Source organism: Sporosarcina sp. E16_8, assembly GCF_017347095.1.
In the GTDB taxonomy this organism is placed as follows: domain Bacteria; phylum Bacillota; class Bacilli; order Bacillales_A; family Planococcaceae; genus Sporosarcina.
In genome coordinates this window covers 115,344-170,981 of sequence record NZ_JADPRZ010000003.1, presented here as the reverse complement: position 1 = coordinate 170,981, position 55,638 = coordinate 115,344, and the positions used below count along the sequence as shown (strand labels likewise).

Sequence of the window (55,638 nt, the reverse complement as noted above, 5' to 3'; positions counted from 1 at the left end):
CGCAATATAAGCAAAGTGGATAAGGGATGTAATGCCTGTACTAGCGTTTTTCATTGCTGGAAAGAAATCAAGTCCAATGGTCAGAAGAATAGGGATAGTAATCGCAATAGCGGAAGTTCTCCACATATGACGGTATTCTCCACGTCTTTTCATCAGTTTTAACAGTAGGATTCCCACGTAACCAAAAAGACTGATTCGAATGAAGATATAAGATGTACTGATAACGAGTTGCAGAAGAAATGCGATCGGATAAATCAGACCACCGATTGTTTCTCCGTGTTCGAGCAGTTCTGGCGAAGACTCGAAGAGGGTTGCGTCTCCTACTATATAACGAGTGAATGATAGCAATGTGAACAACGCAACGAAAATGAAGACGTAGCGAAACACTTTGCCAATGGGTAAAAGGCGAAATGCGGCTAATTTTTTCGGTTCATGGATTGCTGCTTTGGCTAGTTGGTGGAACTTCACTTTAAAACCTCCTCCATCTAAATCAGTCTATCATTTAACGACGCAATTGTGCGCGCAACTAATTTCGACAGAATGATGACATTTCGTAAACCAATTGTAAAGGGAATGTAAAGATTCGGCTAGTTCTATTTACAAGTGGGGGCGGCTATCCCCATAATAAGATGCAATACATAAAGTAAAATGGAGGTTGACTGCGTAATGGAGGTAAACTGGCAGGAAATACTGTTCCAGTTTTTTGGCGGACTCGGAATATTCTTGTTCTCTATAAAGTATATGGGAGATGGCCTTCAAAAAGCGGCGGGGGACAGGCTCCGCGCAATCCTTGACCGATTCACGACGAATCCGTTCCTGGGTGTGTTGGTCGGAATTATCGTTACAGTCTTGATTCAATCGAGCTCAGGGACGACTGTTATTACAGTAGGGCTTGTAAGTGCTGGCTTCATGACGCTTCGTCAAGCGATTGGCGTCATAATGGGAGCCAATATCGGAACGACTGTTACTGCTTTTATCATCGGATTAGATGTAGGAGCTTATGCACTTCCAATTATGGCAGTTGGAGCGTTTTTGATCTTTTTCATTAAAAAGAGTTCAGTGAAAAACATGGGGGAGGTCATTTTTGGTTTCGGTGGACTTTTCCTAGGACTTGAATTAATGAGCGGAGGGATGAAGCCACTACGCTCATTAGATGCATTCACTGATATGATGATATCGATGAGCGATCAACCAATGCTTGGCGTTGTTGTCGGAACAGTATTTACATTGATTGTTCAAAGTTCAAGTGCGACAGTTGGTATTATGCAGGGGCTTTATGCAGAAAACCTTATTGATCTCAATGGAGCTCTGCCCATTCTGTTCGGAGATAATATTGGAACGACGATTACAGCTATACTTGCTTCAATCGGTGCATCGGTAGCGGCGAAACGAGCTGCGGCAACGCATGTCTTATTTAATATTGTCGGAACGGTAATCTTTATGCTACTTCTTATTCCATTCACTGCATATGTTGAGTGGATATCAGGGGTGTTGGCCCTTGAAAATAAAATGCAAATTGCTTTTGCGCACGGATCGTTCAACATTGCCAATACAATTATCCAGTTCCCGTTAATTGGAGCATGGGCTTGGTTGGTTACTAAAATGATCCCTGGGGAAGATGTTTTAATAGAATATAAGCCAAAACATCTGGACAGGCACTTTATAGAACAATCACCTGCTGTTGCAATCGGACAAGCGAAAGAAGAAATTATTCGCATGGGTGAATTCAGTGTTCGGGGATTACAGGAGTCTTTCGAATACTTGAAAACTGGCAATAAAAAACATGCGGAGACCGCTTATCAGATTGAAGATGCCATCAATAACCTAGACCGTAAAATTACGGACTATCTTGTTGAAATCACAACGGTCAGTATTTCGCCGATAGAATCCACACGTCACTTTATGCTGATGGATACGGTCCGTGATATAGAACGGATTGGTGATCATTTTGAAAACATCGTCGAACTCATTGATTTCCGCGATGTCAACCGTGTGAAATTGACGGACGATGCGATGAATGATTTGACGGAAATGTTCACACTCACGATTGAAACCGTTCAGAAAGCTGTGGACTCACTCAATCACAATGATATGGAGATGGCAAGAACAGTTGCTGAAAAAGAAGTTCTCATTGATAAAATGGAACGGAAATTCAGAAAGAATCATATTTTAAGACTTAATGAAGGCCGTTGTACCGCGCAATCGGGCATGGTGTTTGTTGATATCGTTTCTAACCTGGAGCGTGTCGGTGACCATGCTGTGAATATCGCAGAAGCAATACTTGGCAATCGGGCATAATGATTCATATAGGGGGATGGTTTTATGGAGTTTTTAGGTTGGATAATTGCAATTGTCATGTTCATTATTGCTTTTGCGGGACTCATCTATCCAATCATTCCATCAGCTCTCTTCATCGCAGGAGGTTTCCTTCTATATGGATTCATCAATACATTTGATGGGATGACTGTTTGGTTTTGGGTTATTCAGGTACTGTTCGTTATTTTGTTGTTCGGTGCAGACACGCTGTCGAATCTCGTTGGCGTGAAAAAGTTTGGAGGTTCTAAGGCGGGCATGTGGGGGAGCACGATAGGACTTCTTATCGGTCCTTTCGTCATTCCGGTTGCCGGTATTTTAGTGGGACCATTTTTAGGTGCTGTTATCGCGGAACTTGCCGTATCACGGTCTGGAGTGAAGCAAGCCATAAAGACAGGCATGGGTTCTCTCGTCGGATTTCTCACGTCAGTTGTCACAAAAGGACTTGTCATGACTGTGATGATTACTGTCTTTATTTTCTTTATCAAATGAAACGTTCCAAAATAGTCCATTTTATTTGAACGTTATTCATAATTTTGATAATGTTGAAAGGTAGCATATTTATGAATTTCTTGAGGAGGAATGGACAAATGACTTACAAATTACCAGAACTACCTTACGCTTACGATGCACTTGAACCGCATATTGACAAAGAAACGATGACGATTCATCACACTAAACACCATAATGCATATGTGACGAACCTGAATAACGCTCTTGAAGGAAACGAAGAACTTCTAAACAAATCTATCGAAGATCTTATTGCGAACCTAGATGCAGTACCTGAAGGCAAACGTGCGGCTGTCCGTAACAACGGCGGCGGTCACGCAAACCACTCATTATTCTGGGAACTTCTATCAGCAGATGGTGGCGGAAATCCGTCAGGCGCACTAGCTGAAGCAATCGACAACAAGTTCGGTAGCTTTGATGTATTCAAAGAAGAATTCGCAAAAGCGGGCGCAACTCGTTTCGGATCAGGATGGGCTTGGCTTGTACTGAACGGTGGAGAACTTGAAATTATGTCTACTCCAAACCAGGACTCACCAATCATGGAAGGCAAAACGCCTCTTCTAGGGCTTGACGTTTGGGAGCATGCCTACTATCTAAACTATCAAAACCGTCGCCCTGACTATATTTCAGCATTCTGGAATCTTGTTAATTGGGACGAAGTTGCAAAACGTTTCGGCAAATAAATTTTTATCTTCATTTAGAAGGAACCAAGCACGCATCTTGTTCGTCAAGATGTGTGCTTTTCCTATTTTGAATGCTATAATTCAAAATGATTAACGAAGTAGGGGGGACATTATGAAAAAACAGATGCGTAAGGCGGATCAAGCTAAAATACGCCAACGGAAACATATCGTATTCCGGATGAACTTCCTATTCTTTTCAATCTTTGTCTTATTTTCATTACTGATTTTTCGTCTTGGTTATTTACAAATTGTCAAAGGTGAAGATTATTCCCGTGCATTAGAAAGAACGGAAGAAATCCCTGTCAATACAAGCGTGCCAAGGGGAAGAATATTTGACCGCATGGGGCTTGTCCTTGTTGATAACGATCCGAAAAACGCCATTACATATACGAAAATGACGTCGACGACTTCAGCAGATATGCTAAATGTCGCTGAGCAACTTGCGATCTTGATTGAACAAGAAACAAAAAGGATTACTACTGGGGATAAGAGGGACTTTTGGATTTTAAAGAATTTAGAGGCAGCGTCGAAAAAGGTTTCTATAAAGGAACAAGAGGCACTTGAAAAGGATAGTACGCTTTCAAGGACGGATTTACAGCGTGAGATTAATAGGCTTACACGAGAACGAATTACGGAAGAAGAAATTAATTCATTCACGGAAGAGGAGCTAGAAGTACTTGCGATTTACAGAGAAATGATGTCGGGCTATGCATACTCCCCACAAATAGTGAAAAGTGGAAATGTGACAGACGAGGAATTCGCAACTGTATCTGAACGTCTAGGAGAGTTACCAGGCGTGGATACAACGACAGATTGGGAACGTGTGAGGAAATCAGACAACACGATTCTAGGGACAACCACGAGCCCTATTGAAGGTATTCCAAATTCTCGCAAGAATTATTTCTTGGCGCGGGACTATTCAAGAAATGACCGTGTTGGAAAGAGTTATATTGAGCAATATTATGAGGATTTGTTAAAAGGGCAAAAAACAATTGTTAAGAATATTAAAGATCGCAGTGGACGTGTTATAGAAACGAAAACAATTCGAGAAGGTGAGCCTGGCAAGGATCTTATTCTTACGATTGATAGCGAACTGCAACAGACACTTGAAAATATTGTTACAGATAAATTGTTGGAATTAAAAAGAAAACCAAATACCGGAGAATTGGACAGAGCTTTCCTGGTCATGATGAATCCGAATAACGGTGAGGTTCTTTCCCTTGTAGGCAAACAAGTTGTTACGAATCCAGAAACAGGCAAGGTCGAAATTTGGGACTATGCATTTGGGACGTTCACTGCACTTCATGAGGCAGGATCAACAGTTAAGATGGCGACGCTTCTAACGGGGTATCAGAAAAATGTGGTACGTATTGGCGAAACCAAGATAGATGAACCAATTAGAATCGGTGGTATTACAAAAAGATCACTGTTTAATCAAAACTCCAGGGTTGCTGTAACTGATATTGAAGCAATCGGTAGGTCGTCGAACGTATATATGTTTCGTATTGCATTGGCCTTGGCGAATTCTAACAAAGGCTCTGAAGACTCGGCACGTGTTAGAAAAAATGCATTCGATACATTCCGACAATCATTTGCGTCTTTCGGACTTGGAACAAAAACCGGCATTGACTTACCGGGAGAGTCAGGCGGTCTAATTGGCGATAGTAATTCAATAGGTATTTTATTGGATTTATCCATCGGACAATATGATACCTATACGACACTTCAACTTGCTCAATATGTCTCGACAATTGCAAATGGTGGTTATCGTGTGGCTCCGAAAGTATTAAAAGAAATTCGCGAACCCTCTGAGGATGGTAAAATTCTTGGATCTCTTATCCAAGAAACAGAGGTAAATGTCTTAAACAGAATCCAAAATACAGATGCGGAAATTGATCAAGTGAAGCGTGGAATGCACTACGTGTATTCCGCGCCTAAAGGAACGGCCCCGAATTTTTTTGCCGGAAAAGACTATGATGGAGCTGGGAAAACGGGGACAGCGCAGGCATTTAGCTCTGGAAAACCGACAATCAATCTATCACATGTGGGTTTTGCACCATATGAAAACCCAGAAATAGCTTATGCGGTTGTGATACCTAATATCTCCACAGTTCCGCGTGGCTACACATATGCAAACAATCAAATTGCGGCACAAGCTGTAGATGAATATTTTAAACTGAAAGAAAAAAGGGCTAAAGAAGAAACTTCTACAGCGGGTAAACAGCCAATTATACAGGCACCTAAAGTAGAGTCCAATTAAAAAAGTAGGAAAACCATTTGGTTTTCCTACTTTTTTATTGTCGTGATTTCTTTGGCAATATCTTTGAAACTCATTGAAGAATCGACTTGGTGTTCACCGATTTGTATTTTACCAGCCAGGTTATTATCCTCAAGATATGACTCGAAGATGGTCGCGTTCTCGATAATAGCCAATCTCTCTAGGTTTGCTGAGACGACTGTCGAATTCGAACCGTTTTCAATCGTTAACATAGTTTTATGGATTGCTTCGGTAGAGGGGTTACTTTCGGCCACGTCATCTTCCTTTCCGCCGGCTTTCTCAATATCTGCTTTTGGAGGATTTTCTTTAACTAAAGATGTAGTCTGTGCAGTTGCTAATAGCTCTTTCGTTTTAGCAAGTTCACTTTGGAGTATTTCAACATTAGCCTGCAATTCTTGCGAGTCTACGTCCGAAGGAACCTTGCTATCAATGGTGAAATAAAGGATTCCTGCGGCAAGGAAACAGCCAATCCCGACAGCCCGTAAGATGTCCCGCATCATGTAGCCACGCCTTTCGATTGTAACACTGCGATTACATCGTCGTATGTTAAGGAGGAACGTACAGCAATATCACTGATAGAATAACCTTGGGAATGCAACGACAGAATTTGGTTGACAATGATTACATGAACAGGTTTTACTGTTGTTTGCGTTTTGCCGCTTGTAGCTAGCGGTCCGATACCAATCATTAACTCTTCCTCAATTGCTTTCAATCTTTTCTTTAACCCATTCGTTTCCTGATGAATACTAATTGAAACCTGTTCTAATTCATCGGCGTAATTGGATGAAGAATTACCGAGGAAAAACGATGTTATTGTACATATGAGTCCAATAATAAGTAGGATTATTGTGATGTCCATTTTACCACTCCTCTAGTGAATCATTTTGCTACTATTTTACCATAAGAAAGTTGTTATGGAAATTCCGGTTATTCTAGTGGACATCTTCTTTTAATGTGGTATACTTGATAGGTCGTATAAATTATGCTCATATAAAACTTTACATTCTTGATGAGTGGGAGGGACCAACAATGCGCGTAAATGTTACACTTGCTTGCACAGAATGCGGTGAGCGCAACTATATTTCAAAGAAAAACAAACGTAACAATCCAGAACGGATTGAAATGAAAAAATATTGCTCACGTGAAAAGAAACAAACTTTGCACCGTGAAACGAAATAATCGCTCAGGCCAAAACCTTCACCGGTTTTGGTTTTTTCATTTCAGAACGGGGGATGCTAGATGAGTAAAGAGATTTTGAAGAATCAAGTGTTTGGCGCATTGAATAATATAAAACGAACTGAACATCTAATAAAATCTTTGGTGATTACAGACAAGGTGCTTGCATCAGATGAATTTCGAAGTGCGGATACAATCGGGGTAACGATTTCTCGTTACCCCGAAGTGGACACACGCCCGCTTATCGAAGCGGCTTGGGCAGCTGGAAAACGAATTGCTGTACCTAAATGCATCCATGCAACCCGCAAGATGGATTTTCGACTTATTACAACATATGATAGTTTGGAAAGGGTCTATATGGGTCTTTTTGAGCCGATAGTCGATGAAACACTGTCGGTTGAGAAAAATGAAATTGATTTGCAAATCGTACCTGGTGTGGTCTTTTCGGACGAAGGATACAGAATTGGTTTCGGTGGAGGGTATTATGACCGTTACATGTCAGATTACAACGGTTCTACATTGTCGTTAGCATTTGCAGTCCAAACGAGTCATAGGATACCTGTTGAAGGTCACGATATTCCTGTCAACAAAATAGTTACTGAAGAAAAAGAGATTACTTGTAAATGAAAGACTATCTAGGTGTCCTCCAATTGCTGAGACGTTTCGGAATTTATGTCTATACGGGAAATCGAAAAGACGATATCGATATGGTGCAATCAGAAGTGAAAGATCTTTATGACAATGGACTGCTGATGAAGGAAGACTATTTGATAGCGGTGCTAATTTTGCGTAGTGAAACAGCAAAACTATAAGGATAGACTTAATATCATTGTACATTTGGACTTATTTTGGTAATTTGTGAAACTTATCTTCAGCTACTCCGTCTATTATGTAGTAAGATTTAGTTTGAACGTTATTTTATGTGAATCTATTTTCGAAAGGAAGAGATGGAATGAACAAAATAATAAGGTCAAAACATTCCGTACTCGTAGTAGCAATAGTGGCGACTTGGTTGACAACATATTTCGGTTATCTTACAAGTTTCAGTATGAAAATCGATAATATAATGCAGGAATTCATTCTATTTCTGAATCCTCTTAGTTTCCTTTTATTCGTTTATGGTATTGCGCTATTCTTCAAGAGTACTAAAAGACGTAATTTTTATATACTAACGGTAAGTATAATGACTTCAATTATTATGTTTAGTAACGCAGTGTTTTACAGGTTTTTCAATGATTTTATTACCGTGCCAGTCTTGTTCCAAACAAGTAATTTCGGAGATCTATCATCTTCAGTTACTGCCAATTTGCATATTACGGACATATTCTTTTTCATAGATGTGCTCATTATCTATTTAGCAATCCGATTTATACCTAAGAATGATGAAGTTGGACAACGAAATAAAATCGGACGTAAACTTTACTTCGTCATGACTGCTGCGGTTATGATGGTGAACCTTGGTTTGGCGGAAATGGAAAGACCACAACTATTAACACGCAGTTTTGATAGAGAACTTCTTGTGAAAAATATCGGAACATATAATTACCACATTTATGATTTGTTCATTCAATCCAAATCTCATGCCCAGCGTGCGCTTGCGGATGGCAGTGAATTAGTAGAAGTGGGTAACTATATCAATGCGAACTACGCAGCTCCCAATCCTGAGATGTATGGAGTTGCGAAAGGGCGTAATATCATTGCGATATCACTAGAATCCTTGCAATCGTTCGTTATTAATGAGGAAATGGATGGACAGGTCATTACACCGTTTTTGAATGAATTATCGAAGGATCCAGATACGTTCTATTTCCCAGAGTTTTATCACAACACTGGGTTAGGGAAGACGTCGGATTCTGAATTTATTCTTGAAAACTCGCTGTATCCGAGAAATGGGAGTGCTGTATTTTTCACACATAGTGGAAACACTTACCAATCGATGGCAGCTCAGCTAGGTGAGAATGACTATTTCACGAATGTAATGCACGCAAATAACCGAAGTTTTTGGAACCGCGATATCATGTATGGTGCCCTAGGTATCGATAAGTTTTACGATATCGAAAGTTACACAATCGGTGAAGGAGAAGCGGTTAACTGGGGCATGAAAGATATCCCGTTCATTGACCAATCGGTAGAGTTGATGAAAGAAATGCCACAGCCATTCTATTCTCGATTGATTACATTAACTAACCATCACCCATTTGATTTAGATGAAGAAGATAAACTTATTCCTGAATATACATCAAATTCAAATACGTTGAACAAGTATTTCCAAACAGTACGCTATATGGATGAGGCAATCAAAGTTCTTTTCGAAGACTTGAAAGCAAGCGGATTGTATGATAATTCAATCATTGTTATGTACGGAGACCATTATGGTATCTCCGAGAATCATAACAAGGCAATGGGTATGTATTTAGATAAAGAAATAACGCCTTATGATAATGCGAAATTACAAAGGGTTCCGTTGTACATCCACATTCCAGGTTACGGGAAAGGGAAGACAATTGATGAAGTTTCAGGACAAATCGACTTGAAGCCTACTATTCTTCATCTAATGGGACTTGAAACAAAAGACGATATGTATCTTGGTTCGGATATTTTCTCACCTGATCATGAACCGTTTACTATTTTCCGTGATGGGCGTTTTGTAACTGATAAAAATGTTTACGCGCAAGAGGTCTGTTACGATAGTGAAACTGGTGAAGAAACTGATAAAGCTGAATGTGAGCCGTTTATAGAACGTGCCGCTACTGAGCTAAATTACTCCGATATGATCATTAATGGAGATTTGCTCAGATTCAAGGAAGAACAGGAACAATCACCGGAAATAAACAGTAAAAGTAAAGAATGATAAGGTTCTGCACGGAACTTTCCGTGCAGCCTTTTTTTAGTTTAAATAGGGAAAGGGGGAGGCGCGGTGAGAAGAAGAGTGTTCATCTATTGTGCAGCAGTCCTGTTAATAGCAGGCTGTTCAGAGAAGACGAATGAGATTGCCGAGGGTCTAACAGCCAATGAACAACCAGGAAATAGTGAACTTATTAAAGAGGAAATTAGTAAATCGTTAGTTGCTGATCCTGCGAAGTTCCATTTCGTTGCGAACTGGTTATCTGAGTCAAAAGTTATCTACGTTGAAAAGGAAGATGGGCTTTATCAAGTGAATAGTTTTGATTTTGACACAGGTCAAACGGATACGTTATATGAAGATGACTCTATGATCATCGATGTCCTGATTCACCCTTCAAAAAATTATCTATTACTACATACAAGCGACAAGTCTACATCTGCAAGGATTAAAATAGTGACTATGGATGGTACGGTAAAACATGAGGTTTTAGTTGCCTCTACTGAACTGGAGATTGAATGGAACGATATCGACCCTTCTCTTATTCTTTTCACGGCTTTTCATCAAGATTGGACGTTTGATTTATTTATGTATAATGGAAAAAAAGAGAGTTTGGATTTGCTGGCGATCGAAGATCCTTTTCCGAAATGGCTAGGCATGGATAAAATTGCTATAGGATTTGTGGATGGCCACGTGCTTGATGGTGGGGAGATACATACATTTGAAATTCTGACTGGGAAATGGGGACAGCTAGATATAAGCGGTGTTGTTTATTTTGATACATATAAAGATACTTTACTCGCTGTACGAATAAATGAGGACAAGGATGCGCACTACGCCATCCTAAGTAGGGATGGTTTGATTCAATCGGAATGGACGATGCCAGTCATTAGTAATTATTCGGAATGGGTTATACCAGAAATTGAATGGGGTTCAAATGAGACCGTATTCCTGCCTGCTCCTGACAAGGGCGGGCAACTCGACGAACTACAATCGCCATTTCGACTTATTCGCGTAAGAGAAGGTCGTCAAGACGTTGTAGCTGATGATATTGCAGCGGGGGTTCTTCGGTGTTCACCGTCAGGGCAAAAGTGTTTAACTGGTTACTCCGCGGAAAAATTGATTGATATAAAAAAGAAGACGGAGACGACATGGTTAACGTTTCCTGAGTGAAAATAACCCCTGTGATGAGACAAATAGCTAGCGGTTGGAACTAGCCTGTACAACCATCTTGTTACAAGCTACATAAAGCCCAAGAATTTATTAACTCCAGGGAAAAAAACATCCTTTGTGTATTACACAAAGGATGTTTTTTATTGTCCAAGTTTAGACTTACACTTTCTCGATTATAGAGTTGGTGGGAATCCTTGGAAAACAAGTGTAGCAATTGTGAAGCCTCCAAAAACGACTGCAGCTCCAAGATTGAACAGAATACTTAAAACGTTACGTTCTTTGAATGCTTGGACAGTACCGACCACCGCTAAAATTGCAATGAGTCCAAAAATAATCATCAATAAGTTCATAGGGAAGACACTCCTTTCAATAGGAAGTTCTGCTGAATTCGCCCGCGTTCTGTTGTGAGCAATACAGAAGTCAGCACATAATGTGCAAGTCCGATTTAGCGCAATTCCTCTTCTATTGTACTGTTTGCAATCAAATTTGTCGAGTGATAATAGTGACGATTGTTTGAAATCGTATTTCGCATTGCGTAATATAAGATACAGGAGGTGCCGACTATGTTAAAAGTTAATACATATCCGCTCGGGCCAATTCAGACAAACTGTTACATCATCAGTGACGAATCAGGGAATTGTCTAATCATGGATCCGGGTGAAGAAAGTGGACGTCTTATTAATAAAGTGAAAAGTAAAGAGTTGACACCTGTCGCGATTTTATTGACGCATGCGCATTTTGATCATATTGGGGCTGTCGACAGTATAAGGGACCGTTATGCGATTCCGGTCTACATCCATGAAGAGGAGCAAGGGTGGCTGTCAGATCCTAGATTAAACGGCTCTGCCAAGTATCCGGGATTACCTGACGTCCGCACTAGAAAAGCCGACAAGCTTATCAGCCATGAGGGAATGATGACTGTAGGTCCATTTGAGTTTGAAGTGAGGCATACGCCGGGTCATTCTCCAGGAAGTGTTTCGTATATCTTTGGACCATCTCGTTTTGCCATTGTAGGCGATACGCTTTTCCAACAGGGAGTCGGAAGGACGGATCTGCCGGGTGGGAATACGGGGGTTCTGCTGACGTCTATCCATGATAAGTTACTTTCTCTCGATGATGATTTTATCATCTATCCCGGTCATGGACCTGCGACAACTCCAGAAGAGGAAAAAGATTCGAATCCATTTTTGAATGGATTTTGAGCGATATAATAGATGAAACAAAAAAACAGCCAATAAAAAAGGCTGTTTTTTTGTATGTACTTTTCTTTTAGTGGCCAGCGCCTGGTACGTGTATAAACGTTGTGTAGTAGCTGAATCCGACCATAAATATCATCAGATATGCTCCGAATAAGTACATGTACATCCGCTCTGTCAGGTTCAAATATCCGAGTAGCAGGAAGAACCCAGTGTTCGCAACAAAAAGAAGTGCGGCTGGCAGCATGTCTCCCATATAAAACATAACTGCGAATATGCCTGTCCAGAAGCCCATCAACTTGAACATGTTATCCATGTGTGCGTCCCTCCTTAATAAAACATTACAATAAGCTCCCATTCATTATAAGGGATAACGACAGCAGATGTAAACTCCAATCGTTCTTTCATTGTGACAAACACGTGTATAAGGGTGATTGTCACGAAAAATGATATTTGCTGTCGAAAAGCGGGGCAAATTTCAAGTATGGTTCCCTTTCTAGGGATACACAATTCGGCTTTGAGGGAAAGTATTCCAATACGTGTTTGCAAGTCGTATACTGTGCCCAAGGATGAATTACGGTTTATCCGATAAAAAAGGCGGATACAGATCATCCGCCTCGGATGGATTGGGTTTCATCCAACTGGGTTGGATTGGGTTTCATCCAACCTTAAAGATAGAGGGGTGTTCAATGATTAACAATGAAAACGTTGTTGAGAAGAAAAGTTTTCAACTTTTAGAGAAAGCAATTAAGTACGAAGCGACTGACATTCATCTCGTTCCTATGAAGGAAGGATATGATGTGTCGTTCAAAAAAGATTCAAGGCTGGACCGGTCCGGTATTCTTCCCCCACAGTTGGCGGGCCGCATGATTTCATTTTACAAATTCCTATCCTCACTCGATATTAGCGATAAGCGTAAACCCCAAAGTGGTTCTTTTCATAAACAGATACAAGGTGAGAATTATTCTTTCCGAGTTTCAACAATCCCTTCGATTCAAATGAAAGAAAGTGTTGTTATACGATTGCAAAGGCATGACCAAATCGTTTCAATTGATGAATTATGCATTGAAAAAGAGTGGGCCGATAAATTACGCCAGGCTGTATCAGAGCCGCAAGGATTAATTATACTGACCGGTCCAACTGGATGCGGGAAGACGACCACTATCTACTCTTTAACAGCACATTGCGTAGTATGCCGAGGAATAAAAGCATGTTAATACGTTAGTTTATCCACCAAGGCATAAAGGTACCTTTATCAAGGTCTCAAGCTCTCTTCCTCTATCAATTTACTAATCATTTTTCGATATATCCCCGTATCTTCTGCGAGTTTTCTCAGACTCGCTTTTGGGTTTATCGCCAATTCTTTCTTTATCGCATTAACTCTTTCTTGTCTTAATTCCGGACTGCTCCAATGACGAGCCAAATGTTTGAATGGTCCGAAACGTTCCTGGTCTTGCTTTAAAATAAATGGTTGATGGCCAACCGCCAAACCTAAATCCTTCATAGTTAATCCTCGATGTTTGTTCAAATGCTTTTGCGCTCGGTCATGTCGAATCTTGGACCGTTCAAACGTCTCCCGGTCTCTCATCTCTTGAGTCGTATCAATCCTAATTTTTATATCTACGGTTACTTCTTGCGGCAGATAGGCGTGTAAGGTCACTAACTCTTTTTCGACATCTAAGGTCGCCGAAGGGAATAGGCTACCTAATAAACGTTGCTGGTCTTCCACATCTAACAAATCCTCAAAGCGCTCGGCCACAGCAAGAAACTCTGACACAGAATCATAATTAAGTTGGTTTTTTTGAATTAATTTACGTTTCTGTTGCAGATCCTTTAAATCCGTTTCTAAATAAGCGAGCTGGGAGGCTAATTTTACACGGTTGCCATCAAGTCGTTCTTTCGACCATTTTCCGTCGAGGTACAGATCCAGTAAGCGGTCTGTTTTTTCTTGGACTGCTTGCTTTTGAGCTTCGAGTCTCTTGATTTCTTTGCTTAATTTAGAAACTTCGTCAGCATCAAACCCGGAATCTATATAGAGCTTCGCTTTTTCTGGGTCTGTAAGAATATCCTTCACAGCAACTTTCAAATTGTGCTGGATTCGTTTTACATTAATGAAGGGCTTGCTGCTGCATTTGTCCTTCTGCTTCCAATAACCTGAGTGTTCTAATGTGTATGTGATGTACTCCTGATTACCACTATTGTCGGAGGCAGTAGACTTACTGATGGTTAAGGCATTTCTACAATTTGCACAATTAATATCTATACCTCGCAGTATATGAGGTGCTGCGGGCTTCCAATTATACCTTCTTTCGATCTCGGCTTGTATCCGGTTAAAAGTTTCTTCCGTTCTTAATTTCGGATAAATATTCGGCACGGTAATCGTTTCAGCTTTAAATTTTCGTTCAAAGTCTCCGTGATACGCTTTGCGTTTTAATTTATCGACAACTTGGGAATCAGTCCACTCTTTGCCTTCGGCGGTTTTACATCTTTTATTTAACTCCCTTGCGATGGCAGTAGGGTTCAATTCTTCTGTTAGGTACTTTCCGTCAATGAACGGTATTATCCAGGCCCTTTTCTCATTAATATTCAATAATCCGGTCGCTTTATCGTAGTGGTATTCCTCAGGTTGAGGACCCCAAACTTTGCCTTCGCGAGTTCGCTGTCTTATTCCGCGCGCCATTTTTCGTAACATGTCTTTTCGCGACCGTTGCGCTACCAGATTTTTAATATCAGATACGAATTCGTCATCTATATTAGTTAAATCCACAATACTGCCCGGCTCAGCTATTTTAACATCGTTATCTCGAAGTACGCTTTTAAGGTATTCCCATTTGACTGTGTCCAGGCGTGAAAGGCGATCTTGTTCGATGCATAGCACTATGTCCACTAATCCCTCTTCTATGGCGTCTAACATCGCTTCCAGTCCATCTTTATCAAGTTTAGTTCCACTATCGGCATCTTTGTAAACGTCGACTATTTCCCAGCCCTGGGCGTTTGAGTACTTAGTTAATTCGTGCGTTTGGGCGCTCAAACTAAAATTACCCTCTTGCATCTTGGATGATACGCGGATATAGATAGCCACTCTGAGAACGTTGTACATTCTGCATATTCCTTTCTATAAGAAAAGAGCAGTATTCCGAATGAGGAACTGCTCTTTTCTTTTTAATTGCAACCGGTTGGAATTAAAGTGTTTGTTCGGACCTAATCGCTTTTCCAATTATTCTTACTGGATTTTCTCTTGTAACAACGATTGGTTCGTGTGATGGATTATCTGGCATCAATATAATTATGCCATTTTGCTTTTTAACTCTCTTCAGTGTGGCATAAGCATTTAGATTAAATGTTACAGCTGCTATTTCGCCATTTTCCACTTCTTCTTGAATTCGTATCAATACCATTGAGCCATTTGGTATCGTCGGATGCATCGAATCACCTTTCGCTTGAAGATATACTAAATCTCCTGCTGGAAGGTTTTCTTCTAATACTGTGCGGTAATCTTCATAATTCGCTTCCACAAGGATAGGGTCACCGCAAGCGATCTCACCAAGTACCGGAATACGAACAGTTCGTTGCGATACCTCTATTATGTTGGATAACCCATCCTTTAAATCAAAGAAATGAGTAACTGGTACCTCAAACAACTCTGACATCATTACAATTTTATCCATCATTGGCTTATTAGCATTGCGCTCCCAAGCTGAAACAGCAGTAGGAGCAAGGTTTAGTATCTTCGCAAGTTCCACTTGTGTTAACTGTTTATTTTTTCTAAGCGTCCTAATCTTTTGACCTACACTCAAACTTTAGCACCTCCTTTGTTTTATTGTACAGTAATACTGTAGAAAGGTACAGTATTTATGAAACTTTATAATCATTTATTGTTTATTCTACATATTATCTGTACTTTCGACTTGAAACTACATTTAATCTGTAGTAATATTCAATACAAGGAGGTGAGCGGGAATGAAATACACTTTAGAACAAGCAAGAATCCTTACGGGCTTAACTCAAATTGAGATGGCTAAATGTATGAGGATGTCTGAGAAAACGTACATTCAATACGAAAAATATCGTCGGGTATTCCGGATGGATCAAGGTTATAGATTTGCGCAAAATGTAAATGTTTCATTTGATAGCATCATTTTTTTTGCAGGTCAACTACAGAATTTCTGTAGTCCAGAAGAACATTGTGCCACTTTATAAATATTGCGAGGGGCTGTCTGTCGTGGTTATACCAAAGGATTTAATTAAGATGAATGCTTATCTACCAGTTAAATTGGCTGAGCTAGCAGTGGACAAACCGGAAATAGCGCTTGGCATATTAAGAGCTTGGGGAGAAGGTACGAAGCCGTTACGCGTGTTGTGGGCGGAAGTAAACGAAGCACTGGAAGTATTGAGCGCTTAGAAAGGATGTGATTCTCAATGTCCATCAAGATAAAAGCTTGGAACAATCTATCACTGGAGCAGAAATTGGTACTACTGTACTTTGCTTCACGAAAGTAATCAAAATGAGAGGTGGAAATGAAATGAATAATATCAAAGGGTTGAGTGGGAAAAAACGTGCTGAGGTTGCTGCATTATCATTATATGAAATTTCAACACTGGTGCAGCAACTAGAATCAATCTTGGATGATTCTGAACGGGATGTAATCGGTGTCAGTGTGAACGCAAACAAATCACACGTGCATTTGGAATCTATCACTTTTTTAATAGAATTCATGGAGTTCGATATTGAAGTTGATGATAGCCCTGATTATCCTTACGAATTAAAAGCGGAAATCGGTGGAGTGGAATTCATTGCAGTGATGTCAGTTGCCGAAATCGCCGATTTAAAAACAACCATTCCAGACCAGTGGGAGTATATTCAGCGGAAAGTGCAGGTGGTTGAGGGATGAATGAATTAAAAGTGGTATCTATTCATGGTCAACTAGTCGCCGATAGTCGAGATGTCGCTGAAATGGTAGATAAAAGACACGACCATTTACTTGCTGATATTAGGAAGTATTTAGAAATCCTTCAGCCCCGAGATTACGGGACTGAGAAATTCTTTGTTGAAAGCACATATTACGATGTCAGGAATCAACTACGCCCCTGCTTTTTACTCACTCGGGCCGGGTGCGATATGGTCGCAAACAAGATGACTGGCGAAAAAGGTGTCCTTTTTACCGCTGCATATGTGAGTCGCTTCGGAGAAATGGAGAAAACATTAAATGCGCCTAAGATTTTAAGCGCTGCTGAACAATTAAAAGCATCGATGCGATTAAGCCTAGAAACTTCTGAGGAGTTGGAACAGGTGAAAGAAGATGTCTCCGAAATTCGAAGCATGGTCGAAAATAAAATAACTTTAGATCATGGGGAACAACGGAGATTGCAGAGAGCGGTTGGCGCAAGAATATATGCAGTTGAAAAAGATTTAGATGCTCGAAAACGCTTGTTTAGTGAATTATATCGCGAAATTAAAGACCGTTTCGGTGTCACTTCGTACAAAGACGTTAAGCATCAAGATCTCCAGTCAGCTATTTACTACGTAGATGCTTGGATTCCGAAACAAATTTCATAAAAAAGAATTGAAGGAGGAATTTTCATGGGGAAAGTTAGCAGTTTAGAATTCGTTCATGGCGATTTATACGGGGTGGCAATGGATGTCGTTAAGAAATGGGTGAGCACACAACATAGTCGTCCCGTCTTGCTTTTTGCACAACATACAGTTGCCGGCGATATCGTGGCTACAGACAGTCACAGATTGATTCACATCAGAAATATTCATGGGTTTAAAGAAGAGTTCTTAGTAGACCCTAAAAACTTTACTTTCGCAAAAGGACATTACCCGGATACGGATAAATTAAGCGGTCTCGAAGAATACACAGAATCTATTGTTTTGTCGAAAGAGCACATTAAATTGTGGTTGCAGTTGTTCAGGTCGATGAATCAAACGATGCGAATTATGAAGGAACGTAGGGGTATCGCGAAAATGTGTTTTAAAGAAAATCACGTTGAAATCGAGTTGTCTGTCCACAAATTCATTATTCAATTACCACACGAGGTTTATCAAAAGCCGGACATGGAGGCTACTTCATTCCAGGTTGAATACATGAGGGACGCACTGGAAGCACACGCGAAGCTAAATTCAGAGCAATTAACATTCCACTTCCGTGGTCCGGTGAAACCGATAATCATGGACGATGACAAAGCGGTACGGACATTGATCCTTCCTGTTAGGACTTATTGACGTGAAAAATTGAAAAAACCCGCTGTTAGAGCAGCGAGTTTGGTGGGGCTCTTTAAATATACTTACTATCACTTTATATAAGAGCACCTAGTAATGCAAGTCGGAAAGGAGTTCCTAATTTGAGTGAAATCACATGGATTAAATTGAAAACAGATATGTTTGATAATGAAAAAATCAAATTAATTGAAGCATTACCCGATGCCGACACATTGATTGTCATTTGGGTAAAGCTACTAACTCATGCAGGACGTGCGAATGCAGGAGGTTACATCATGTTGACAGAGAATATTCCTATGAATACAGAGGAAATGGCTACTATTTTCAATCGTCCATTGAACACTGTTCGGTTAGCGATTTCCACATTTGAACGCTACGGCATGATTTATAAAGATGATGGAAAAGTAAAGATTAGCAATTGGGAATCACATCAGAATATAGAGGGTATGGAACGTGCGAAACTTCTTAATGCAGAGCGAAATCGCAAGTTCAGGGAACGCAAGAAAAACGAAAACCTTCTATTGAGTAATAGCGATGACGTTAGCGTGACGTCACATGACTCTACAGAACTAGAATTAGAACTAGATATAGAACTAGATATAGAACTAGAGAAAGAAAGAGAAGAAGAGAAAAAGAAAGTAATTGTCGCTGACGCTCCTTCTCTTCCTTTCGAAGAAATTATTAGTTATCTGAACGAGAGAGCAAAAACAAGTTACAGAGCATCCGGAAAGAAGACGCAAGGACTTATCAAAGCTCGCTTGAATGAAGGTTTCACAGTTGATGACTTTCAGAAGGTTATCGACATTAAAACATCCCAGTGGCTTACTGATTCAAAGATGTCGGGTTATCTTCGACCAGAAACTTTATTTGGCACAAAATTCGAATCCTACTTAAATGAAAAAGGAGGGACAAGCAGTGAAGCCTCTGAGCGAAGTGATCCAAAGCATGATGAAAGACAATCCCGTATTAGCGAAACGAATGAACGACGTAAGAGAATCGCTGGCATCCAATCCGATCGAGATAATGACGATCCCGTCTGAACTATGTCCGTATAAGAAATGTGACGGAAAAGGATGGTTGTGGTTTAAAGATTGGTCTCGTCTAAACAAGAAGGATGAACAAGACGAGGAAGGCAACTGGATAAAAGGAGAATGGTTAGCCCATTGTGATTGCTATGAACAACTGGTAAAGCAACGTGAGGTTGATAAAAAGTTAGACTTGTCCGGCATTCCTCCGATATTTAGTGACGCAACAGTAAGGTCCTATGATGTTAATAAATTTAAGTCGAAAGAAAATCAAGGAATAGCGGCGATGGCGAAAAAAGCAGCTGGAAATTACGTTACTAACTACGAAGCTATGAAAAAGCAAGGAAAGGGCTTGTATCTGTATAGCAAAGTCAAGGGGTCCGGTAAGACAAGGCTGGCATCCAGTATCGCAAATGCACTTGTGAAAACGTATGGAATTGATATCGCCTTTATTAAGTCAGGCGATTTAATCACTCAAATTCATAATACTATGAACAAAACATCGGAAACGACAAGAAGTGACATCATCAAAACTTTCCGTAACGTTGAATTGTTAGTAATTGATGATTTGGCAATAAAGGAAGCAACCGTTTTTGATGAAGGTATATTTTACGACATTACCGATTTTCGGCTAGAACATAGGAAACCGACAATCTTTACGTCAAACGTGACAATTGACGAGTTGGAAAGGATTTATCCGGGCGGTCGTGTTAATAAGCGTATCAAAAAAATGGCACTGGAAATATACATGCCGGAAGAACCTGTGCGTGACGATGAAGCGGATAGCGAAAATGCGGAATTGGAAAAATTGCTGTTCCGATAATACTACTACTGGGAGGCAATAAATATGCCTAATTGGATTCAAGGGCCAGGACTTTACCTCGTCCAATCAACTAAACCTTATGACGCGGACAAGCTAAAACGCGAAATGAACGAACTTGAAGTGAAAATCCGAATGGCAGAACGCTATTGGGCAAATCGAAAGGGGCAAACGGTATGAAACGAGTAGAAAAGAAATACATCATCGACCAATTGGTTGCGTTGAAGGTCTCTAGTGGACGGAATGGTGAGTCGTTGTATGAAATGGACTATTACTCATTGCGTAGTCTACTAGCGGTTAAACGCGCAGTGAACGAATGAATACCAGTGATTATTCGCTTTAAAAGGAGCGTGTACTATGAGATGCCCTAATTGCAAATCAAAAGAAATTATGGAAGTCCACAATCAAGTGGAAGGCAACGAACAGCTTGAAATTAAAGCGTGTTACGAATGTAGTTGCTATTTCCCGATATTTATCTTACCCGAAGTGAATTACGAACGTAACTGGCAGGAAGAACGATGCTAGGCAATGTCAGGATGACGACTAAACGGAAATGAGGGAGGGCAATGAACGATAAACCGTATCGACTCTTGACACGCTTGGAAGGGATCCAAAGGGCATGGCTGTATGATCAATTCGGGAACGCGGAATTGACTTGGATGAAAAAACGGGGATGGAAGGTGGTTACGAAATGAGTGATGAACACCAGCCTAAACAGGGGAGGGTGATGGAATGGTTTACGGGGTCCCTAAATGTGAATGCGGAACGGAATTGACCTATGCGGAATTCAGATTGCAAGAACGGATTTATAAAATAAAAAGTGATGGTACGCCTTTTAAAAAGCCGTTAAGAATCTTTGACGGAGATTCACAACATTCCAGTTTGTATTGTCAGAAGTGCGGTAATTCGTATTCGATTGATAGTTATTCCGCGGTGAATTGATTTTGTAGTGATGCGTTGAAACAAACTGCGAAGTTATTGGAGGTGACAGGATGGAAACAATTAACTAGATGACTGTAATAGTAAGCGTTATTTTTTCTACCATTACAGTCATAATTATTACTCATCGATTGTTTGATAACTTTATGGATGAACTAGAAAAAACGGACGAGCATTTTATACGAGAAATTGAACAAGTTAAAATTGAAACGTTACGTGCAATAAAAAACATCCGCTCATAGGCAGGTAAATATAAAATCCTTGCCTAACGGAGTTACTTCAACTGTGCCTTTTTCAATCCTAGTACTGACATGCTCGAGATTAATTACATCGCGTAACAGTTCGGCGTTCTCGGAAAACTCATCGGAATCAATCATTTTGGAGATTTTATCCAATAATTCATGACTATCAAAGTCTTTGTATAATTCTTCGTCAAGAAAACCCTTTGAATACTCAATATTGATAAGACCTAATCGCTGTAAATTTATCAATGAACTCGCAATAGCATCTGAATCGTTACAGTCTTGGTTGTGTATAAAGACATGGGGATGAAATATAACATTTCCATTAAACCCTATGTTAATTCCATAGTTTACAATGGGTAGCTTATTTCTATGTTGGAAGACTTTTAAGTTACTAGCATCTAATGGAGAAAGTTGCTTTATAATCTCGACAAAAGCATGATGCGCCCGTGAACTTTTCCTATTATCCATTGAAGAAGAAATGATTTTAGAAAACATCTTTCGAAGTACTTCCTCTTCAATATAATACTGAGCTGAATTTAATGCGGGACCAACAATACTCAGAGGTGGTTCAATTAAGTTTTCTTCTGGTATAGCAGATATTTCTTGTACCAACTCATTTTGATATACGTCTAAAAAAGTCTTATTTTTGGCACGTTTTTTATCAGCAAATAACTGCATTCTCCCAAATGCGAGATACCAAATATCGTTAAGTGTTTTGATTGGCTCACTGTCTCCCTTAGTAGCGAAACTTGTAATTAATGAAGTGCCGATTGCTGTTCCGATTGTAATTGGATCCATAATTTCATCCCCTTTTTGGATAGTATACCAGAGTTTGAAAAAGTAATATCATAGCTGCGCATTTCGACCAAACTGAGTCACGGGTGACACAAAATATGTGGTAGAAAGGAGAAAGGAGAAAGGAGAATGGAAATGGAAGTACAGTTTTCAAACATGGAGTATATTATTTATTGCCACAACGAAGCAATAGCGAAAGAAGTTTTCGATTTCCTCATGAGTAGAGGTTATCCAGTAGGTATGTCCGGCTCTCAAATTGAAACTGGAACGCATGGTGAGCAAGCTGTAAAACGCATTGATGTCTATAAAAAGAAGAATTAGTAGTACGCAGTTCGACCATACGGCGTGACTAATTAAATCAAAATAAACCAATCTACATGGAGAAAAATGCGAGATTTCATGTGAAGCAGGGTTACGGATATTGAAAATATTATTGCTACCCCAATACGTATTTTAGTCTAAGTTATTTTTCTTATTACCATCAGGGTTGGATTTAATGATATTTCTACCACTGACTTTTGCAACGTGGTAATCAGGATATTCACCCTTATTGATTCGTTTTGCGAGATCTCCTCTGGTTATTACTTCCTTTGTTTTAGTATCCAAGAAGTGAGTATTTAAACCGGTTTCATTTTCACTCTTAACAACAAGCCTTGGTTTTTCTGTCATGTAATCACCTCATTCGTACGGGGTAGCAATAAACAAAAAGCCCGGTCAGAGACCGAGCAGTTTTGCGGCTATGGAGCCTACCGCGACGAGAATGTTAATCGCGCGCGGGTCAACTTTTACTGTAATAGTAATGTTGATTTGCATATTAATCACTTTCTGCGACCCGTGATTATTTGGGTTGATTAGGTCCATAGGGTCTACTCTATATCCACCTTTATTATAATCTGAAAATATTAAATTATCAATCCCATTCGTTCGACATAAATCGACATCAAGAATAATAAAACAGCTATCATGAGGGATGGGAATATTAATGACTGAGGACCAACGCAGTTCGATGATTGAGTGGCTGCTAATGTGGACGATGTGGAATCGGGAAGCGTTAGAAAAAATGGATGATGATAAACTAGAAAAAGAATATGAGCGAAATTGGGGAAAGAGGTGAGTTAATGCATGTTGATATCGTAGATTATACGCATAAAACGAATGAATTTGCCGATCTCGAAACGGGTAAAGTGAAAATCATCGTGCTTGACGGAGTGAGCGGAACTATTAAGCTTATACAGCTCCCACAGCACGGCGAGACCACGATTCAAACTGCGAAAGGTAAAGCACATAAAGTGAAATTAGTCGGAGAATATCTAATATAGTCATGTTACATAAAAACATGGTATGATGAATGTAACAGAATAAGTCCAAGACCGGAAAGCCTGAGGACGTCGAACGATACGCAATTACTGCGTGTCGTTTGGCGTCCTTTTTATTTTATCTAAAAGGGAGGAAATGTATATGCAAATGCAATTCATTTTACCGGAGATTGACCGTAAATCGACAAGGGAAACCGTGGAATCGTTGCTGGAAAAATACAGAATGTACCTACTCCAAACAAATTTAGATAGACTACCATCCATTACAGCCGCTTACACACTAGTTCTTAATACAGGTGGGCTACCAGGTTCATCGACAGAATCAGCAGCTATTGCAAATGTGGACTATGAACGTGAACGGAATCGATTTATCGATTGGTTTGCACGTGCAGTAAATCGGTTACCAAGGGATGAGCGGGCAATAATTGTGCAACGTTATTTAGAAGCGGAGGAATTGTATGATTATCAAACGTACGCCGAGCTGAATATGTCTGAACGTAATTATTTCCGTTTGAAATCACGCGCTTTCTACAAATTGGCCTTTGCTCTCAAAGTGGAAGTATATAAGGAGGAGGTGCCAGTACAATGAAATTCGTTGAACCAATTCGGGATATCGAAAAAATTGAAGAAATGAAAAGTTATCTAAAAAGAACGAACGCGCGTAATCACATGTTGTTTGTCTTTGGAATTTACTCGACATTGCGGATTTCTGATATGCTACCAATCAAGAAAAAAGACGTCTTAGGTGAAAGACTATTATTGGTCGAAAAGAAAACCTTGAAGAAAAAAGAAATCCTTATCAGCCCTAAATTGCGTAAAGAGCTCAAACCCTTTATAGCGGACCTGGACGATGAGGATTATTTATTTAAGTCTAGAAAAGGCGTGAATAAACCTATCAGCAGGACGACAGCCTATCGTGTTATTCGTGCAGCGGGCGAAGAGTGCGGATTAAGTCGCATAGGGACACACTCAATGCGGAAGACGTTTGGATACCATTTCTATGAACGGACGAAGAATATAGCGCTCTTACAAGAGTTATATAGTCACTCATCAGAAGAGGTAACAAAGCGATATATAGGGATAAATCAAGATATTATGGATAAGGCAATCAGAAACTTTGATTACTGATCCATTCTTTTTTAGACTATATGGCACATAAATATGCCTATGTTACATTGATAATCAAAAAAGCACTTAGAGCCTTAAAGAATAAGGGATTACAGGAAATGCCGAACGCAACAGTCTATGTATTATAGTACATCCAAAGGAGAGTAAAGGGAGGATATGGAAATGACCATCGATGAAGCTAAAAAGGAAATTGAAGCGTTGACTAATTACATTAAGAGGGTTGAGGAATATGTACCAGAAACGTTTGAGGGAACAGCCATCAAGCTATATGTAGAGTTGGAGAGTGTTACAAAGGCTGCGGTTGAACTGAATGAAAAGGGATATAAGGTGGGTGAACGAAAAATAATCAGTAAAGATGTATCGGATTTGATACGTTCGAAGCCTGTAGATGAAATGCATGAGATGGCCCAGAAGATGTTCAAAAGGAATTCCCGAAGATCTACTGGTCGTGGATGGTTATAAAACTTAGTTGTCTGTAGTTTAGGTGGAATTGTAAAAGTATAGTATTATTGTTGTAATTAAAAAGGGAGGGTTTAATATGAGATTACCAATCGAGGATTGGATAGAAGATTTACAGTCACTTAATATAGAAAATAAAAATCTATTTGAGGAAAGTATTACTTGTTATAAAGCATCAGCATATAAAGCGGCATTACTATTTTCTTTTTTAGGCTTTCAACAAATTATTAAAGAAAGAATTTTGAATGCAGAAAGACCTGATTATTACCAAGAGCAAGTTTGGGAAAGTATAAAGAGAGATTTGAGGAAAGAGGAAGCCTGGGACACAGCAGTCAATGAGGCTATTAAGAAGAGAGATGACAATAAAAAAATATTTAATATTTCAGATGATATACGGCAACAAGCTATTTATTGGAGATATCGAAGAAATGACTGCGCGCATTCTAAACCAAACATCATTAAAGCTTCACACGTTGAAGCTTTTTGGTTTTTTCTAATTTCTAATTTGACAAAATTTGTTGTGGAAGGTAGTAAGGATTCGTTAACAAAAAAAATAAAGAGACATTTTGATTTGAATTACACTAGAGACGATGCCGATTTTATGTATTTAATTAGGGAGATTCCAAGTGCCATTCAAGAGGATAGCATTGATGAGTTTATTACTGAACTAAATAGTATGTTTGCAAAGAGTAGTTTTATATATCCAGCTGATGAAGGAAGGGCAATGGCATTTTTGAATGAAATAATAAACTTGAACACAGTTATTAGTAGAAAATTAATCGAATTCATTAAAGGATATGAACAATTAGAACTTTATTTCCTTGCAGAGTATCCGGAAAAGGTTTCTACATTCTATCATTCTGACACTACCGGAATAAGAAATTTATGGAGAGTTAAGTTAAACAAAAGCACTCCCGGAAAACTTAGTATATTCACGAGTTTGATATTGAATGGATACTTGGGAACAGAAAAAGAGGAAGCTATAATACATTTCATTAATAATAATACTGATGCTATCCCTACAGAAATTGAGTGTGGGCATTTACTTCGGCATGGATATTTTAGAATGTACGAATCTTTAATTTATGCGGATGAAAGTCCTCTATTAAATGATTTTAACTTTGGTAACGGTTCCATTAAATCTATAATAGGACATTTAGATATTATAGATTTAAGTGATAATATAGTGCAATCTATCCAAAGAATCTTTCAAGCGTCTCCATTTCCAAATAAGCTTAGGATTGCTTTAAATAAATATTTCAGTGAAAACTCGACAAAAAAAAGTGAATATATTGCAATTTGTCTTAGACTCGGAATAGACCCTCTTGAAAATATTATATAAGCTTAAAATAATATGGCAGTATTTTGGCAGGATTATGGCAGAGCATTTGGTGATAGACGTGCGATAATTGTATTGTGAGATGAAAAGAAAACAGGCGACTACAGCCATTGGAGCCTTTCTCGATACTCACTCATTTCCCCTCTTATATACACACTCAAGTATGCTGCTAACGCGGTCAATTGTGCGGGTGTATTTTATCAGATATAACCGGTGAGTTTTTTAGTCCCCTTTAAAACTTGCCGGTTATTTTTGTTTGATATTGTCGAAAAAATGATATAATATTAACGGAACTAGTGTTCTTTTTAGTCCATTTGATATACCTAGTCCCCTAGTTAATGTATGATAGAGTCAGTAAATTCATACAGTTAAAGGGGAAATTAAAATGGTGACAAAAACAAAGAATTTTTACGCATATGAACTAGAATTTACTAGGATTGTAAAAGTTAAAGGAAAAGATGAGTACCAGTATTTTTTGGATTATGAATCTTTAAAAGAAATTTTTATGAGATGTATGGTTGAAGATTTAGCAGATATTAAGCAAAATTATGGATCTAATTGGTTTCTTGCTGTAGAGGACGTAACTGAATTTCAGGTCGGCGAAAAAAAGGAAATCTACCTTGCGGGCCGGTTTGTGACAGGTGAATACGGTCGAGTTGGAGATCTAAGAAATGTGGATACAATGAAAACTAGAAAGAATAATAAGAAAAAAAGAGAAGGAGAAGATAAGCATGTCTATTTCGCTTTGAGGAAAAAGGATGGACTATTGCTATTGCAAGGAGATGTAAAAGTTAATAGGAATAGGGTTTCTGAGTATTTAAATATAATTGGGGAAAACCTAATGAAAAGGAAAAATTACTTTAGCCTTGGAATATCCACTCTCCTAAAGAAAGATTTTATTGATGAGATTTCAGCTATAAATGTAACTAGTCTCGAAGTCGAGATAGCTGCAGAAAAAGATGCTGGATATGAAAATGAAATAATCTCAGCTGCAAGAAAATCGGCAAGAGAATTCGAAGCAAACTATGTGAAAATAGAATGGCTAGCCAAGTATAAAAGAGATAAGCTCGGAGGATTGAACCAATTTGTGGAGAACATAGTACCACGCGGGTCGATTAAACCAATAAAAGGAATAAACAACATCAAGGTCAGGGGGAAGGACGGGGATGAATTTAAAACGATATACATCAGTAAATTATCGGAAAAGCATGAACTTACTATGAAGTTTGATGATAATAACAACGCATTAAAAGACGATACCTATTCAGCGCTTTCAGATCTAATCTTAAAAAGAGAAATTTTAGGGAGGGTATAAATTTTGTGAAAAGTTTACGGAAATTTTGGGAAGCTAATAATTTTCCGTTTTCGATGTTTTGGGGATATAATAAAGCGGCGACAAAATCTGAGAAAATAGTCGACATTGGTGTACCTTCTTTGCTAGCGATTGCTATAGCATACTACTTGTTTCGCAAGGAACTTATGCTGGGTGAGATTATAACAAACTTGATCAGCCTAAACAATACGGCATTAACCTTCTTGTCAATTCTTGCTGGATTTAGTATTGCCAGTATTTCAGTTTTAGCTACATCTAATTCTGAAATAATCAGGATGTTAAGAGACGAGCAAAGTGATCAATTACCAGAATCAAAGAAGTTTGATGTAATGATGATCTTTTTCTGCGCATCAATAGTATTTCAGTTCTTTTCTATTTTTATAAGTTTGCTATCGATTATAATACTCCCTGTAATAGGTATAAATGAATGTGTTAAAGCTAGTATTTACACAATTACTATGCTAAGTGTTTGGTATTTTATACTTATGATTACAATCACCATATCCATAAGGAATCTCAAAGTATTGTACTATGTGTTAATATCTGATAAAAAACAGGAATGAAGCACCTCTCACTGAGGTGTTTTTTCTATTACATAAAAGGTGGTGGTAATAGCCTCATGACAAACAAACCAATATCCAAAGGGTTTGCTGCAGGAATGTAAGAAGCGACACCAATTAAAATGCCAATTGATTCAGAAGAAGATGAATAGTTAATGATGAAAAGTCTACTCAATCGAGTGGGCTTTTTTTATATGCATTTACATTGAATAGTGCGCATCAAAATACCGTCGATTGAGTAGCAATTGCTAACTCAGTATCTAAGGTGTGATGCGTGCTATTGATTGTAAATAATAAACCTATATAAAAGGTGGTGGTCCTTCTTGCTAACTGATTCAAAAATATCTAACACAAGAAAGGATGCGTGATTCTATCTCGGTTAGCTACTCCGTTATGTAGCTACATCAATTGGAGGGATGAAGATGGTAAAAGCAGATTCACCACAAGAGAACACCGAGGTAATTACATTAACCGAATCGACAGAAGCTGAACTAATTGCAGAATACGAACGCCGTGGGTGGAGCGTCACTATCACTAAGGTTGCTGTTGGTTGCTGTGGTGTAGGTAAGAAACTAATCATGACGTGGATGACATGATAGTAGTCGGATTGATAATGACCGTGTGTGTGACAATCCCGCTTCTTCTACTATATTGGGCAATCAATAGGTACACAAAATGATTACGGACAAACGTGAAACTGAATTAATTAACTTCATTCGACAGGACAAACTCATGAAGTTTTATAAGTCGAAAGAGTGGTTTGCGGTCCGTGAACAGGCAAGACGTCGTGACAACTATGAGTGCCAGGTGTGCAAAAGTAAAGGGCGATACAAGCGAGTCCAAAACGTTCATCATTTAAAAGAGGTCAAGACTCATCCACATTTGTCGTTAAAACTAAACAACTTACAAAGCCTGTGCATCCCTTGTCACAACGATGCGCACGAACGATTGAAAGATGTGGTGGAAAAGAAATTCATGAACGTAGAACGATGGTGACTCGTCACAACATACCCCCCGGGTCAAAAGTTTTAACTTTTACTTGGAGGGACCTTCAACGAGTGGAGGTCAAGAAAAAATATATTTTTGGGATTCCTCACGTGTAAAAGAAAGTAAATAAATGGAAGTTAAAAAGGGGGGAGGAAATTGAGTAACGAAGTATCGGTTTTGCGTAATAAAATCAAAAAAGGATTACTTGAACAATTGAATATTGACGGAGTATCCGGAGATCATTTTGTGGATTTGGTGGACAAATATTTAATTATGTGGGATATGGCCAAAGCGCTTGAAGATGATTTTAAAAGTAATGGTGCTAAAACAATGACAAGTACAGGACTTAAAATTAATCCGTCCATTCCGGAATATGCAAAAACGAATAATCAAATGTTGAGGTTGATTTCGGAATTGGGACTGAAACCGGTAAGACAAGTAGCTGATGAAGATGATCCATACTGATTTAAAATACAACAAATATATCCATGGTTATTTCTCGGCTGTTGGTCGTGGGGAAATAATCGTGAGCGAAGATGTCTATAAATTAATCGAACTCGTTAAAAGTAAGTTGAACCAAGACGACATTACAATTAATCATTTCGCTGTAGAAGAGGCGATTGAATCCATCGAAAAGTATTTTCCATTCGAGCTTTTCAAATGGCAAAAATTCGTCATTGCTTGCATGTTCGGATTATTTTACACGGACGGATCATTAGTATTTAATGAATTCCTTTTATACATGGGACGTGGCGCAGGAAAGAACGCATTTCTAGCAGGTCTTGCGTTTCATTTTATCGGCAAGCAAGAAATTCGAGGATACAACGTAGACATTGTGGCAACGTCTGAGCGTCAAGCGAAAACCTCGTTCAACGATTTGAAAGATGTACTTGAAGATTATTGGGGTATTTTCCGCAAGCATTTCCGCAAGACGATGCAGCTTATTCGGCATTACAAGAATAAAGCAGAAGTCAGTTACTACACGAATAACGCAAAAACGAAAGATGGATTTCGTCCAGGCGTTGTGGTGTTCGATGAAATTCATGCATACGAAACGGAAGACAATATCAAAGTATTTACTTCTGGTCTCGGTAAAGTACCCCGTCCTCGAAGAATCTATCTGACTACTGATGGTAATGTACGTGACGGTTTTCTTGATCAGATGAAAGAAGAAGCTGAACGTGTGCTGAACGGCGAATTACCAAACTCTCGAATGTTCCCGTTTATTTGTCGGTTAGATGATTCCGAGGAAGTTCATGATTCGAGAATGTGGGAAAAAGCTAATCCATCCATCGAACATATGCCGGATTTGAAACTGGAAATGGTGCTTGAATATGATCGAATGAAAGAGCGGCCGTCTGCACGGATTGAATTTATGACAAAGCGTATGAACATCCCATCTCAACTGTCACAGGATGGCGTTGCAGATTGGGACAAGATTGTCGCGACGAATCAACCGTTTCCCGATTTCAAGGGTGCTGATTGCATCGGTGGTATTGACTATGCGGATACACGCGACTTTGTGGGTGTCGGATTGCTATTTAAAAAGGATGGTAAGCGGTACTGGAAAGGTCACACGTTTATTAATCACCGCTCCTTGCAGCTAACAAATTTTAAAATAGACATTGAATTAGCTGTGGAAAAAGGGCTCGTTACGATCATCTATGAGGAAACGAATAAGGCTGAAATTATCGCAGCATGGTTTGTGGAGCAATCTAAATTGTACAATATCAAAAAGATTACTAGTGACTTATATCGTATTAATCATTTGCGCGAAGTGTTTGAGGAATTTGGATTCAGGTTAGAAATAGCGCGAAGTGGAACTAAGACACATACGCAATTACAACCGATCATTGAGGAAATGTTTTCCTACAAAAATATTGTATTCGGCGATGACATGATGATGCGCTGGTATGTCAATAACACCTACGCCAAACCAGATGGCAAAGGAAATATTTCATATGAAAAAATTGAGCCGAAGACACGTAAGACGGACGGCTTTTTCGCGTTTCTTCATGCATTGCAATTTGATTTGGAACTGAGAGAATCGCAAACGCTAACACCCGAAAATGTTGCTAAGATATTCAAATCATACAGTTTTTAAAGGGGGTGAAAATTTGGGGTTTGTAGATTGGGCACGGACGATATTCAATAAAAACACTAATACGTTGAACTTGGATAATTGTCATTATGTGTTGAGTGTTGAGTATTACTATAAACAATTAGCTGTCGAAACATGCGTGGACTTAATCGCGAATGCTTTGTCCGGTTGCGAGATTCAAACTTATTCAAAAGGAAAGCCGATTCGTGGCGAAATGTATTATCTGCTAAACGTGCAACCGAACGTCAATCAAAGCGCTACAGAATTTTTCCATGATGTCGTCCGTAAATATGTATACGACACCGAATGCTTAATCATTATGCAAGACGATCAGTTATATGTAGCAGATGAATTCGAAATGATGGAGTATGCATTTAAGCCGAATATGTATAAAAAAGTTAAAGTCGGCGAATTACAGTTGGATAAAACATTTTACGAAAAAGATGTCATCCACATTCGGGTGAAAGATAGAAACCTGTTGAAGGTTATAAACGGTTTGTATGAGTCTTATGGGAAATTGCTTGCCTCATCAATGTCATATTATCGTCGCAAGAATAACAAACGTCTTTTAATAAAAGGCGACTTCCTACGAGCACAAACGAAAGAAATGCAAGAAGCCGTTGACGCCATGTTCGAGGGGCAATTAAAAAACTGGTTTGATCCCGACAAAGAAGGCACGGCATTTCAACTCCAGGACGGATATGTGTTCGAGGATATGAGCGATTCGAATTCTGCAATGGGTTCCACTGACAGCCGAGATATTAATAATCTGATTGACGATATATTTAATTTTGTGGCAATGGCTTTCCACGTCCCACGGGGCTTATTAAAAGGCGACCTTGCAGACGTTGAAAAGCAGACGAATTCTTTTTTGATGTTTGCTATTAGACCACCCGCAGAATTAATAGCGGATGAATTCAATCGGAAAATGTATACCAAACAAGAATATACTGAGCGTACTTATTTGAAAATCGATACATCGAAAATCAAAGTAATTGATATTGGACAGGTCGCAACCGCTGTAGATAAGCTGTTCGCAATCGGTTCTGCCACGATTAATGATATTCAAGAGATCCTTGGTCGCGAACCAATCGATGAAGAGTACGGTGATTATCGATTTGTCACGAAGAACTATGAGCGTGTGGGTGCTGAAACTCATTTGAAAGGGGGTGAAAATGAATGACAAGGAAACGACGATTTAAAAATGAAAAGTATGATGAAAAGGTAAGCGTCCCGCATCAATTCAAAGCTGAAACGAATGCGGATAATACTCAATCAACTATCGTTATCTATGGCGAAATTGGCGAATCTTGGTTCGGTGAATCTACGACAGCTGGCGACGTTGAAAACGCACTTAAAAATATCACGTCCAGTGAAATCATTGTGCGCTTGAATAGTCCGGGTGGTTCCGCATTTGATGGAATCGCAATTTATAATTTACTGAAAACACATTCCGCAAAAATCATTATATATATTGACGGATGGGCAGCATCAGCAGCTTCAATCATCGCAATGGCAGCCGATGTGCTTATCATTAATATTGGAGGGATGCTAATGATTCATGAGGCATCGACTGGAATGTGGGGATTTAAAGAAGACTTTGAAAAAGAAGCTGTCGTATTAGGCAAGTTAAATCAATCGCTGATCGATATTTATATGACGCGCTTTAAAGGAGAACGTCCCGAAATTGAAACGATGGTCAGCAATGAAACGTGGTTCACAGCGTCCGAAGCGGTTGATTTTGGACTAGCAGACAGCGTGGGTGGTGCGCCGATTGCGCCGGTTCAAACAGATCCCGAAGACTTTAAAAATAGCGTGCTTGCACGATTCCGAAATAAACAAACCGAACCTAATCCACAGTCAACACCCGAACAACCAAAAAACATATTAAACCAATTCAAACGCGACTGATCCCAGTAGGCGTTTTTAATTTGGTGAAAAAACAGGAGGTCATTGATAATGACAGGAATTAAAAATTTAGATAAAGCACCCAAAATGCCGGTTGCTACAAAAGAAGAACAAGTCGCGGCAATGCAAGCAGTTTTTGAGAGTGGCGATTCAACACTTGTAGCACAAGCAATCGTGGAAAACTATGAGAATAACGCACTCCATTTTCAAAACATGATGAATGAAACGATTCTTGAAGCGAAACGCGCAAACGAAGAACAATGGGATGATGCAGCATTAACAGCTCGTGGTGTTCGCACACTTACGACTGCTGAAAAGAAATTTTATAATGCTGCAATCGAAGTAACATCTTTCGATGGCGTTTCAGCACTTGTCCCACCAACTGTGTATGACCGCGTATTCGAGGACTTGACAATCGAGCACCCACTTCTTTCACGCATTAATTTCCAGCGTGTAGGTGCAACGACGGCATGGGTAACCCGCAAAGAAGGTTCTACTGCTGGGTATTGGGGCGACGTGTGTGATGACATTCAAGAAATGATTGGACACGGATTCAAAACTGTGGACCAAGGCATGTTCAAATTCTCGGGATTCCTAGTCGTTTGTAAAGCAATGTTTGAGCTTGGACCAGAATGGTTAGATCGCTACGTCCGTGCATTTCTAATGGAAATTATCGCGTCTGAATTAGAAAAAGTTATCGTTGTAGGAACGGGTAATAAACAGCCAATCGGCATGACTCGCGACCTTGATGGCGCTGTCGTTGGTGGCGAATATCCCGAAAAAGCTAAAGTTGCGCTACCGGATTTCACACCTGTGACAATCGGCAGTCAAATCCTTGCGCCGACTACGAAAAATGGAACTAGACCATATACGGGTGTGACGCTTATTGTTAATCCGTTTGATTATGCTTCGAAATTCTTTGCTCTAGGTGCAAAACAGAAGGATGACGGTTCATGGTCTTATGATAATTTCGCCGTACCAGGACTAGAAGTTGTTCAGTCTTCCGCAGTACCACTCAATACAATGATTGCCGGGAAGCCAAAAGATTACTTTATGGGTGTCGGAGCAGAGGCGCAACTGGAATCTACGGATGTCTTACGAATGATCCAAGACCAACGTCTGTACTTAGTACGACAACTCGTTAATGGCCGTCCGCTAGATGCAGACTCTTTCACTGTGTTCAATATTGAAAATATGAAACTAACTCGGGTTGAAGCCGAAACACCTACACCCTAATTGGAGGTGATTGTGTATGTATCCAGTGATCAATACGTTTATCGCAAATGAACATGAAAAAACAAAGTACAATATTGGCGAAACCTATCCGAAAGCAGGATTCAAGGCTGATGCTAAACGCGTGAAATTTTTAAAAAGTGCGGAGAATCGTTGGAAAGTTCCTTTTCTCGGTGCTGAGATTAAGCCGGAGAAAAAATCTGAAAAGTCGAGTGATGCGGAATGACGTTGCTCGTCGAATTGAAAAGTCGTTTGCGGATTACGTGGAACGAGGAAGATGCAGATCTATCGAAAACTATCGAACGTTCGAAGTCGTACCTTGTCGAGTTGACGGGCGCGGCTTTTAATTTCGAAAAAAACGAGTGGTTAAAGGATTTGTTACTCGAACGTTGTCGATATTCCTACAATAACGCGTCTGACGAATTCGAAATCAACTTTGGTCATGAGTTAAAACGACTTATCATACATGTCGCATTAGGCAAGGTGGTGACTGTGGATGGCGAAGAATCACCAGGTCCGTGAAACATACAATGACGGGTTTGTTACTTATGGTTACAAAGAAACTAAGCGGACCGAAACAGGTAAGCGTATAGGTGAAACCTTTCAGGCGGTCGGCAGACTAGCTTATAAAGAAATATCCTGTCGTGATACCGACTATCAGTTGGCGTCATTTATGAGTGCGACACTGGACTATAAATTGAAGACGTTGTTTCCGCCATCGTTTCATGGGATTAACCGCAGCAAATTAAAGGTAGTTAAAGATGGCATCGAATTTGATGTTATCAAGGTCGATCCCGACCGCGAAAAAAGTTGTCTGTATTTTTATTTGCAGGAGGTGGGCGTTGTTGAGTAAAACAAAAACGCATATGAGAGGGCAGATCAGCGATATACACGCCGGTCTGTCCTCTTTCTCTATCCCTGTATTTGAGGATGAGATAGCGGAAGACGAGGAAAAAGGGTTAATCGATTACCATTGTTTTGTTTATGAAACTAGCGGCATGAAGAATGAGAAAGATATGAAAAGCTTGACGCAAGCCATTCACATTTATTATTATTCCGAAAATCGATCTGATATTGATGAGCAAACAGTGGATATTATCATGGCGCTGTCGGGAGTTAAGGGCATGACGCTTGAACGCACCGAAAAACAACGTCTACAAAAGAAAGATACAGACCGCTTTATTGATCGCGTCATTCTTACTTATGTGAGGAGGATTAATATTGGGTGTCAGATTTGAAATAGATTACAAGGAAATTGAGGCGCTGGAAAGGAATATCAAACTCATTCCAGGGAAAGCGGAACAGGCGATTAATGAAGTATTGCACGTCGAGGGCGTTAGAATAGCCACGGAGCAAATTACGAATTTATTGCCAGTATCCAAACGCCATAAAAACCACTCGAAAAACAGCAATTGGGCAAAGAGTAGGACGGGAAATCTTGAATTCACAGTGTTAACAAAAGGCGGCGCTGCAAGTAACAAGGGTAGTTATGGCTATCTTGTATTTCCGGACGAAGGACGAGGACGCAGCAACCCGACGGCGCATCATTTTATGCAACGCGGACTAGACGCAGCGACACCCATCATCGTCGAAAAAATGAGCGAGAAACTAACCCAAATCATACAGGAGGTTTTATAAATGGCAGTTACAAAAGTTATCGAGTTTGACGCGGTATCAATCAAGAATGCGAGTATCCAGGTCTTTGAAAACAACGTCGCGGGGGCGGGTACTTCGTTCGGTTGCGTCGGTTCTATCGAAGGTGAGACAGAGGTAAAAGAACTAGTTAAAATCTGTGAAGGTGTAGAGGCGAAGAAAGTTGTTATCCCTCTTAAAATGAATTTGAGCGTATCTGCACATATTCCGGTTGACGTTGCACGTGATATTTTCGGACTTTCAAACGAAGGGCTGAAAGCGGGCGTCTTTGCATACGGTCCCGAATCACTTGGTAAACGTTTTATCTTTACCGCTGACGTAGTGGATGAATTCGAAGACGTTGTTAAACTAATCGCATTCCCTAACTCTTCTAACGCTTCCGGTTTCCAGATTAAAGTTGAAAACGGGCAGGACGAGGTAGCTTTGCTGGAAATGGAATTCACGGCACTAGTGGATCCTAACAACAAGTTTTATTATGAGGCAATGGTTACGGAAATTGAAGAGGCGGACGTTGCAATTGCAACGTCATGGCATACAGCATTTACAACAGAGTTGGTTAAATCTTTACTGCCTTAATAGTAGCTTCATAACGATACAAAGAATTGTCCCTGTCCGCGTGATGGGGCTTTTTTTTTAGCAAAATTAAACTTAGGGGGAAATGAATAATGAAAATCCAAAAAGTAACGTTAAAAGAGGCAGTATCACATGAGGTCGAGGGCGAATTTGAAATGATTTACACAAACGAAAAAACGCACCCAGCATTTTTGACAAACGCGGCATTGAAACGCGGTCGTGATCTTGGTCTCATCGAGGGTAGTTTAGTCGGGGAATTGGCAAAGCTGCAAGACTTCGAAAGAATGACAAGCGGTGACGAGACTGATTTAGAACTACTGGAAAACTTCGATGACACTAAAATGATCCAAGTGATTTATCTTGCATTTATCGGAGCAAATAAGAGTTCCGGTCTATCATTTGACGAGTTCATTGATCTTTATCATGGCGACTTTTCGGAAACAATCACTTTGTATATTCAATTGATCAGCGACTCGATGACAAAGGACGGCAACAACTTTGCGGCAGGACTAAAAAACGGAACGGCTGCAAGTAAAAAAAAATAAAATCACCCGAATTAAATATTGAATGCGTTGAAGATTTATATATATTGTACTGCCTAACCGCCGGGATAGATTCGGAGGTTTTTTGGCATTTCCCTATTGAATCCGTAGAACGCATTTACAGTGGGAAGTTAGCTTACGACGGATGGAGCAACAACCCGAAAGAGAGGTGAGGGCATGGCAAAAGATACAGAAGCAAAAGTGACCTTTAAAGCCTTTAATAAAGATTTCAATAAAGCAATTTCCGAAATGAATAAAGAATCGGGAAGATTGCGCCAAGAAATGAAGCTGCAATCCGAGCAAATGAAACACAGCGGCACCGAATCCGAAAAGCTACAAACAAAACTAGGCGGATTAAGTAAGCAATATGAATTAGCTAAACAAAAAACCTCGGAAACAGCCGCGCAATTAGAACGAGCAAAGGCGACGTGGGGCGCTAATTCAGAAGAGGTCCGCAAACTAGAAGATCAGCTAAATAGGACGAGGATCGCTGAACAACAAATCGCAAACAGTATGACAGAAACAACTGCCAGTCTACAAGGCGTTGCGGAAGCAGAAGCAGCCCGCACTAGTGAGGCAGCCAAGGCGGAAGAACAACTAAACTCATTGAAGTCAACGGAAGAAGAGTTAAAAAACTCATCCGAGAAACTGACTGCCGAATACGAATTACAGAAAGCGCAACTGGGCGAAAATGCATCTGAAAGCGAAAAGCTTGCCGCGCAATTGGAACACTTGAACCAATCGCATGATGCGGCTAGTGAGTCAGTTAGGAATTACGAACAACAACTAGAAGAGGCGAAGTCGCAGTACGGCGAGAACTCGACGGAAGTTGATAATTATGAACGTCAATTAATTGAAGCCCGTACAGCCGAACAACAGCTTGCCAATGAAATAAACGCTACCGCATCCGAATTACGCGAGCAAGAAAGTGTATTGAAAAAGACATCCGAGGCGCTTGGTAAAGTAGGCGACAAGATGACGGACATCGGTAAGGGCATGACCAAAAAAATCACTGCCCCAATCATTGCCGTGGGTGCGGGTATGGCGAAAGTCGCGATAGACCAAGAGAACTCATTCGCGCAAACGTCCACACTGCTTGAAGGGTCAGAATCGGAATTAACCGACTACAAAAACAATATTCGTACGCTGTCGTCGGAAATGGGCGTCGCGTTCGGTGAGGTTGCAGAATCCGTTTACGGGTCACTATCCGCCGGGCAAACACAAGTTGACGCGATTGAGTTCACCGAGAAAGCTATGAAATTGGCTGGTGGTGGATTTACCGATACATCAAAAGCCGTGGACGTATTAACGACCGCACTGAACGCCTACAAACTCGAATCAACCGAAGCCACCAATATTTCCGATATGTTAATCACTACTCAAAATAAAGGTAAAACCACGGTTGATGAACTTGCGGTGTCTATGGGAGCGGTTATCCCTATTGCGCAATCGCAAGGCGTGGGGTTCGATCAGTTAGCTGCGGGATATGCCGTCCTTACTAAAAACGGTGTAGCGACAGCAGAAGCCGGAACCGGCATGAAAGCGATGTTCGGTGAACTTGGTAAAGCGGGTTCAAAAGTAGACAAGATACTAAGGGCTGGGACAGGTAAATCATTCTCCGAACTCCAGGCGGAAGGGAATAACACCGGCGAAGTTCTTAAATATCTGCAAGGCGTAGCGGATAAAAGCGGATTGAAATTGTCCGACCTATTCGGAAACGTTAGATCCGGCGGTGCGGCGTTAATACTAGCTGCCGAGGGCGGCGCGGAGTTCGATGAGTTTTTAGGTGATATGCAAAACTCTTCCGGAGCCACAGAAAAAGCATTCGGTATTATGGTCGATACAACAAAGGATAAAATGGCGATTGCAAAAGAAACAATCGTTAATACACTGGGGCAGATGGGTGATATGCTTCTGCCGATATTGGCAGATGTTGCAACAAAGATCAGTGAATTGGCAACGAAATTCAGTGAAATGAGTCCTGCCACCCAAAAGATGATCATGGTAATCGGTGGAATAGTGGCAGCAATCGGTCCAATACTTATTATAGTAGGCACACTGATAAGCGCCATCGGATCCATTGTTGGGGTATTCGCCACAGTTTCCCTAGCTGTCGCAAACGCGGGCGGTGTAATCGCCTTAATGTCTGCTAAACTTGCATTCTTGGGACCTGTATTCGCGGCGCTTACAGGACCTGTCGCCATTGCTATCGCTGCAATAGCGGGTATCGTCGCTGTCGTGATTCTCGCATACAACAAAGTTGAATGGTTCCGAGACGGGGTAAATGCAGCCTGGGAAGCGGTGAAAAAAGGCACAGAGCAAGCATTCGGCTTTGTATACGACATCATTTCTACAATTTTATCGAGTGTCGTTTCATTCGGAAAAGGTGTACTTGGTCAATTCAAAGTTTTTTGGGATGAAAACGGCAAGGCTATTTTCGCCATTGTCAAAATGTATTTCGGTTACATTAAAAACAACATTGAGATGGTCATGGGGATTATTAAAGGTATTTTCCAGGTCGTTTGGCCGATCATCTCCGGCATCGTCAAGATTGCTTGGGGGTTAATAAAAGCGATTGTTAAAACCGGTATTGATTTAGTTCTCGGGATTATTCAGACGGTTTTAAAGATTCTACAAGGTGATTGGGCAGGAGCCTGGGAAACGATTTGGGGAACCATGAAAAAGGTTTGGAGTAATATCACAGGATACCTAAAAGATGTGGACCTTGTGCAAATCGGTAAAGACATCATTCAAGGTTTAATAGATGGCATAACCACAATGGTAAACGCGGTAAAAAAAGCCATTAAAAATGTAACTGATGCCATTACAGGCACGGTAAGAAAAATACTCGGTATTAAGTCACCATCCACAGTGATGAAAGGTTTCGGTAAAAACACCGGTGAGGGAATGGCTATCGGTATCGCGTCCACAAAAGGCGCAAACCAAAAAGCCATGAAATCAGTCACTAAAGGCATCATAAGTACAGCCAAAAACGCTGACGCAGAAATCGATAAAATATTGAATGGCAGCGCAAAGAAACAAGCGAAGGGCGCTAAAGATAAAACAAAGAACAAGACGAAAAGCACAGCGAAAAGCGCGGCAAAAAGTGCTGAGTCGGCAGCCAAAAAGCAAGTGGCAGCCGCCAAGAAAGTAGCGGCTGAAAACAAACGTCGAGTTGCCGCAGCCGCAAAGGCTGAGCGTGACGCAGTAAGTGCGGCAATGACCGCTGTCTCTAGTAAGATCGCGGACAAAAAAGCAACTACTGGATTATCTAGCGCGGAAGAAGCGGCAATATGGAAAAAGTCTATTAACACATTTAAAAAAGGTAGTAAGGAACGCGCCAAGGCTCAAAACTCCTATACAGCCGCAATGAAAAAAGACGAGTCCGATAAAAAGGCAGTCGTCAAAGCGGAATTCGATAACATCAAACAAAGCATTGATGATAAAAAGTCACTGGATCAATTATCGTTAACGCAAGAATCCGAGATATGGAGAAAGTCTATTGGCAAGTTTAAAAAGGGCAGCAAAGCACGGATAGCCGCTCAAAAAGAATACCAAAAAGCATTAAAAGCAGTTAACGACAGCGTTAATAAGGTAAATGAAGACTTCAACAAGCGGGCGCAGAAAATTGATGACGACTACACCAAAAACTCATCCGATGCAGTGAAGGGTTACACGGACGCGTTTAAAAATAAGTACGAATCACTATTAGGTTTCGCTGGTTTATTTGATGAGTTTGAAATAAAAATGGAGAAAACGGGCGCGGATTTACTGCTTAATTTATCGAACCAAGTTGACGGCTTTGCCAGGTGGCAATCTGAAATCGGAAAACTTTCTATGCGCGGGACGGATGAAACCTTACTAGCAGAATTGCGTGAAATGGGTCCAAAGGCGTTGCCGGAACTTATCGCGTTGAATGAATTGACCGATGATCAACTATCAAGATATTCAGAGTTGTATAGAGTGAAAACCGAACAAGCGAGAGAACAAGCAGAATCAGAATTATCCGGAATGAAAGAAGATGTGGAGAAAAGCATTGAAGCGATGCGCGCCGCCGCCAATACAGAACTGGAAGTATTACAGGTTGAATGGGTGGCGCAAATTAAAGCTGTCACGAAAGCGACGGACGACGAGTTGCAATCACTGCAACAGATAGGCAGGGACGCCGGACAAGGGCTTATTAATGGTCTGTCATCTATGGAGGGCGCACTTAAAAAGCAAGCGACAACAATGGCGAAAGCTGTGAGTGAGACAATAAGAAAAGTGTTAGATATTAATTCCCCATCCCGCGTACTTGAGCAACTTGGAGTATGGACCGGTGAGGGTTTGGCGGTAGGTATTGACAACACGATATCTATTATAAAGGCGTCCGCTAAAAACTTGGCAAACGCCGCCATTCCGAAAATGACTGAAAGACCTACATTCGAAGCCCCGGAAAGTAACGCAGCTATACGAGGTGTAATACAATCACAGGCGCCAGCGGTCGATTCCGGTCCGGGTGCAATTTCAAATAGATTCCACATAGAAAACATGGAAGTACGCGACGACAATGATATAAAGAGCATAGCCAGGGAATTGTTGGTTATGCAACGAAGACACGAAAGGGGGCGCGGTCGATGACTTTATCTTTTAATGGCGTGAAATGTACAACTAAGAATTTAGAGGTATTGGACAGCCGGCGCCCTTTAATGGGAGAAACGCAAGATCAGTTTATTGAATTACCATATCACCAGGGCAGTATATTGATTCCGGATCCTTCTTTTCGCGACATTGAAATTGAAGTCGATTTCTTATTCGAAAAACCAAAAGGACTAGGATTTTATGCTGCCTGTCGAGGTGTGGCGGCGTGGTTATATGCTCCGGATTGGAAACCGTTAATATTCGACGATGATCCGACCGCTATTTATAAAGCCAAAGTAATAAATACTATAGACATCGAACGAATCGCGAGATATGGAACGTTTACCGTGAAATTTAGATGTTCACCATTGGAGGTGCTATAAATGTCAAACATGAGTAAGTATGCAGAATCGAAGATACTAACATCATTATTAGGTGGAACCGTATATGTCGCGCTATATACATCTAATCCAACCGAGAATGACCTGGGTACGGAGGTTTCCGGCGGGGCATATGAAAGGCAATTGTCTTCTTTCTCGGCTCCGACTGTCGCGGCAAGTAGAACGCTATGTACCAATACAGGAGCGATATCATTCCCGAAGGCAACAGAGGTATGGGGGCGTGTATCTCACATCGGATTACGGGATGCGAAAACCGGAGGGAATTTGCTTTATTACAAGGCATTGAACCAATCTATCGAAGTGAAAAAGGGTAGTCTGATACAGATTAGAGCAAGTGATTTAACAGTAGCGCAAGATTAGGAGGGGGTGGACGTTGGAACTGAAAGTTTATAACGATCTCCGGAACGAATTAGGGACAATAAAGAATTATAAAGAACCGAGTATATATGAGGAAATCAATGGACCTTATACGTTCCAATTTGAAACTTTCCGCGAGTCTTTCAACTTGTTAGGACCTAACCTGGTGATTGTGGACGGTCAAGATTTCCGCATTGCTCGAGTCGTGAAAAATCGCGCGTCGTTCCCCCACGCCAAAGTAGAATGCGAGCATATAAGTTATGACTTATTGCGTCATGACGTCAATTTCGAAGAAATAGAAACAAGCCCTCGGAGTATCATGGAGTTACTAGTGGAGGGTACGGGATTCAGTATAGGCGTCGTAGAATTTGCGGGATCCGTATTATATAAACCGAGTGAACAAAAAGTACGCGGGGCGTTGATTGGTCTCGCGCGTGGCATCGGCGGGGAGCTTGTCTTTGACAATAAAACAGTTTCGCTAATTCAACAACGCGGAATAAATCGAGGACTAGAATTCACGTTAGGCGTTAACATCCGAGACGTATCGGAGGAGGTTGATTATCGGATATATGGACAACGTTCATATGAAATCGATGTAGTGGACCTGTCGGAGTTAGATGACTATGACGGTTTCGCATCAATTGAAATCGGCGACAGTGTGCAGATAAGCGATCCGGAACTCGAAATCAACACGGTCCAAAGAGTGATTTCCATTGAACGAGATCCAGCGAGTAAAGCGTTGCCGCGTCTGCAAATTGGGCGCGTCGTATTTGACTTTTTTAATTACGAGGACGAAAAAGAAAAGGATCCGGATGAAGAAATACCGGGCGGACCGTCATCGTTAAAAGTCGATTTCGTCGGAATCGCGACCGTGGACGTCGCGTTTACTTTGGACGAAGGTGATGAATTCCCGTTTTTAATCGATGTCGAATTCGTAGGCGCATCGGAAGTGGAAGTTTACGCGGACCTCATCGCGGGAGTTGATGACGATAAAGATGAGGGTTATAAAGGGTTTTTCATCGAATTTGGATCAGCTAGTTTGTCCGAGTCATCCACGTTTATGTTTAGTACGCCCTATGATACTTTATCATCCGCGACATATGGGCTAGTGGGAGCAGTAAACCCCCGGTCAGTTTCGGTAGTATTCGAAGAGATCAAAACAGGCGGAAAAGTAACAGGCGTTAAGGCGTTAGGCAATTGGGGTACGGGTTCGGCACCCGCTTTGAAAGTTAATATCATGGCGGTATGTTATAAGGCAATAAGTGAGGCGGTTTAATACGTGACTTATAAATATTCGAGCGAATGGAATAGTGATATTAAAAGCGTTTCCGGTGCGAGCCGAGTTATTGAATATCTATCCGAACGAAAAGAAATCGAAACTTATACAGCGGTGCCGTTAGTTGAAACGGAAAACTATTATTACATGATTAACCGAAAATTTAATGGCGGGGCGCAAGTTTTAATTATCAGAAAGGCAACGGGGGAAATGAGGTTAAGTAATGGCGAAGTAGATCCGCGGGCGTCCTTTACGATAGTCGGAGATAGCCTGCATTTCGTAAGTTATTATTTAAGCGATTTCAGTGGCACGGCAATTTCTCATACAGTTTTCCAAAAGTTGCTGAATCCAGACGGGACCGCGACTGAAAAATATGTTAGTCTCAAAAACCCATTTACCATAATTACGACAACGCGGGATTATACAACTGGATCAAATGACTATTTCGACGAAAGTGGAAACTTAGTTATAGAGGCGGGGTATCAGCATAATTCTACGAAATTGGTTTCCAAGTGTAGATACAAGGTAACGCCTAGCGGTCAAGGTATAACAGCAGACGTTATCTTAGGTTCTAACGCGGCTACATTTGACGTTCGCGGCTCGGGGATGCGGCGCGAGCCTAGCAGACGGTTGAGGGGTGACTGGCAATTCGCGGGAGATGGGGCGGTAAGATCTGTCAATGCGGGGGGGATTACGGAAGTCACAGGACCATTCGGTACGCGAACGTTAGCCGTTTGGACGGATGTTGAAGGATATACGAAGTTATTGGATAAACCTCGAAACGAAGAACACGAAAATACGCGCGGTAGATTCGGGGTATATTTAGTTAATCAATCCCAAACTATCGGTACTATAATAACTTGTGGACACGATGGCGCTAGTGATACTTTTCAGTTAAAACATGATGAATCTCATGTTCATTGGAGCGATATTCAAGCGATAGACAGTAAAAATAATGTCTATTGGTACGGGGTTGGTGCGGGAAATGTTAGGGCTTTCAAAAAGGTATCTCCTAACGGTAATGTTTTATGGTCGCTGCCGATAGGTACTTTTGTTTTTGACCTGCGGTTCATAGAGAAGCAAAAAAAGATGTTAGTTATAACGTTTAATAATTCATGGCTACCGGGTCCGAATTTACATTGCATAGATACGGAAACCGGTGAATTAATATGGTCTTATAGCGGGTTAACGAAAGCGCGATCCCAACAATTAAGCGCTTATTTAAATAGCCCTATGCTTTTACTGGATATATACGACGAAGTAGAAAAGAAATTAAAACCAAAATTACTAGCACAAACAGGGTCCACATATTATTCGGAAAAATCCGCTGCTTATATACCGTATAAAATGGAAATGGTTAGCGTCGTAAATGGTGAATTAGTAATTTGTGAACGTATGCCGATGCACCCTAAATATCTAGCAACTTAATATAGAAGGAGGTAATAATAAATGAACTATTTTCACAGCGAATTAAAAGCGGGCGAAATGGTGAAGGTGCCGCTAAGTTCTTCAATCGCCACAATTAGCAACATGGGGGACAATGAATTGTCGGTGAACTTCGATTCGGAAGAACCCGGTTTAATAATCCCGAAAAAAATGGGGAGAACTTTTAATCTTAATGGTTATGTGGAATATCTATACTTATTATCCACACTAGGAACCACTGTACAAGTTGATGCGTTTGCCGGTGGTTACTTTATGACAAGTCCCGCTGTATCCGTAGAGGGTGGAGGGGTGCCGGAAGTGCCAGGCGGCGGAGATCCGGTAATTGTTAAATTTAAAGCAAGTCCTTATTTCCCGCTACCTATTCCGGGCGAATTTGATTCGTGGACGATTTCACATGAAGGTGAATATATTTTGACTTTTTATAACGGATTGCTTACGCAAGAAGAGTCAGGACAACAGTATGTATCCGACGAAATTAGTTATATGGACAGACGGACCAGCGGTTATGATTTCGAATATTCGCCGGATTGGGGCAGCGACGATCAACCCGTTCAATTTTATCCAAACAGGATCATTATAGCTAACAGCCATGTTATAAATGAATTTGGAGGTTCGCCGTTATATCAACCCTCTATATTCGGAACGTGGGAAGATAACAAAGGTAGATTAGATTTTTATCCTAAACGATATTTATCCATTCCTCCTAGAGCATATGACACGTGGATAATCACACGCGAGGGTGAGGATATATTTTTATATTTCCATAATGGTAACACGCTCTATATAGAGAGTAATAACATGATAGTGCAAGCGGGGTCGGGCTATAAAAAATACTCATGGACTGAGGACGGGGGATATATAGAGGTGGAAGATGTTTCTGATAGTTCTTTCAGGGTAGAATCAATTGCCTTGTCGGATATATTAGAATCTCACAAAGATATTCTCGACGGTAGTCAAAATTTCCTAAGACAAAGAACTCTATTAAGAGTCATTAATCCAAACGAACTTGAAACGGGGGGGGAATAACATGACTTATGTTAACGGTAATTACGGTAATAAACCCATTGGTTTAACGGACGTTAAACCGCAACCGTGGGCAAATATAAAATTCGAAGTAGATACATGGTACGACTGGGAATCGTGGGCGATCTTCGAGAAAGAAGGTGTATCTAAATTGTTTCTCACAGACACAAACAGTTTTTCTTGGGAGGAATTAGACGAGGTTTATGCCGAGTCAAGTAGACGATACGCGCTTTACGTTTGGGATGGCGTAGGGGAAAAGTGGGCGCTCGAAAGTCAATCGACAACAAGGATTCCCGTTTCGATTGATCCGGCGATATACGGAAATGTTGTAGCGAATACGCTAGAATTCGATATGTGGAACGGTCCGTATAAAAACACAAAAAAAGCGCAAATCATAACAGAAGGACGCGTACCGGTACCGGGATTCAAAGAAGATAAACGATTAGATATCGCAGCCCTTTTCGGAGATTATTTTATTATATTGGATGACGACGCCATACGGAAAATAGATTTGAATCCATCATACATCGTCGTGCATGATGATAAAAAGTTGATAAAGTTGGAAATTGACGAACTAGAATTCAGATCGTTTGATTATAAAAGTGGCGGGTATGGTAATTTTTCGTGGAGCGATAGGGGGACTATTGAAACGGCATACACGGAATTTTATCCATATACCAGGATTTACGGCGGATCAAAAGAAAAGACCGGTCCAGGCGGAGAAGTAATCTGCCCTAAACTAAAATTCCAATTATACAACGATTGGAAAGCCGAAAACCTATAAATGAAATGAAGGGCGTCCACACCAGGGCGTTCTTTTTATTTATCAAAAAATAAGGAGTGAAAAATAATGGGAGGTTTTAATTTGGGTCAATTAGAAATAGTTCATATGTATTTATTCGGGGGAGTTAAGTTTCTACATTTTTTATTGATTTTAATGGCTCTGGATATCATCACAGGTATTTTTAAAGCATACAAGAATGAAAACTTATGGAGTCGAAAGAGTCTGTTTGGCTATGCAAGAAAAATGCTAGTTCTCGTTATGATAATCATGGCCAACATTATCGACCAAATACTTGGCATGAGCGGTGCGGTAACTTATGCTACCGTTCTTTTTTATATTGTAAACGAAGCACTCAGTATCATGGAAAATATGGCTGAATTAGGCGTACTAGTTCCGGCAGGATTAGCATCTAAATTAAAGGTTATCGAATCGAGCAATCAGTCATTCTCAGAGGAGATTCGTGAGGAATTGATTGGTTCGAAGGTAGACCACCAATTAAATACTGCTAAGATCGATAATGCAATTAGTGCAAAAGTGGAAGAGTTAATAAATGATAAAAATGAAGGTGATAAATAATGGTTATCATCGATATTCGAAACGTAACACCTCGGACTAACGGTACCAGGAAAGAAACGGCCATTAAGAAGATTGCCCGTCATCACTCTGCTACACCAACAGGTAGCTGGGAGGCATTCTGGCCTTACTGGAATAAAACAAAAGGCTGGGGAACAGGCGGTTATCACGAAATCATTTTGCGTAATGGTGACGTGCAACTTTGTTACGATCCTGTTGAAATCACTAACGGTATTGCAAATCATAATACGAGTACCTATCATATCTGTGTTGTAGGCAACGGATCCTTTACAGACGCGCAAGAAAAAACGTTTGATGAGAGATGTAAACTTGCCATGAAACGGTTCGGGTTATCCGCTGCGGACATACTAGGACACAATGAGTTTAGCGGCGCTTCTACATCGTGCCCTGGCATTGATATGTCAATGGTTCGTACTAGGTTAGCAACAGGAAACAACACGGTTGCAGACACCAAGGCGCCTGTTAAAAAAGAGGGTGAAGAGTTGGAGTTTTCAAGCGGAACATTAAGAAAAGAATGGGAAACATTTTTAAATAGCAAGGCGCAACGCGAAATAGCGGTGCAAGCCGCAGTAAAAGCGGGCTACTCCGAAAAATGGATTAAGGATATGGAAGAGGGAAAAGCAACAGACGGTGATATTGTGATGCTCGGTCTTGGGGCGTTGATTCGTGTTAATAAGTAAGAACATAGTAAAAAGCGGTCCTCCACAGATTATATTGTGGATGGACCGCTTTTTATTTGCCTGAAATTAAAGGGTTTCCGATTAAGTTGTCGAATAATCAGATATCGAGGGGGATGATGACTTGAAATCTAAACTTATAGAGTTATTTGACGACGAATCTTTTGGCACCGATGCTATAAACAACGATGTCGGTATCATGATTAGTGATTTTGGAGATATGGTGGATTGCTTGGTTTTGGAGTACGAAGATCGATATGATGTGTACCTTAATTTGTACGATGAGGATGAAGCGCCACACAGAAATGTATTGGTTAAGGGTTCTTCTAAAAATAAAGAAATCGCAAAAAGAATAGCAGCAAGAAAATTAAACAAAGAATATGAGAATCTTGTTCATTAAAATGGTCAATTGGGCTTTTTATTTGTATGCAATACGAACGTATACTTTACAAGCAAGATAAAACGACCAATCCGATTACAGAAAGGTCGTTTTTGTTATTTACTCAACGCTGGATGTTCGAAATATTCATTGACCACATTTGGTATTTTCTCAACGTCAAAGTTTTCCCAATTCATTTTACTGTATACTTCTTTTGGAAAACTGAACATCATTATCCGTCCATCTTCGGTGTTTCCATATTGGTCTGAAAGCGGGAACATCCACTCGATTAATATGTTTTCTACACCCTCTATTTTCGATAACGGATCCAGTATTTTCGCTGATTCCATCCACATCATCCGACGCGTCATTTTGTTTGTTAAGTTCTCGCTTGCATTTAACGTGATGGATATTGTTCTTGTGTCATTTCCTAAATCGTTAGAAATAGCCTCGACGATACGAGTCTTTTTCATGTTTGTTGTGCTGTCTATTTTATCGGTGATGATTTTCTCGATTTCGGATTCCGCTTTTTCTTTTTCCGTTAATACAGGCGGTGTCTTTGTTTCGGCAACAACGGGTACTTTTTCCGCTTTAACTTCTGCTGCTTTTTCCTCTTCGGTTGGTGAAAAAATTACTCCAATAACGATAAACGCAACAATAGCTATTACCCACCACTTTTTATAAAAAGGTTTTTTATCGTTCATTTTCTTTTTGACCATTAAAATCCCTCCCGATTAATCTAATAGTCCTATGGTACGACATTATGGAGGAATTGGCTATATATGGACAAAAGAAAAACAGACAACTAAAGTTAGTCATCTGTCTTCTATAACATCTTTAGTTTCTACAATTTTAAACAGTTCGTTCATATCAGTGACTTCAAAAGCTTGTACAAGCTCGTTTAACGTAGCCTTTGTATAGCTTTTTGTTTTGTCGTTGAATAAATCGCTAACAGCTCGATTCGTCAAATTTGTTCTTTCAACTAAATCTTTCTGTTCCCACTCTTTTTCCGCAAGTAACACACGCAATCGTAATTTTACTTCTTTCGCCAAAACATTCCCTCCCTCACATGTATGTTGTGTAATTAGATTATATATTATTTAACTCAAATACGCAATTCGTAATTGACATTCATGTTTTGTTTGTTTAATATGTAACTTAGATACGAAATATGCATTTAAAATGTAAGGATTGTGAATCAATTACGGAAAAGAGGTGACATCAATGTATATGCCAAGCAAACACATCAACAATATTTGTATGGATTGTCATCCGCGTGATTACGTGAAGACACCAAGCGTGTACTCAGGTGAATTAGGCTTGTATAGCGATTGTGGGGAAATGGTCAACGAATACTTGTACAAGTGCTGTGAATGCGGCGCTAAGGCGTGGGTAGATGAACAATGGGTTAATAACAACAAAATAGAGGGAGATGGAAATGAAATGACTACAACATTTGAACATGCAATTAGGCTACTTAGAATTGATATTAAAAGGGAAGAAGCAAGAGCGATTCACTCATACGAAAATAAACAGGATGCGTTGAATCGCAAGGCGATCAGACTTGAAATATTGCGGCAAGAACTAGCTGCATTAAAAAAGTTTAGCAATGTGGACATTTGTGGACACGATAATCACGAAACAATACCAGTAGGCGGCAACGAAACAATAACTGTTTGCCGTGATTGTGGAAACGAACTTTAAATAATCAACCAGGGATGAAAGTGAGGTGAAGACGATGCCGTTTGAATATTTATCAGCATACAAAACATTTGAATCAGTAGCAGATATGGATAAGAGTGTGGAGGATCACATAGCAGCACATTATTTCAATTTAACAGAATCAGAGCGTGCCATCGTTTTCAAACTCGCTTCACGTTCATTAATGTATCCAGGGGCTTCACATTTAAAAGCTGAAACAATTGCGGATCAAGTAGGTGTTTCTACTAAGACTGTTTATCGTTCTATTAAAAAATTAGCAGAATTAGAAATCATAGAAAAAGTGCCTGGTACCAAACTAAACGGAATCAAGGGGGCTAGCATCTATAAGATTTTACCTTTTGATGAAAATGTCCCATCGGAAGTGTCTCAACGGGTGATAGTCGGTGAAGCTAGTAATGACGTGGCTTGTCCTCCACAATCTGAGAATCAATCACTAGAATCTTTTAATCTTTTAAGTTCTAAACAAGCAAATAATATTATAAGCGTCGGGGACGAATTAGCTTTGCAAGCTGAAAGGAAAAAAGAGTACATGAATGAGTATCAAGTAACGCTGTTTGATTTCATGCACTCATTACCAATGAAAGATGAATTGAAGGATGAGCTGCACAAAGTTGTACTAGCATCTCAAATAAATGATGCACGTGACTTTGTTCGCGCTAAAGATATTTTGTTAAATATCATTCGTGATGTTAATGAGGGAATACTAACAATATCCAGTACATTACGAGCAGTATATAAAGGGGCACATAGTAAGGTTATAGAGCGTCGGTATAATATGAAGGTCAATGTAACATCTGTGGAGGACAAGGCTTCAAATGTGCCTACTGTGCCGTTTTATAATTGGTTAGTTGAGCGTGATGGTCGTCCGTGTATCGGCAGTATTCTATCGATAAATGAGTGAGTACACTAGGAGATTACGCTTTACATTTGGAGAAAATAGAAGAAAAACCATCTAAATTAATACGGTTTGAGGTAATATTAAGTATATAATATTCGGGAAGTGGGTTTGTGTATGAAGAAAAAGAATAAAGGTCTCCCATTAACGTTATCTTATGATAGTAATAAAATATATTTCAAAGATGAGAAAGACAACGTATGGGGTATCACAGATTATCAGAACAAATTCTATGATGAATTATTGGGAGTGAATTGGTATGTAAAGCTTATTGAGAAAAAACCTTATGTTTATACTGGAGCAAAGAAATGGGGAAAAGCAAAAAAGCTTCACCAAGTAATTATGCAACTTTGGTATGGAGAAGTAGAATTTCAAGATTCGCTTAAAGATAAAATTGTGATTGACCATCTTGATAATAACGAAAAAAACAATTTAATCGAGAATTTAGCATTTGCACCTAAAAATCACAATACAGCCAAGGGTTTGATTTACGACAAAGAAAGTAAAAAGTTGAAGCCAGATATATTAGTCCATTGGTACAAGGATTTTGCTACCCGAGAATATCAGTTTATTGTTGGCTTCAACAATGATAGTTATTTAATAGATGAGAAAGAATCTTATTTGGTAGATCGTATAGAGCTTATCTATGAAGATAATTATCGAATTATATATGAAGATGTAAGCGGCATTGTAGGTGATTTATTAGAATCCGGAGTAGTTGACCTCAAAAGACTAAGATATAAGGGTACACCGCATATTGTAAGGACCCCCTTGATAAATAAAGAACAATTAAATGAAGGCCAGATTTTTGCTTATGATCAAGAGGGCAATTTAGTTTTATTGAAATCTGATAAAGTTAGACGCTTATCGCTTGGGAAAAATCAAGATTTACATAAAAAATAGAGAGGTTTTAGTTTAATGGTCTCCTTAATATATATAAGAATACTCAGTGATGGAGGGGGAATCTTTATAGCAGGCCGATATCGTGTCAATATCTTTTGAAATAGCATAATGAAAAAGACGACTACTCACAATCATGTGGGTGTCGTCTTTTTTATTTGTGGGTCAATTTAGAAAACAGTGATATTTTAACTGTCGTTATGACTTCTGTAATACTCAGAAAACAGCTACCTTCTATATAAAAGGGTGACTGTTTTATTTATTGGTAAATCAACGTTATTAACATGTTTTCATACTGTGGCTTACTGTCAATCATCTAGAACGGCATGTGATCACATTGGAAGATCCTGTTGAAAATAATCATTCGCATCTGCTTCAAATTCAAGTGAACGAACGGTCCGGTATGACATATTCGGCGGGTCTAAAAGCGATATTACGCCATTCACCTGATGTTATTATGATTGGAGAAATTCGGGACAGTGAAACCGCGAAAATTGCGATTCAAGCCGCCTTAACTGGGCATTTAGTACTGACATCTGTCCATTCTAAAGATCCTGCAGGCTGTTTTTATAGAATGATGGATTTTGGTATTTCTGCCGAAGAATTGAGACAAACCGTGGTCTGTATCTCAGCGCAGCGCCTCATTCGAAATGCTTCCGGAAAAAGGGGAGCAGTATTTGAAATTATCCAAGGAGGCACGCTTAATCGAATGACGGACTCCATTATGAAAGGAGAAAGGGTAGTTGTTCCTGAAGAACAAAAAGTGGAGTCGCTTATTCGGAAATATAACAGGCCAATTGTGATGCGAGATGAATAAGTTGAACATAAAATCGCTTTTTCGTAAAAAGGAAAACCTTCTAAATCGACCGGTATTCCTCGAAAGACTATCTGTTTTATTAATTGAAGGTTATACATTTCATGACGCGGTTACTTTATTAGTACCACATCATTTGAAAAATTATACTCCTTTGTTAGTAGAAATGAATAATGATTTTAAGAAAGGGCTTGGTGTCACTCATATCCTTGCAAGTTTTGGATTCTCATCGGGAACGCTTCTTCCTATCGCGATTGCTGAGGTAGACGGGCGGGTCGCACAAGCCATAGGTTGCATGGCGATTCGGATGAGAAAAGTGGAGGAAAAAAGGAGGAAATTCAGAAATATACTTATTTATCCTATTGTGCTTTTTATACTAATTGCCACTTTGCTTATGGCTTTCCGTAGGTTCTTTTTACCTAATATGGAGGCATTAGCGATTTCAAGGAAGAGTGAAGACGATGGGTTTATTTCAGCGTTACCAACACTCGTGACGAAAATCCCTGATGTCATCATAAGCGTGGTATTAGTCTCGGCATTACTAACAGTAGTTTGTACGGTAGTCTACAAAAAGCTTGCACCTGAAACGAAAATTCGTGTGTTAATGTCAATGCCTATCGCGGGAACCTTTTTCTCGATTATAAAGACCCGCGACTTTGCTAGTGAAATTGGGGGCTTGCTTCAGTCGGGTCTTTCTTTGCAAAATGCTCTAGACGTATTAATTGAACAAAACCTGGATGCGGTGTTAAGTGAGATCACGAAAAACGTCAAAGCTCAGGTCGTATTCGGTGATTCGTTCCACACTGCGTTAGGTAGGACAGAAGGGTTGATGCACCAACTAGCGGCATTTGCCAAGCATGGTGAGGACAGTGGCTATCTAGCGAAAGAACTGCAAATCTACAGTGAACATCTTAGTCAAACGATTGATGAAAAGTTGACGAAGGCTTTAGCTATGTTGCAACCAGCTTTATTTAGTATCATTGCAATCTGTATTTTGGCTGCATATCTCGCTCTACTTTTACCAGTTTACGGAATGATGGATAAATTATAAGAGGGGGAATTTGATGAAATATATTAATAATAAAAGAGGTTTCACCTTAATTGAAATGATGATTGTTCTATTGATTATTTCGGTTCTCATTCTTATTGCAATCCCGAATGTCACAAAACATTCGAAGTCAATTGATGAAAAGGGATGTGAAGCATATGTACAAATGGTTCAAGGCCAAGTTGAAGCGTTTAAAATGGATGAAAAACATCTGCCGACCTCTCTTGCTGAATTAACTGAAAAGGAATATTTGCCCGAAAATGCCCAATGCCCTGATGGTACACAATTGTTAATTGGCGCGGATGGAAAAGTGGGTAAGGTGGGTGGATCCGCCAGTTTTGGGGCAAACTAAGGAAAGTGGATTCACGTTCCTTGAAATGATTCTGGTATTAGCAGTTTTGTCAATCATGACAGCAATCATTTTACCTATTGGTGACAATTGGATACAAGCGGAATCTGAGGATGACGCACTTCAAGCGTTTATGGCAACTGTTTATAATTTACAAGCTTATTCGATGGCAAACTATGTGGCTACAGGCTTGCAATTCAAAGATTCAGGAGCAGAATATATTACAACGTCCCTTTTAAGTGGGAAAGGTAAGGTTGAAATTGCAAGATACGTTTTACCGAAAGGAATGCGCTTATCAGCCACCAGTCAATTGAAGGGAATTGAATTCCACGGAAATGGAGATATCCTTAAGTCTGGTACAATGGCGTTCTTAACGAGTTCGGGTATTATCGAAATACGATTTCAATTTCAGCGTGGAAGGATGATAATCTATGAATGAGGGGGGCTACTCGTGGCCAGAAGCGATACTTACGTTGACGATTGTGATTGTTATATTTGGGACACTACTTCCTTTTGCTTCAATAGTGACCTCAAAGTTACAGATGAAGAAGGCGCATATGTATGCGGCGGAAACTGCCCATCAAGGGGCTATCTATTTTAGTGCATATGGTTTGATGGAGGGGGTCCGTCAAGTTGGTGGAGTGGATTATGATTGGATCATTAACGGGCAATCCATTTGTGTTTCTTATGAGGTAGTCGAGAAGTTGTTCAATAAATGCGTTCATTCATGAAGATGCAAAATGAACAGGGCTATACATTTCTAGAAAGTATCTTTCAACTAATCATCATGTCTATTTTCATTCATCTATTCCTGCTATTTTTCTTTTGGAAAGGCCCGATTGAAGAATACTATACAGATTACTCATCCACTGAATGGGAATTGTTCTCGGCTGATTTACAATATCTTCTTTCTGACGTCAGCGAAATCCGAGTGACTAACGGTGGAAGGACAATCAGGCTTAAGAACAATCGAGGGCTGATTGATATTGAGCAAAGTGGAACC

76 protein-coding genes (2 of these 76 running past the window's edge) are annotated in these 55,638 nt (G+C 40.1%); 65 read left to right on the top strand and 11 right to left on the bottom strand.

The features are described 5' to 3' along the window. Window positions 1–468 carry the 5' portion of a DUF1189 family protein gene (locus I2484_RS04235; RefSeq protein ID WP_207149790.1) on the bottom strand. The gene continues 36 nt to the left of window position 1, outside the view, so the window shows 468 of its 504 coding nt (coding positions 1–468); the start codon lies at window positions 466–468; its stop codon lies beyond the left edge, outside the window. A gap of 198 nt (window positions 469–666) precedes the next feature. Between I2484_RS04235 and I2484_RS04230 the strand changes: the two genes are divergently transcribed. The 4 genes from I2484_RS04230 (at window position 667) to I2484_RS04215 (ending at window position 5,766) form a co-directional block, all read left to right on the top strand. Then, a complete protein-coding gene (locus I2484_RS04230) occupies window positions 667–2,298 on the top strand; it encodes a Na/Pi cotransporter family protein (RefSeq protein ID WP_207149789.1) in 1,632 nt (543 codons plus the stop codon). Between the two features lie 24 nt (window positions 2,299–2,322). Further along, complete coding sequence (locus I2484_RS04225; RefSeq protein ID WP_207149788.1) at window positions 2,323–2,805, top strand: DUF456 domain-containing protein; 483 nt, start codon at window positions 2,323–2,325, stop codon at window positions 2,803–2,805. 98 nt (window positions 2,806–2,903) lie between these two features. Beyond that, window positions 2,904–3,506, top strand: a complete 603-nt coding sequence (locus I2484_RS04220; protein ID WP_207149787.1) for a superoxide dismutase — start codon at window positions 2,904–2,906, stop codon at window positions 3,504–3,506. Between the two features lie 112 nt (window positions 3,507–3,618). Further along, window positions 3,619–5,766 carry a peptidoglycan D,D-transpeptidase FtsI family protein gene (locus I2484_RS04215; protein ID WP_207149786.1) on the top strand — a complete coding sequence of 716 codons (2,148 nt, stop codon included), beginning with the start codon at window positions 3,619–3,621 and terminating at the stop codon, window positions 5,764–5,766. 26 nt (window positions 5,767–5,792) lie between these two features. Here the strand turns inward: I2484_RS04215 and I2484_RS04210 are convergent, their stop codons facing one another. Both I2484_RS04210 and I2484_RS04205 read right to left on the bottom strand, forming a co-directional pair. Then, window positions 5,793–6,284 carry a hypothetical protein gene (locus I2484_RS04210; protein WP_207149785.1) on the bottom strand — a complete coding sequence of 164 codons (492 nt, stop codon included), beginning with the start codon at window positions 6,282–6,284 and terminating at the stop codon, window positions 5,793–5,795. Further along, entirely contained in the window at window positions 6,281–6,643 is a 363-nt protein-coding gene (locus I2484_RS04205; RefSeq protein WP_207149784.1) for a hypothetical protein, read from the bottom strand. The genes I2484_RS04210 and I2484_RS04205 overlap by 4 nt, the downstream gene beginning before the upstream one ends. Window positions 6,644–6,813: 170 nt before the next feature. On the opposite strand from I2484_RS04205, the gene rpmG reads away from it, so the two are divergent. The 5 genes from rpmG (at window position 6,814) to I2484_RS04180 (ending at window position 10,975) form a co-directional block, all read left to right on the top strand. Continuing rightward, entirely contained in the window at window positions 6,814–6,963 is a 150-nt protein-coding gene (gene rpmG / locus I2484_RS04200) for a 50S ribosomal protein L33 (protein ID WP_067210194.1), read from the top strand. A 60-nt stretch (window positions 6,964–7,023) separates the two neighbouring features. Beyond that, window positions 7,024–7,587: a 5-formyltetrahydrofolate cyclo-ligase gene (locus I2484_RS04195; protein WP_207149783.1), complete on the top strand. Its 564-nt coding sequence runs from the start codon at window positions 7,024–7,026 to the stop codon at window positions 7,585–7,587. After that, window positions 7,584–7,772, top strand: coding sequence for a YqgQ family protein (locus I2484_RS04190; protein WP_207149782.1), 189 nt, complete (start codon window positions 7,584–7,586; stop codon window positions 7,770–7,772). The genes I2484_RS04195 and I2484_RS04190 overlap by 4 nt, the downstream gene beginning before the upstream one ends. A 140-nt stretch (window positions 7,773–7,912) precedes the next feature. After that, window positions 7,913–9,811, top strand: coding sequence for an LTA synthase family protein (locus I2484_RS04185; RefSeq protein WP_207149781.1), 1,899 nt, complete (start codon window positions 7,913–7,915; stop codon window positions 9,809–9,811). Between the two features lie 66 nt (window positions 9,812–9,877). Next, entirely contained in the window at window positions 9,878–10,975 is a 1,098-nt protein-coding gene (locus tag I2484_RS04180) for a YqgU-like beta propeller domain-containing protein (RefSeq protein ID WP_207149780.1), read from the top strand. Window positions 10,976–11,148: 173 nt separating this feature from the next. On the opposite strand, the gene I2484_RS04175 is transcribed toward I2484_RS04180, so the two are convergent. After that, window positions 11,149–11,325 (bottom strand): DUF2759 family protein, encoded by a 177-nt coding sequence (locus tag I2484_RS04175; RefSeq protein WP_082786602.1) that lies wholly within the window; start codon window positions 11,323–11,325, stop codon window positions 11,149–11,151. Window positions 11,326–11,538: 213 nt separating this feature from the next. Between I2484_RS04175 and I2484_RS04170 the strand changes: the two genes are divergently transcribed. After that, complete coding sequence (locus I2484_RS04170) at window positions 11,539–12,177, top strand: MBL fold metallo-hydrolase (RefSeq protein WP_207149779.1); 639 nt, start codon at window positions 11,539–11,541, stop codon at window positions 12,175–12,177. A 67-nt stretch (window positions 12,178–12,244) separates the two neighbouring features. Here I2484_RS04170 and I2484_RS04165 read toward each other — a convergent pair whose 3' ends face one another. Next, entirely contained in the window at window positions 12,245–12,487 is a 243-nt protein-coding gene (locus I2484_RS04165; protein ID WP_067210178.1) for a DUF2626 domain-containing protein, read from the bottom strand. Window positions 12,488–12,860: 373 nt separating this feature from the next. Between I2484_RS04165 and I2484_RS04160 the strand changes: the two genes are divergently transcribed. Beyond that, a complete protein-coding gene (locus I2484_RS04160; RefSeq protein WP_207149778.1) occupies window positions 12,861–13,388 on the top strand; it encodes an ATPase, T2SS/T4P/T4SS family in 528 nt (175 codons plus the stop codon). Between the two features lie 38 nt (window positions 13,389–13,426). Here the strand turns inward: I2484_RS04160 and I2484_RS04155 are convergent, their stop codons facing one another. Both I2484_RS04155 and I2484_RS04150 read right to left on the bottom strand, forming a co-directional pair. Then, window positions 13,427–15,271 carry a recombinase family protein gene (locus I2484_RS04155; protein WP_207149777.1) on the bottom strand — a complete coding sequence of 615 codons (1,845 nt, stop codon included), beginning with the start codon at window positions 15,269–15,271 and terminating at the stop codon, window positions 13,427–13,429. A gap of 82 nt (window positions 15,272–15,353) precedes the next feature. Beyond that, entirely contained in the window at window positions 15,354–15,968 is a 615-nt protein-coding gene (locus I2484_RS04150; RefSeq protein ID WP_207149776.1) for a helix-turn-helix domain-containing protein, read from the bottom strand. A gap of 163 nt (window positions 15,969–16,131) precedes the next feature. Here I2484_RS04150 and I2484_RS04145 point away from each other — a divergent pair, with 163 nt between their 5' ends. From I2484_RS04145 to I2484_RS04095, 12 genes are all read left to right on the top strand, one after another. Then, the gene (locus tag I2484_RS04145; RefSeq protein WP_207149775.1) at window positions 16,132–16,371 is read left to right on the top strand and encodes a helix-turn-helix transcriptional regulator; all 240 of its coding nucleotides are present in this window, start codon (window positions 16,132–16,134) and stop codon (window positions 16,369–16,371) included. A gap of 22 nt (window positions 16,372–16,393) precedes the next feature. Beyond that, window positions 16,394–16,573, top strand: a complete 180-nt coding sequence (locus I2484_RS04140; protein WP_207149774.1) for a hypothetical protein — start codon at window positions 16,394–16,396, stop codon at window positions 16,571–16,573. A 121-nt stretch (window positions 16,574–16,694) separates the two neighbouring features. Further along, on the top strand, window positions 16,695–17,063 hold the full coding sequence (locus I2484_RS04135; protein ID WP_207149773.1) for a hypothetical protein: 369 nt from the start codon (window positions 16,695–16,697) through the stop codon (window positions 17,061–17,063). After that, window positions 17,060–17,728 carry a Rha family transcriptional regulator gene (locus I2484_RS04130; protein WP_207149772.1) on the top strand — a complete coding sequence of 223 codons (669 nt, stop codon included), beginning with the start codon at window positions 17,060–17,062 and terminating at the stop codon, window positions 17,726–17,728. The genes I2484_RS04135 and I2484_RS04130 overlap by 4 nt, the downstream gene beginning before the upstream one ends. 24 nt (window positions 17,729–17,752) lie before the next feature. Next, window positions 17,753–18,397, top strand: a complete 645-nt coding sequence (locus I2484_RS04125) for a beta clamp domain-containing protein (RefSeq protein ID WP_207149771.1) — start codon at window positions 17,753–17,755, stop codon at window positions 18,395–18,397. Window positions 18,398–18,516: 119 nt separating this feature from the next. Beyond that, complete coding sequence (locus I2484_RS04120; protein WP_207149770.1) at window positions 18,517–19,434, top strand: phage replisome organizer N-terminal domain-containing protein; 918 nt, start codon at window positions 18,517–18,519, stop codon at window positions 19,432–19,434. Next, entirely contained in the window at window positions 19,319–20,242 is a 924-nt protein-coding gene (locus I2484_RS21355; RefSeq protein WP_255551095.1) for an ATP-binding protein, read from the top strand. Before I2484_RS04120 ends, I2484_RS21355 begins: the two co-directional genes overlap by 116 nt. A 24-nt stretch (window positions 20,243–20,266) precedes the next feature. Continuing rightward, window positions 20,267–20,419 carry a hypothetical protein gene (locus tag I2484_RS04115; RefSeq protein WP_207149769.1) on the top strand — a complete coding sequence of 51 codons (153 nt, stop codon included), beginning with the start codon at window positions 20,267–20,269 and terminating at the stop codon, window positions 20,417–20,419. Then, window positions 20,416–20,559 (top strand): hypothetical protein, encoded by a 144-nt coding sequence (locus I2484_RS04110; protein ID WP_207149768.1) that lies wholly within the window; start codon window positions 20,416–20,418, stop codon window positions 20,557–20,559. Before I2484_RS04115 ends, I2484_RS04110 begins: the two co-directional genes overlap by 4 nt. 37 nt (window positions 20,560–20,596) lie before the next feature. Beyond that, complete coding sequence (locus I2484_RS04105; protein WP_207149767.1) at window positions 20,597–20,764, top strand: hypothetical protein; 168 nt, start codon at window positions 20,597–20,599, stop codon at window positions 20,762–20,764. 207 nt (window positions 20,765–20,971) lie between these two features. Further along, complete coding sequence (locus I2484_RS04100; protein WP_207149766.1) at window positions 20,972–21,181, top strand: hypothetical protein; 210 nt, start codon at window positions 20,972–20,974, stop codon at window positions 21,179–21,181. 68 nt (window positions 21,182–21,249) lie between these two features. After that, a complete protein-coding gene (locus tag I2484_RS04095) occupies window positions 21,250–21,420 on the top strand; it encodes a hypothetical protein (RefSeq protein WP_207149765.1) in 171 nt (56 codons plus the stop codon). Here I2484_RS04095 and I2484_RS04090 read toward each other — a convergent pair. Then, window positions 21,415–22,221 (bottom strand): DUF4393 domain-containing protein, encoded by an 807-nt coding sequence (locus I2484_RS04090; protein ID WP_207149764.1) that lies wholly within the window; start codon window positions 22,219–22,221, stop codon window positions 21,415–21,417. The genes I2484_RS04095 and I2484_RS04090 overlap by 6 nt on opposite strands. Before the next feature lie 126 nt (window positions 22,222–22,347). Here I2484_RS04090 and I2484_RS04085 point away from each other — a divergent pair, with 126 nt between their 5' ends. Further along, window positions 22,348–22,539, top strand: a complete 192-nt coding sequence (locus I2484_RS04085) for a hypothetical protein (protein ID WP_207149763.1) — start codon at window positions 22,348–22,350, stop codon at window positions 22,537–22,539. A 132-nt stretch (window positions 22,540–22,671) separates the two neighbouring features. Here I2484_RS04085 and I2484_RS04080 read toward each other — a convergent pair whose 3' ends face one another. After that, a complete protein-coding gene (locus I2484_RS04080) occupies window positions 22,672–22,887 on the bottom strand; it encodes a DUF3892 domain-containing protein (protein WP_207149762.1) in 216 nt (71 codons plus the stop codon). A gap of 313 nt (window positions 22,888–23,200) precedes the next feature. Here I2484_RS04080 and I2484_RS04075 point away from each other — a divergent pair, with 313 nt between their 5' ends. From I2484_RS04075 to I2484_RS03920, 32 genes are all read left to right on the top strand, one after another. Then, window positions 23,201–23,332, top strand: a complete 132-nt coding sequence (locus tag I2484_RS04075; RefSeq protein ID WP_207149761.1) for a BH0509 family protein — start codon at window positions 23,201–23,203, stop codon at window positions 23,330–23,332. Window positions 23,333–23,336: 4 nt separating this feature from the next. Then, window positions 23,337–23,537 (top strand): XtrA/YqaO family protein, encoded by a 201-nt coding sequence (locus I2484_RS04070; RefSeq protein WP_207149760.1) that lies wholly within the window; start codon window positions 23,337–23,339, stop codon window positions 23,535–23,537. 139 nt (window positions 23,538–23,676) lie between these two features. Continuing rightward, on the top strand, window positions 23,677–24,123 hold the full coding sequence (locus I2484_RS04065; RefSeq protein ID WP_346014152.1) for an ArpU family phage packaging/lysis transcriptional regulator: 447 nt from the start codon (window positions 23,677–23,679) through the stop codon (window positions 24,121–24,123). Further along, window positions 24,120–24,662: a site-specific integrase gene (locus I2484_RS04060; protein WP_207149758.1), complete on the top strand. Its 543-nt coding sequence runs from the start codon at window positions 24,120–24,122 to the stop codon at window positions 24,660–24,662. The genes I2484_RS04065 and I2484_RS04060 overlap by 4 nt, the downstream gene beginning before the upstream one ends. A 162-nt stretch (window positions 24,663–24,824) precedes the next feature. After that, window positions 24,825–25,124, top strand: a complete 300-nt coding sequence (locus I2484_RS04055; protein ID WP_207149757.1) for a hypothetical protein — start codon at window positions 24,825–24,827, stop codon at window positions 25,122–25,124. 76 nt (window positions 25,125–25,200) lie between these two features. Further along, window positions 25,201–26,463 carry a hypothetical protein gene (locus I2484_RS04050; protein WP_207149756.1) on the top strand — a complete coding sequence of 421 codons (1,263 nt, stop codon included), beginning with the start codon at window positions 25,201–25,203 and terminating at the stop codon, window positions 26,461–26,463. 382 nt (window positions 26,464–26,845) lie between these two features. Beyond that, window positions 26,846–27,775 carry a hypothetical protein gene (locus I2484_RS04045; RefSeq protein WP_207149755.1) on the top strand — a complete coding sequence of 310 codons (930 nt, stop codon included), beginning with the start codon at window positions 26,846–26,848 and terminating at the stop codon, window positions 27,773–27,775. Between the two features lie 5 nt (window positions 27,776–27,780). Continuing rightward, complete coding sequence (locus I2484_RS04040) at window positions 27,781–28,356, top strand: hypothetical protein (RefSeq protein WP_207149754.1); 576 nt, start codon at window positions 27,781–27,783, stop codon at window positions 28,354–28,356. Between the two features lie 419 nt (window positions 28,357–28,775). Continuing rightward, on the top strand, window positions 28,776–28,949 hold the full coding sequence (locus tag I2484_RS04035) for a hypothetical protein (protein WP_207149753.1): 174 nt from the start codon (window positions 28,776–28,778) through the stop codon (window positions 28,947–28,949). 79 nt (window positions 28,950–29,028) lie between these two features. After that, window positions 29,029–29,349 (top strand): HNH endonuclease, encoded by a 321-nt coding sequence (locus I2484_RS04030; RefSeq protein ID WP_255551065.1) that lies wholly within the window; start codon window positions 29,029–29,031, stop codon window positions 29,347–29,349. 147 nt (window positions 29,350–29,496) lie between these two features. Beyond that, window positions 29,497–29,805 carry a P27 family phage terminase small subunit gene (locus I2484_RS04025; RefSeq protein ID WP_207149752.1) on the top strand — a complete coding sequence of 103 codons (309 nt, stop codon included), beginning with the start codon at window positions 29,497–29,499 and terminating at the stop codon, window positions 29,803–29,805. Then, window positions 29,786–31,444, top strand: coding sequence for a terminase TerL endonuclease subunit (locus tag I2484_RS04020; protein ID WP_255551063.1), 1,659 nt, complete (start codon window positions 29,786–29,788; stop codon window positions 31,442–31,444). Before I2484_RS04025 ends, I2484_RS04020 begins: the two co-directional genes overlap by 20 nt. A 13-nt stretch (window positions 31,445–31,457) precedes the next feature. Beyond that, on the top strand, window positions 31,458–32,624 hold the full coding sequence (locus tag I2484_RS04015) for a phage portal protein (RefSeq protein ID WP_255551061.1): 1,167 nt from the start codon (window positions 31,458–31,460) through the stop codon (window positions 32,622–32,624). Further along, complete coding sequence (locus I2484_RS04010) at window positions 32,621–33,352, top strand: head maturation protease, ClpP-related (RefSeq protein ID WP_207149750.1); 732 nt, start codon at window positions 32,621–32,623, stop codon at window positions 33,350–33,352. Before I2484_RS04015 ends, I2484_RS04010 begins: the two co-directional genes overlap by 4 nt. 48 nt (window positions 33,353–33,400) lie before the next feature. Beyond that, window positions 33,401–34,585: a phage major capsid protein gene (locus I2484_RS04005; RefSeq protein ID WP_207149749.1), complete on the top strand. Its 1,185-nt coding sequence runs from the start codon at window positions 33,401–33,403 to the stop codon at window positions 34,583–34,585. 16 nt (window positions 34,586–34,601) lie between these two features. After that, a complete protein-coding gene (locus I2484_RS04000; RefSeq protein ID WP_207149748.1) occupies window positions 34,602–34,808 on the top strand; it encodes a hypothetical protein in 207 nt (68 codons plus the stop codon). Continuing rightward, window positions 34,805–35,104, top strand: coding sequence for a phage head-tail connector protein (locus tag I2484_RS03995; protein WP_207149747.1), 300 nt, complete (start codon window positions 34,805–34,807; stop codon window positions 35,102–35,104). The genes I2484_RS04000 and I2484_RS03995 overlap by 4 nt, the downstream gene beginning before the upstream one ends. Next, window positions 35,079–35,435 (top strand): phage head-tail adapter protein, encoded by a 357-nt coding sequence (locus tag I2484_RS03990; protein ID WP_207149746.1) that lies wholly within the window; start codon window positions 35,079–35,081, stop codon window positions 35,433–35,435. The genes I2484_RS03995 and I2484_RS03990 overlap by 26 nt, the downstream gene beginning before the upstream one ends. Beyond that, complete coding sequence (locus I2484_RS03985) at window positions 35,428–35,820, top strand: hypothetical protein (protein ID WP_207149745.1); 393 nt, start codon at window positions 35,428–35,430, stop codon at window positions 35,818–35,820. The genes I2484_RS03990 and I2484_RS03985 overlap by 8 nt, the downstream gene beginning before the upstream one ends. Further along, window positions 35,804–36,220, top strand: a complete 417-nt coding sequence (locus I2484_RS03980) for a hypothetical protein (RefSeq protein WP_255551060.1) — start codon at window positions 35,804–35,806, stop codon at window positions 36,218–36,220. The genes I2484_RS03985 and I2484_RS03980 overlap by 17 nt, the downstream gene beginning before the upstream one ends. After that, a complete protein-coding gene (locus tag I2484_RS03975) occupies window positions 36,221–36,811 on the top strand; it encodes a phage tail protein (protein WP_207149744.1) in 591 nt (196 codons plus the stop codon). It begins immediately after the preceding gene. Window positions 36,812–36,900: 89 nt separating this feature from the next. Then, a complete protein-coding gene (locus tag I2484_RS03970; RefSeq protein WP_207149743.1) occupies window positions 36,901–37,353 on the top strand; it encodes a hypothetical protein in 453 nt (150 codons plus the stop codon). Window positions 37,354–37,527: 174 nt separating this feature from the next. Then, window positions 37,528–41,970, top strand: a complete 4,443-nt coding sequence (locus I2484_RS03965) for a phage tail tape measure protein (RefSeq protein ID WP_207149742.1) — start codon at window positions 37,528–37,530, stop codon at window positions 41,968–41,970. After that, window positions 41,967–42,353, top strand: coding sequence for a distal tail protein Dit (locus tag I2484_RS03960; protein WP_207149741.1), 387 nt, complete (start codon window positions 41,967–41,969; stop codon window positions 42,351–42,353). The genes I2484_RS03965 and I2484_RS03960 overlap by 4 nt, the downstream gene beginning before the upstream one ends. Next, on the top strand, window positions 42,354–42,731 hold the full coding sequence (locus I2484_RS03955) for a phage tail fiber protein (protein ID WP_207149740.1): 378 nt from the start codon (window positions 42,354–42,356) through the stop codon (window positions 42,729–42,731). 13 nt (window positions 42,732–42,744) lie between these two features. Then, window positions 42,745–44,004 carry a phage tail spike protein gene (locus I2484_RS03950; protein WP_207149739.1) on the top strand — a complete coding sequence of 420 codons (1,260 nt, stop codon included), beginning with the start codon at window positions 42,745–42,747 and terminating at the stop codon, window positions 44,002–44,004. A 3-nt stretch (window positions 44,005–44,007) separates the two neighbouring features. Then, on the top strand, window positions 44,008–45,432 hold the full coding sequence (locus I2484_RS03945) for a hypothetical protein (protein WP_207149738.1): 1,425 nt from the start codon (window positions 44,008–44,010) through the stop codon (window positions 45,430–45,432). Between the two features lie 21 nt (window positions 45,433–45,453). After that, complete coding sequence (locus I2484_RS03940) at window positions 45,454–46,476, top strand: hypothetical protein (RefSeq protein WP_207149737.1); 1,023 nt, start codon at window positions 45,454–45,456, stop codon at window positions 46,474–46,476. Window position 46,477: 1 nt separating this feature from the next. Further along, a complete protein-coding gene (locus I2484_RS03935; RefSeq protein ID WP_207149736.1) occupies window positions 46,478–47,257 on the top strand; it encodes a hypothetical protein in 780 nt (259 codons plus the stop codon). A gap of 81 nt (window positions 47,258–47,338) precedes the next feature. Next, entirely contained in the window at window positions 47,339–47,833 is a 495-nt protein-coding gene (locus I2484_RS03930; RefSeq protein WP_346014151.1) for a phage holin family protein, read from the top strand. After that, window positions 47,833–48,531, top strand: a complete 699-nt coding sequence (locus I2484_RS03925; protein WP_207149734.1) for a peptidoglycan recognition protein family protein — start codon at window positions 47,833–47,835, stop codon at window positions 48,529–48,531. The genes I2484_RS03930 and I2484_RS03925 overlap by 1 nt, the downstream gene beginning before the upstream one ends. Window positions 48,532–48,652: 121 nt before the next feature. Continuing rightward, window positions 48,653–48,928: a hypothetical protein gene (locus I2484_RS03920; RefSeq protein ID WP_207149733.1), complete on the top strand. Its 276-nt coding sequence runs from the start codon at window positions 48,653–48,655 to the stop codon at window positions 48,926–48,928. 95 nt (window positions 48,929–49,023) lie between these two features. Here the strand turns inward: I2484_RS03920 and I2484_RS03915 are convergent, their stop codons facing one another. Continuing rightward, window positions 49,024–49,626 carry a hypothetical protein gene (locus tag I2484_RS03915; protein ID WP_207149732.1) on the bottom strand — a complete coding sequence of 201 codons (603 nt, stop codon included), beginning with the start codon at window positions 49,624–49,626 and terminating at the stop codon, window positions 49,024–49,026. A gap of 96 nt (window positions 49,627–49,722) precedes the next feature. Then, a complete protein-coding gene (locus tag I2484_RS03910; protein WP_207149731.1) occupies window positions 49,723–49,959 on the bottom strand; it encodes a helix-turn-helix domain-containing protein in 237 nt (78 codons plus the stop codon). Window positions 49,960–50,131: 172 nt separating this feature from the next. Here I2484_RS03910 and I2484_RS03905 point away from each other — a divergent pair, with 172 nt between their 5' ends. From I2484_RS03905 to comGF, 9 genes are all read left to right on the top strand, one after another. Further along, a complete protein-coding gene (locus tag I2484_RS03905; protein WP_207149730.1) occupies window positions 50,132–50,611 on the top strand; it encodes a hypothetical protein in 480 nt (159 codons plus the stop codon). A 34-nt stretch (window positions 50,612–50,645) separates the two neighbouring features. Then, window positions 50,646–51,530 carry a helix-turn-helix domain-containing protein gene (locus tag I2484_RS03900; RefSeq protein WP_207149729.1) on the top strand — a complete coding sequence of 295 codons (885 nt, stop codon included), beginning with the start codon at window positions 50,646–50,648 and terminating at the stop codon, window positions 51,528–51,530. Window positions 51,531–51,641: 111 nt separating this feature from the next. Then, window positions 51,642–52,427 carry an HNH endonuclease gene (locus I2484_RS03895; RefSeq protein WP_207149728.1) on the top strand — a complete coding sequence of 262 codons (786 nt, stop codon included), beginning with the start codon at window positions 51,642–51,644 and terminating at the stop codon, window positions 52,425–52,427. Between the two features lie 334 nt (window positions 52,428–52,761). Further along, window positions 52,762–53,241, top strand: coding sequence for an ATPase, T2SS/T4P/T4SS family (locus I2484_RS21350; protein ID WP_346014150.1), 480 nt, complete (start codon window positions 52,762–52,764; stop codon window positions 53,239–53,241). Window position 53,242: 1 nt separating this feature from the next. Next, window positions 53,243–54,289 (top strand): competence type IV pilus assembly protein ComGB, encoded by a 1,047-nt coding sequence (gene comGB, locus I2484_RS03885; RefSeq protein WP_207149727.1) that lies wholly within the window; start codon window positions 53,243–53,245, stop codon window positions 54,287–54,289. A gap of 13 nt (window positions 54,290–54,302) precedes the next feature. Then, window positions 54,303–54,638, top strand: coding sequence for a competence type IV pilus major pilin ComGC (gene comGC, locus I2484_RS03880; protein WP_207149726.1), 336 nt, complete (start codon window positions 54,303–54,305; stop codon window positions 54,636–54,638). Further along, the gene (locus I2484_RS03875; RefSeq protein ID WP_207149725.1) at window positions 54,625–55,074 is read left to right on the top strand and encodes a prepilin-type N-terminal cleavage/methylation domain-containing protein; all 450 of its coding nucleotides are present in this window, start codon (window positions 54,625–54,627) and stop codon (window positions 55,072–55,074) included. Before comGC ends, I2484_RS03875 begins: the two co-directional genes overlap by 14 nt. Then, entirely contained in the window at window positions 55,067–55,366 is a 300-nt protein-coding gene (locus tag I2484_RS03870; RefSeq protein ID WP_207149724.1) for a hypothetical protein, read from the top strand. Before I2484_RS03875 ends, I2484_RS03870 begins: the two co-directional genes overlap by 8 nt. Next, on the top strand, window positions 55,351–55,638 hold the 5' portion of the coding sequence (gene comGF, locus I2484_RS03865) for a competence type IV pilus minor pilin ComGF (protein ID WP_207149723.1). It continues 162 nt past the right edge of the window; the window shows 288 of its 450 coding nt (coding positions 1–288); the start codon lies at window positions 55,351–55,353; its stop codon lies off the right edge, out of view. The genes I2484_RS03870 and comGF overlap by 16 nt, the downstream gene beginning before the upstream one ends.

What these genes read in the sequence shown, in the direction of transcription:
- I2484_RS04230 (WP_207149789.1), top strand. Translation starts at nt 667, where the DNA reads ATGGAGGTAAACTGGCAGGAAATACTGTTCCAGTTTTTTGGCGGACTC.
- I2484_RS04225 (WP_207149788.1), top strand. Translation starts at nt 2,323, where the DNA reads ATGGAGTTTTTAGGTTGGATAATTGCAATTGTCATGTTCATTATTGCT.
- I2484_RS04220 (WP_207149787.1), top strand. Translation starts at nt 2,904, where the DNA reads ATGACTTACAAATTACCAGAACTACCTTACGCTTACGATGCACTTGAA.
- I2484_RS04215 (WP_207149786.1), top strand. Translation starts at nt 3,619, where the DNA reads ATGAAAAAACAGATGCGTAAGGCGGATCAAGCTAAAATACGCCAACGG.
- I2484_RS04210 (WP_207149785.1), bottom strand. Translation starts at nt 6,284, where the DNA reads ATGATGCGGGACATCTTACGGGCTGTCGGGATTGGCTGTTTCCTTGCC.
- I2484_RS04205 (WP_207149784.1), bottom strand. Translation starts at nt 6,643, where the DNA reads ATGGACATCACAATAATCCTACTTATTATTGGACTCATATGTACAATA.
- rpmG (WP_067210194.1), top strand. Translation starts at nt 6,814, where the DNA reads ATGCGCGTAAATGTTACACTTGCTTGCACAGAATGCGGTGAGCGCAAC.
- I2484_RS04195 (WP_207149783.1), top strand. Translation starts at nt 7,024, where the DNA reads ATGAGTAAAGAGATTTTGAAGAATCAAGTGTTTGGCGCATTGAATAAT.
- I2484_RS04190 (WP_207149782.1), top strand. Translation starts at nt 7,584, where the DNA reads ATGAAAGACTATCTAGGTGTCCTCCAATTGCTGAGACGTTTCGGAATT.
- I2484_RS04185 (WP_207149781.1), top strand. Translation starts at nt 7,913, where the DNA reads ATGAACAAAATAATAAGGTCAAAACATTCCGTACTCGTAGTAGCAATA.
- I2484_RS04175 (WP_082786602.1), bottom strand. Translation starts at nt 11,325, where the DNA reads ATGAACTTATTGATGATTATTTTTGGACTCATTGCAATTTTAGCGGTG.
- I2484_RS04170 (WP_207149779.1), top strand. Translation starts at nt 11,539, where the DNA reads ATGTTAAAAGTTAATACATATCCGCTCGGGCCAATTCAGACAAACTGT.
- I2484_RS04165 (WP_067210178.1), bottom strand. Translation starts at nt 12,487, where the DNA reads ATGGATAACATGTTCAAGTTGATGGGCTTCTGGACAGGCATATTCGCA.
- I2484_RS04160 (WP_207149778.1), top strand. Translation starts at nt 12,861, where the DNA reads ATGATTAACAATGAAAACGTTGTTGAGAAGAAAAGTTTTCAACTTTTA.
- I2484_RS04155 (WP_207149777.1), bottom strand. Translation starts at nt 15,271, where the DNA reads ATGTACAACGTTCTCAGAGTGGCTATCTATATCCGCGTATCATCCAAG.
- I2484_RS04145 (WP_207149775.1), top strand. Translation starts at nt 16,132, where the DNA reads ATGAAATACACTTTAGAACAAGCAAGAATCCTTACGGGCTTAACTCAA.
- I2484_RS04135 (WP_207149773.1), top strand. Translation starts at nt 16,695, where the DNA reads ATGAATAATATCAAAGGGTTGAGTGGGAAAAAACGTGCTGAGGTTGCT.
- I2484_RS04130 (WP_207149772.1), top strand. Translation starts at nt 17,060, where the DNA reads ATGAATGAATTAAAAGTGGTATCTATTCATGGTCAACTAGTCGCCGAT.
- I2484_RS04125 (WP_207149771.1), top strand. Translation starts at nt 17,753, where the DNA reads ATGGGGAAAGTTAGCAGTTTAGAATTCGTTCATGGCGATTTATACGGG.
- I2484_RS04115 (WP_207149769.1), top strand. Translation starts at nt 20,267, where the DNA reads ATGCCTAATTGGATTCAAGGGCCAGGACTTTACCTCGTCCAATCAACT.
- I2484_RS04110 (WP_207149768.1), top strand. Translation starts at nt 20,416, where the DNA reads ATGAAACGAGTAGAAAAGAAATACATCATCGACCAATTGGTTGCGTTG.
- I2484_RS04105 (WP_207149767.1), top strand. Translation starts at nt 20,597, where the DNA reads ATGAGATGCCCTAATTGCAAATCAAAAGAAATTATGGAAGTCCACAAT.
- I2484_RS04100 (WP_207149766.1), top strand. Translation starts at nt 20,972, where the DNA reads ATGGTTTACGGGGTCCCTAAATGTGAATGCGGAACGGAATTGACCTAT.
- I2484_RS04095 (WP_207149765.1), top strand. Translation starts at nt 21,250, where the DNA reads ATGACTGTAATAGTAAGCGTTATTTTTTCTACCATTACAGTCATAATT.
- I2484_RS04090 (WP_207149764.1), bottom strand. Translation starts at nt 22,221, where the DNA reads ATGGATCCAATTACAATCGGAACAGCAATCGGCACTTCATTAATTACA.
- I2484_RS04085 (WP_207149763.1), top strand. Translation starts at nt 22,348, where the DNA reads ATGGAAATGGAAGTACAGTTTTCAAACATGGAGTATATTATTTATTGC.
- I2484_RS04080 (WP_207149762.1), bottom strand. Translation starts at nt 22,887, where the DNA reads ATGACAGAAAAACCAAGGCTTGTTGTTAAGAGTGAAAATGAAACCGGT.
- I2484_RS04075 (WP_207149761.1), top strand. Translation starts at nt 23,201, where the DNA reads ATGACTGAGGACCAACGCAGTTCGATGATTGAGTGGCTGCTAATGTGG.
- I2484_RS04070 (WP_207149760.1), top strand. Translation starts at nt 23,337, where the DNA reads ATGCATGTTGATATCGTAGATTATACGCATAAAACGAATGAATTTGCC.
- I2484_RS04065 (WP_346014152.1), top strand. Translation starts at nt 23,677, where the DNA reads ATGCAAATGCAATTCATTTTACCGGAGATTGACCGTAAATCGACAAGG.
- I2484_RS04060 (WP_207149758.1), top strand. Translation starts at nt 24,120, where the DNA reads ATGAAATTCGTTGAACCAATTCGGGATATCGAAAAAATTGAAGAAATG.
- I2484_RS04055 (WP_207149757.1), top strand. Translation starts at nt 24,825, where the DNA reads ATGACCATCGATGAAGCTAAAAAGGAAATTGAAGCGTTGACTAATTAC.
- I2484_RS04050 (WP_207149756.1), top strand. Translation starts at nt 25,201, where the DNA reads ATGAGATTACCAATCGAGGATTGGATAGAAGATTTACAGTCACTTAAT.
- I2484_RS04045 (WP_207149755.1), top strand. Translation starts at nt 26,846, where the DNA reads ATGGTGACAAAAACAAAGAATTTTTACGCATATGAACTAGAATTTACT.
- I2484_RS04035 (WP_207149753.1), top strand. Translation starts at nt 28,776, where the DNA reads ATGGTAAAAGCAGATTCACCACAAGAGAACACCGAGGTAATTACATTA.
- I2484_RS04030 (WP_255551065.1), top strand. Translation starts at nt 29,029, where the DNA reads ATGATTACGGACAAACGTGAAACTGAATTAATTAACTTCATTCGACAG.
- I2484_RS04020 (WP_255551063.1), top strand. Translation starts at nt 29,786, where the DNA reads ATGAAGATGATCCATACTGATTTAAAATACAACAAATATATCCATGGT.
- I2484_RS04010 (WP_207149750.1), top strand. Translation starts at nt 32,621, where the DNA reads ATGACAAGGAAACGACGATTTAAAAATGAAAAGTATGATGAAAAGGTA.
- I2484_RS04005 (WP_207149749.1), top strand. Translation starts at nt 33,401, where the DNA reads ATGACAGGAATTAAAAATTTAGATAAAGCACCCAAAATGCCGGTTGCT.
- I2484_RS04000 (WP_207149748.1), top strand. Translation starts at nt 34,602, where the DNA reads ATGTATCCAGTGATCAATACGTTTATCGCAAATGAACATGAAAAAACA.
- I2484_RS03995 (WP_207149747.1), top strand. Translation starts at nt 34,805, where the DNA reads ATGACGTTGCTCGTCGAATTGAAAAGTCGTTTGCGGATTACGTGGAAC.
- I2484_RS03990 (WP_207149746.1), top strand. Translation starts at nt 35,079, where the DNA reads ATGGCGAAGAATCACCAGGTCCGTGAAACATACAATGACGGGTTTGTT.
- I2484_RS03975 (WP_207149744.1), top strand. Translation starts at nt 36,221, where the DNA reads ATGGCAGTTACAAAAGTTATCGAGTTTGACGCGGTATCAATCAAGAAT.
- I2484_RS03970 (WP_207149743.1), top strand. Translation starts at nt 36,901, where the DNA reads ATGAAAATCCAAAAAGTAACGTTAAAAGAGGCAGTATCACATGAGGTC.
- I2484_RS03965 (WP_207149742.1), top strand. Translation starts at nt 37,528, where the DNA reads ATGGCAAAAGATACAGAAGCAAAAGTGACCTTTAAAGCCTTTAATAAA.
- I2484_RS03960 (WP_207149741.1), top strand. Translation starts at nt 41,967, where the DNA reads ATGACTTTATCTTTTAATGGCGTGAAATGTACAACTAAGAATTTAGAG.
- I2484_RS03955 (WP_207149740.1), top strand. Translation starts at nt 42,354, where the DNA reads ATGTCAAACATGAGTAAGTATGCAGAATCGAAGATACTAACATCATTA.
- I2484_RS03940 (WP_207149737.1), top strand. Translation starts at nt 45,454, where the DNA reads ATGAACTATTTTCACAGCGAATTAAAAGCGGGCGAAATGGTGAAGGTG.
- I2484_RS03935 (WP_207149736.1), top strand. Translation starts at nt 46,478, where the DNA reads ATGACTTATGTTAACGGTAATTACGGTAATAAACCCATTGGTTTAACG.
- I2484_RS03925 (WP_207149734.1), top strand. Translation starts at nt 47,833, where the DNA reads ATGGTTATCATCGATATTCGAAACGTAACACCTCGGACTAACGGTACC.
- I2484_RS03915 (WP_207149732.1), bottom strand. Translation starts at nt 49,626, where the DNA reads ATGGTCAAAAAGAAAATGAACGATAAAAAACCTTTTTATAAAAAGTGG.
- I2484_RS03905 (WP_207149730.1), top strand. Translation starts at nt 50,132, where the DNA reads ATGTATATGCCAAGCAAACACATCAACAATATTTGTATGGATTGTCAT.
- I2484_RS03900 (WP_207149729.1), top strand. Translation starts at nt 50,646, where the DNA reads ATGCCGTTTGAATATTTATCAGCATACAAAACATTTGAATCAGTAGCA.
- I2484_RS03895 (WP_207149728.1), top strand. Translation starts at nt 51,642, where the DNA reads ATGAAGAAAAAGAATAAAGGTCTCCCATTAACGTTATCTTATGATAGT.
- comGC (WP_207149726.1), top strand. Translation starts at nt 54,303, where the DNA reads ATGAAATATATTAATAATAAAAGAGGTTTCACCTTAATTGAAATGATG.
- I2484_RS03870 (WP_207149724.1), top strand. Translation starts at nt 55,067, where the DNA reads ATGAATGAGGGGGGCTACTCGTGGCCAGAAGCGATACTTACGTTGACG.